At 56.4% G+C, this 57,671-nt stretch carries 52 protein-coding genes and 1 pseudogene (1 of these 53 only partly in view); 28 read left to right on the top strand and 25 right to left on the bottom strand.

Annotation, left to right across the window (positions count from 1 at the left end; translation table 11 throughout):
* Positions 1–46 precede the first annotated feature (46 nt).
* Positions 47–1,420: a nucleobase:cation symporter-2 family protein gene (locus HX773_RS03730; protein WP_176970484.1), complete on the top strand. Its 1,374-nt coding sequence runs from the start codon at positions 47–49 to the stop codon at positions 1,418–1,420.
* Positions 1,421–1,560: 140 nt separating this feature from the next.
* On the opposite strand, the gene osmV is transcribed toward HX773_RS03730, so the two are convergent.
* From osmV to HX773_RS03710, 4 genes are read right to left on the bottom strand one after another with little or no spacing between them, the layout of a single operon-like run.
* Complete coding sequence (gene osmV / locus HX773_RS03725) at positions 1,561–2,697, bottom strand: osmoprotectant ABC transporter ATP-binding protein OsmV (RefSeq protein ID WP_101764353.1); 1,137 nt, start codon at positions 2,695–2,697, stop codon at positions 1,561–1,563.
* Entirely contained in the window at positions 2,697–3,344 is a 648-nt protein-coding gene (osmW, locus tag HX773_RS03720) for an osmoprotectant ABC transporter permease OsmW (protein WP_176970483.1), read from the bottom strand. Before osmW ends, osmV begins: the two co-directional genes overlap by 1 nt.
* A gap of 9 nt (positions 3,345–3,353) precedes the next feature.
* Positions 3,354–4,280 (bottom strand): glycine betaine ABC transporter substrate-binding protein, encoded by a 927-nt coding sequence (locus tag HX773_RS03715; RefSeq protein WP_176970482.1) that lies wholly within the window; start codon positions 4,278–4,280, stop codon positions 3,354–3,356.
* Positions 4,281–4,296: 16 nt separating this feature from the next.
* Entirely contained in the window at positions 4,297–5,013 is a 717-nt protein-coding gene (locus HX773_RS03710; RefSeq protein WP_176970481.1) for an ABC transporter permease, read from the bottom strand.
* A gap of 385 nt (positions 5,014–5,398) precedes the next feature.
* Between HX773_RS03710 and HX773_RS03705 the strand changes: the two genes are divergently transcribed.
* On the top strand, positions 5,399–6,859 hold the full coding sequence (locus tag HX773_RS03705; RefSeq protein WP_176970480.1) for an MDR family MFS transporter: 1,461 nt from the start codon (positions 5,399–5,401) through the stop codon (positions 6,857–6,859).
* Positions 6,860–6,889: 30 nt separating this feature from the next.
* Here the strand turns inward: HX773_RS03705 and HX773_RS03700 are convergent, their stop codons facing one another.
* Entirely contained in the window at positions 6,890–7,186 is a 297-nt protein-coding gene (locus tag HX773_RS03700; protein ID WP_176970479.1) for a DUF1161 domain-containing protein, read from the bottom strand.
* Between the two features lie 52 nt (positions 7,187–7,238).
* Positions 7,239–7,574, bottom strand: coding sequence for a DUF1283 family protein (locus tag HX773_RS03695; protein WP_176970478.1), 336 nt, complete (start codon positions 7,572–7,574; stop codon positions 7,239–7,241).
* A 130-nt stretch (positions 7,575–7,704) separates the two neighbouring features.
* Here HX773_RS03695 and HX773_RS03690 point away from each other — a divergent pair, with 130 nt between their 5' ends.
* A complete protein-coding gene (locus HX773_RS03690) occupies positions 7,705–8,034 on the top strand; it encodes a YnfA family protein (RefSeq protein ID WP_176970477.1) in 330 nt (109 codons plus the stop codon).
* A 126-nt stretch (positions 8,035–8,160) separates the two neighbouring features.
* Here HX773_RS03690 and ydfG read toward each other — a convergent pair whose 3' ends face one another.
* Positions 8,161–8,907, bottom strand: coding sequence for a bifunctional NADP-dependent 3-hydroxy acid dehydrogenase/3-hydroxypropionate dehydrogenase YdfG (ydfG, locus tag HX773_RS03685; protein WP_008104194.1), 747 nt, complete (start codon positions 8,905–8,907; stop codon positions 8,161–8,163).
* A gap of 384 nt (positions 8,908–9,291) precedes the next feature.
* Here ydfG and guaD point away from each other — a divergent pair, with 384 nt between their 5' ends.
* The 5 genes from guaD to dcp all read left to right on the top strand — a co-directional run bounded on the left by guaD (position 9,292) and on the right by dcp (position 17,308).
* Positions 9,292–10,620 carry a guanine deaminase gene (gene guaD / locus HX773_RS03680; protein ID WP_176970476.1) on the top strand — a complete coding sequence of 443 codons (1,329 nt, stop codon included), beginning with the start codon at positions 9,292–9,294 and terminating at the stop codon, positions 10,618–10,620.
* Positions 10,617–12,059: a xanthine dehydrogenase small subunit gene (xdhA, locus tag HX773_RS03675; RefSeq protein WP_176970475.1), complete on the top strand. Its 1,443-nt coding sequence runs from the start codon at positions 10,617–10,619 to the stop codon at positions 12,057–12,059. Before guaD ends, xdhA begins: the two co-directional genes overlap by 4 nt.
* Complete coding sequence (gene xdhB / locus HX773_RS03670; protein ID WP_176970474.1) at positions 12,049–14,415, top strand: xanthine dehydrogenase molybdopterin binding subunit; 2,367 nt, start codon at positions 12,049–12,051, stop codon at positions 14,413–14,415. The genes xdhA and xdhB overlap by 11 nt, the downstream gene beginning before the upstream one ends.
* Complete coding sequence (gene xdhC, locus HX773_RS03665; RefSeq protein WP_176970473.1) at positions 14,402–15,184, top strand: xanthine dehydrogenase accessory protein XdhC; 783 nt, start codon at positions 14,402–14,404, stop codon at positions 15,182–15,184. The genes xdhB and xdhC overlap by 14 nt, the downstream gene beginning before the upstream one ends.
* Before the next feature lie 72 nt (positions 15,185–15,256).
* Entirely contained in the window at positions 15,257–17,308 is a 2,052-nt protein-coding gene (gene dcp, locus HX773_RS03660) for a peptidyl-dipeptidase Dcp (RefSeq protein ID WP_176970472.1), read from the top strand.
* 275 nt (positions 17,309–17,583) lie between these two features.
* On the opposite strand, the gene hpxO is transcribed toward dcp, so the two are convergent.
* Positions 17,584–18,741: an FAD-dependent urate hydroxylase HpxO gene (hpxO, locus tag HX773_RS03655; protein ID WP_176970471.1), complete on the bottom strand. Its 1,158-nt coding sequence runs from the start codon at positions 18,739–18,741 to the stop codon at positions 17,584–17,586.
* 250 nt (positions 18,742–18,991) lie between these two features.
* On the opposite strand from hpxO, the gene HX773_RS03650 reads away from it, so the two are divergent.
* Together HX773_RS03650 and HX773_RS03645 are read left to right on the top strand one after the other, a co-directional pair.
* Positions 18,992–19,231: a hypothetical protein gene (locus tag HX773_RS03650; protein WP_176970470.1), complete on the top strand. Its 240-nt coding sequence runs from the start codon at positions 18,992–18,994 to the stop codon at positions 19,229–19,231.
* 75 nt (positions 19,232–19,306) lie between these two features.
* Positions 19,307–20,569 carry a phosphatase PAP2 family protein gene (locus HX773_RS03645; RefSeq protein ID WP_176970469.1) on the top strand — a complete coding sequence of 421 codons (1,263 nt, stop codon included), beginning with the start codon at positions 19,307–19,309 and terminating at the stop codon, positions 20,567–20,569.
* A gap of 189 nt (positions 20,570–20,758) precedes the next feature.
* Here HX773_RS03645 and HX773_RS03640 read toward each other — a convergent pair whose 3' ends face one another.
* The 5 genes and pseudogenes from HX773_RS03640 to HX773_RS03620 form a co-directional block, all read right to left on the bottom strand.
* Complete coding sequence (locus tag HX773_RS03640; protein ID WP_176970468.1) at positions 20,759–21,259, bottom strand: RES family NAD+ phosphorylase; 501 nt, start codon at positions 21,257–21,259, stop codon at positions 20,759–20,761.
* Complete coding sequence (locus tag HX773_RS03635) at positions 21,259–21,741, bottom strand: antitoxin Xre/MbcA/ParS toxin-binding domain-containing protein (protein ID WP_154193487.1); 483 nt, start codon at positions 21,739–21,741, stop codon at positions 21,259–21,261. Before HX773_RS03635 ends, HX773_RS03640 begins: the two co-directional genes overlap by 1 nt.
* 103 nt (positions 21,742–21,844) lie before the next feature.
* Entirely contained in the window at positions 21,845–22,174 is a 330-nt protein-coding gene (locus tag HX773_RS03630; RefSeq protein WP_176970467.1) for a DHCW motif cupin fold protein, read from the bottom strand.
* A gap of 132 nt (positions 22,175–22,306) precedes the next feature.
* A pseudogene (locus HX773_RS03625) lies at positions 22,307–22,459 on the bottom strand (aldolase); the annotation flags it as partial.
* Positions 22,443–24,197 (bottom strand): glycerol-3-phosphate dehydrogenase/oxidase, encoded by a 1,755-nt coding sequence (locus HX773_RS03620; protein ID WP_176970466.1) that lies wholly within the window; start codon positions 24,195–24,197, stop codon positions 22,443–22,445. The gene HX773_RS03620 and the pseudogene HX773_RS03625, both read right to left, overlap by 17 nt.
* A 333-nt stretch (positions 24,198–24,530) precedes the next feature.
* Between HX773_RS03620 and HX773_RS03615 the strand changes: the two genes are divergently transcribed.
* From HX773_RS03615 to HX773_RS03605, 3 genes are all read left to right on the top strand, one after another.
* Positions 24,531–25,043 carry an AAA family ATPase gene (locus HX773_RS03615; protein ID WP_176970465.1) on the top strand — a complete coding sequence of 171 codons (513 nt, stop codon included), beginning with the start codon at positions 24,531–24,533 and terminating at the stop codon, positions 25,041–25,043.
* A 178-nt stretch (positions 25,044–25,221) separates the two neighbouring features.
* The gene (locus HX773_RS03610; protein ID WP_176970464.1) at positions 25,222–26,484 is read left to right on the top strand and encodes a DUF1479 domain-containing protein; all 1,263 of its coding nucleotides are present in this window, start codon (positions 25,222–25,224) and stop codon (positions 26,482–26,484) included.
* Between the two features lie 42 nt (positions 26,485–26,526).
* A complete protein-coding gene (locus HX773_RS03605; RefSeq protein ID WP_176970463.1) occupies positions 26,527–27,267 on the top strand; it encodes a DNA-binding transcriptional regulator YciT in 741 nt (246 codons plus the stop codon).
* 13 nt (positions 27,268–27,280) lie between these two features.
* On the opposite strand, the gene HX773_RS03600 is transcribed toward HX773_RS03605, so the two are convergent.
* From HX773_RS03600 to HX773_RS03575, 6 genes are all read right to left on the bottom strand, one after another.
* Positions 27,281–28,528: a type II toxin-antitoxin system HipA family toxin gene (locus HX773_RS03600; protein ID WP_176970462.1), complete on the bottom strand. Its 1,248-nt coding sequence runs from the start codon at positions 28,526–28,528 to the stop codon at positions 27,281–27,283.
* Entirely contained in the window at positions 28,518–28,865 is a 348-nt protein-coding gene (locus HX773_RS03595; protein WP_176970461.1) for a helix-turn-helix domain-containing protein, read from the bottom strand. The genes HX773_RS03600 and HX773_RS03595 overlap by 11 nt, the downstream gene beginning before the upstream one ends.
* Before the next feature lie 165 nt (positions 28,866–29,030).
* Positions 29,031–29,984: a sugar-binding transcriptional regulator gene (locus HX773_RS03590; protein WP_176970460.1), complete on the bottom strand. Its 954-nt coding sequence runs from the start codon at positions 29,982–29,984 to the stop codon at positions 29,031–29,033.
* Between the two features lie 148 nt (positions 29,985–30,132).
* Positions 30,133–31,071, bottom strand: coding sequence for a sugar phosphate isomerase/epimerase (locus tag HX773_RS03585; protein ID WP_176970459.1), 939 nt, complete (start codon positions 31,069–31,071; stop codon positions 30,133–30,135).
* Between the two features lie 9 nt (positions 31,072–31,080).
* Positions 31,081–32,607, bottom strand: a complete 1,527-nt coding sequence (locus tag HX773_RS03580) for a glycerol-3-phosphate dehydrogenase (RefSeq protein WP_176970458.1) — start codon at positions 32,605–32,607, stop codon at positions 31,081–31,083.
* Positions 32,608–32,617: 10 nt separating this feature from the next.
* On the bottom strand, positions 32,618–34,165 hold the full coding sequence (locus tag HX773_RS03575) for an FGGY-family carbohydrate kinase (protein WP_176970457.1): 1,548 nt from the start codon (positions 34,163–34,165) through the stop codon (positions 32,618–32,620).
* Between the two features lie 423 nt (positions 34,166–34,588).
* On the opposite strand from HX773_RS03575, the gene HX773_RS03570 reads away from it, so the two are divergent.
* The 6 genes from HX773_RS03570 (at position 34,589) to HX773_RS03545 (ending at position 40,866) form a co-directional block, all read left to right on the top strand.
* Positions 34,589–35,242, top strand: coding sequence for a DUF2291 domain-containing protein (locus HX773_RS03570; RefSeq protein WP_176970456.1), 654 nt, complete (start codon positions 34,589–34,591; stop codon positions 35,240–35,242).
* Entirely contained in the window at positions 35,239–36,777 is a 1,539-nt protein-coding gene (locus tag HX773_RS03565; protein ID WP_176970455.1) for a sugar ABC transporter ATP-binding protein, read from the top strand. Before HX773_RS03570 ends, HX773_RS03565 begins: the two co-directional genes overlap by 4 nt.
* Before the next feature lie 22 nt (positions 36,778–36,799).
* Positions 36,800–37,855 carry an ABC transporter permease gene (locus HX773_RS03560; RefSeq protein ID WP_008104141.1) on the top strand — a complete coding sequence of 352 codons (1,056 nt, stop codon included), beginning with the start codon at positions 36,800–36,802 and terminating at the stop codon, positions 37,853–37,855.
* Between the two features lie 72 nt (positions 37,856–37,927).
* Positions 37,928–38,875, top strand: a complete 948-nt coding sequence (locus HX773_RS03555; RefSeq protein WP_176970454.1) for a D-ribose ABC transporter substrate-binding protein — start codon at positions 37,928–37,930, stop codon at positions 38,873–38,875.
* A gap of 185 nt (positions 38,876–39,060) precedes the next feature.
* Entirely contained in the window at positions 39,061–39,921 is an 861-nt protein-coding gene (locus HX773_RS03550) for a DeoR/GlpR family DNA-binding transcription regulator (RefSeq protein WP_176970453.1), read from the top strand.
* A 195-nt stretch (positions 39,922–40,116) separates the two neighbouring features.
* Positions 40,117–40,866: a YoaK family protein gene (locus HX773_RS03545; RefSeq protein WP_176970503.1), complete on the top strand. Its 750-nt coding sequence runs from the start codon at positions 40,117–40,119 to the stop codon at positions 40,864–40,866.
* Here the strand turns inward: HX773_RS03545 and HX773_RS03540 are convergent.
* Positions 40,846–42,369, bottom strand: a complete 1,524-nt coding sequence (locus HX773_RS03540) for a GMC family oxidoreductase (RefSeq protein ID WP_176970452.1) — start codon at positions 42,367–42,369, stop codon at positions 40,846–40,848. The genes HX773_RS03545 and HX773_RS03540 overlap by 21 nt on opposite strands.
* Before the next feature lie 24 nt (positions 42,370–42,393).
* Positions 42,394–43,161 carry a FadR/GntR family transcriptional regulator gene (locus HX773_RS03535; protein WP_176970451.1) on the bottom strand — a complete coding sequence of 256 codons (768 nt, stop codon included), beginning with the start codon at positions 43,159–43,161 and terminating at the stop codon, positions 42,394–42,396.
* A gap of 271 nt (positions 43,162–43,432) precedes the next feature.
* On the opposite strand from HX773_RS03535, the gene ppaT reads away from it, so the two are divergent.
* Entirely contained in the window at positions 43,433–44,605 is a 1,173-nt protein-coding gene (gene ppaT / locus HX773_RS03530; protein ID WP_176970450.1) for a pyridoxamine--pyruvate transaminase, read from the top strand.
* A 3-nt stretch (positions 44,606–44,608) separates the two neighbouring features.
* Here the strand turns inward: ppaT and HX773_RS03525 are convergent, their stop codons facing one another.
* The 4 genes from HX773_RS03525 to HX773_RS03510 are packed head-to-tail and all read right to left on the bottom strand — an operon-like array spanning position 44,609 to position 49,230.
* Positions 44,609–45,541, bottom strand: coding sequence for an ABC transporter permease (locus HX773_RS03525; protein ID WP_176970449.1), 933 nt, complete (start codon positions 45,539–45,541; stop codon positions 44,609–44,611).
* Between the two features lie 3 nt (positions 45,542–45,544).
* Positions 45,545–46,636, bottom strand: coding sequence for an ABC transporter permease (locus HX773_RS03520; protein ID WP_176970448.1), 1,092 nt, complete (start codon positions 46,634–46,636; stop codon positions 45,545–45,547).
* Positions 46,633–48,180 (bottom strand): ABC transporter ATP-binding protein, encoded by a 1,548-nt coding sequence (locus tag HX773_RS03515; protein WP_255433166.1) that lies wholly within the window; start codon positions 48,178–48,180, stop codon positions 46,633–46,635. The genes HX773_RS03520 and HX773_RS03515 overlap by 4 nt, the downstream gene beginning before the upstream one ends.
* Before the next feature lie 24 nt (positions 48,181–48,204).
* Positions 48,205–49,230, bottom strand: a complete 1,026-nt coding sequence (locus tag HX773_RS03510; RefSeq protein ID WP_176970446.1) for a BMP family protein — start codon at positions 49,228–49,230, stop codon at positions 48,205–48,207.
* Positions 49,231–49,325: 95 nt separating this feature from the next.
* Here HX773_RS03510 and HX773_RS03505 point away from each other — a divergent pair, with 95 nt between their 5' ends.
* From HX773_RS03505 to HX773_RS03470, 8 genes are all read left to right on the top strand, one after another.
* Entirely contained in the window at positions 49,326–49,757 is a 432-nt protein-coding gene (locus HX773_RS03505) for a hypothetical protein (RefSeq protein WP_176970445.1), read from the top strand.
* A gap of 541 nt (positions 49,758–50,298) precedes the next feature.
* A complete protein-coding gene (locus tag HX773_RS03500) occupies positions 50,299–51,768 on the top strand; it encodes a 4-hydroxyphenylacetate 3-hydroxylase N-terminal domain-containing protein (RefSeq protein ID WP_218168128.1) in 1,470 nt (489 codons plus the stop codon).
* A gap of 171 nt (positions 51,769–51,939) precedes the next feature.
* Positions 51,940–53,385 carry an amidase gene (locus HX773_RS03495; protein WP_176970443.1) on the top strand — a complete coding sequence of 482 codons (1,446 nt, stop codon included), beginning with the start codon at positions 51,940–51,942 and terminating at the stop codon, positions 53,383–53,385.
* Positions 53,372–54,682: an amidase gene (locus tag HX773_RS03490; RefSeq protein ID WP_176970442.1), complete on the top strand. Its 1,311-nt coding sequence runs from the start codon at positions 53,372–53,374 to the stop codon at positions 54,680–54,682. Before HX773_RS03495 ends, HX773_RS03490 begins: the two co-directional genes overlap by 14 nt.
* Positions 54,679–55,779: an AbrB family transcriptional regulator gene (locus HX773_RS03485; RefSeq protein WP_176970441.1), complete on the top strand. Its 1,101-nt coding sequence runs from the start codon at positions 54,679–54,681 to the stop codon at positions 55,777–55,779. The genes HX773_RS03490 and HX773_RS03485 overlap by 4 nt, the downstream gene beginning before the upstream one ends.
* Positions 55,776–56,288, top strand: a complete 513-nt coding sequence (locus tag HX773_RS03480) for a flavin reductase (protein WP_176970440.1) — start codon at positions 55,776–55,778, stop codon at positions 56,286–56,288. The genes HX773_RS03485 and HX773_RS03480 overlap by 4 nt, the downstream gene beginning before the upstream one ends.
* Positions 56,289–56,313: 25 nt before the next feature.
* On the top strand, positions 56,314–57,357 hold the full coding sequence (locus HX773_RS03475) for a 2,5-dihydroxypyridine 5,6-dioxygenase (RefSeq protein WP_176970439.1): 1,044 nt from the start codon (positions 56,314–56,316) through the stop codon (positions 57,355–57,357).
* 215 nt (positions 57,358–57,572) lie between these two features.
* On the top strand, positions 57,573–57,671 hold the beginning of the coding sequence (locus tag HX773_RS03470) for a glycine zipper 2TM domain-containing protein (protein WP_176970438.1). It continues 111 nt past the right edge of the window; 99 of the gene's 210 nt are visible here — the first part of the coding sequence; its start codon is at positions 57,573–57,575; its stop codon lies beyond the right edge, outside the window.

Raw genomic sequence — 57,671 nt, 5'->3', positions numbered from 1 at the left:
ATTCATGCATCAGCGATTCTGATGAATATCTTGCCGGAGCACCTGTATGTCGCAATCAGATGAGAAAGGTTTGTTGTATGGGCTGAATGACCGTATCGGTCCATTGCCTGCATTTTGTGCCGCATTGCAACATGTGCTGGCCAGCGTGGTGGGCATCATTACGCCGCCGCTGATTATTGGTTCCGTATTGGGATTACAGGTGTGGATCCCTTATCTGATCAGCATGTCGCTGTTAGTTTCCGGTCTCGGTACTTTCCTGCAGGCGCGCCGCTTTATGGGCATTGGCGCAGGCATGATCTGCCTGCAGGGCACCAGCTTTGCCTTTCTCGGTGTGATTCTGTCGGGCGGATTGATGGTCAAAGCGCGCGGCGGTTCGCCTGAAGAGATCATGGCGATGATCTTTGGCTGCAACCTGGTGGCGGCGATGATTCCGATGTTGATCAGCCGCTGCATCGCGCCATTGCGCAAAGTGTTGACGCCGGTTGTTACCGGCACCGTTATTACCTTGATTGGTATCAGCCTGATCAAAGTCAGCATCACCGATTGGGCTGGCGGACATAACGCCAGCGATTTTGGCGCACCCGGCAATCTGGCGCTCGGTGCCTTGACGCTGCTGGTGATTATCGTACTTAACCGTTCGCAAAATCGCTGGACGCGGCTGGTTGCCGTGGTGGCAGGCATTGCCGCGGGCTGTATCGCTGCGGCGTTAACCGGCCATCTCACTATCAAGCCGATGGCCGATACGCCGTGGCTGGTACTGCCGACGCTGTTCCGTTTTGGTTTTGCTTTTGACTGGACCATCTTCATTCCCATCGCGCTGGTATCGGTGATTGCCGTGATTGAAGCGGTGGGCGACCTTACGGCGAACTGCATGTTGTCGCAGCAGCCGATTGAAGGCGAAGCGTTTGAGCGCCGCATGCAGGGCGGTATTTTCGCCGATGGCATCAGCTGCTTGCTTGCCGCCGTGTTCTCTGCCTTTCCCAACACCACTTTTGCGCAAAATAATGGCGTCATCCAGATGACCGGCGTCGCCAGCCGTTACGTTGGCATGGTGATCGGCGTGATGCTGGTGCTGCTCGGTATGTTCCCGGCGATTGGCTACATGCTGCAGCAGATTCCACCGCCAGTGCTGGGCGGCGCGACCATCGTGATGTTTGGGAGCGTGGTGGCGGCCGGCATCCGCGTGATGACGCAAACGCCGCTAGGCCGTCGCGAGATGTTAATCGTTGCCGTGTCGTTTGGTATCGGCTTGGGTGTCGAAGCGGTGCCTGAAGTACTGAAACAGTTCCCGACGCTGATAAGCAACCTGTTTGGTCACGCGGTGACTACCGGCGGGATGCTGGCGATTATTTTGAATGTCGTTTTGCCTTCAGAGCGCAGCGAAGCAGTCGCGGCAAAAACGGCTGAGGAGTCGCACTAACGTGCAGGGTGCATACGCAAGAAGAGGCGGCAGATCGTAAAGACGCCATAAACCATCCCTGGGGCTTGGCCCGCGCCATCCATGGCGCGGGACACGTTACTCTTCTGCCGCCTCTTCCTGCGTTTCAAGCATTGTGCGGTTTACGGATTCAACCGACGGCGCGTACGTCCAGAACTGAGATAATCGGCAATGTAATCCTGCGATATCTCGCCGCTATAACGACCTTCCTCATCGACGATCGGCATCCACACTGTGTTGTGTTCATACAGCTTCGACAGCACCACGCGCAGGTTCTCTTCCGCTTTGCCCGTCACTTTAAAGGTATGCAGCATCTCTTCGCAGCGGCCAGTGGCGCCGCGCGCTTCACGACGCTTCACAAATCCCAGCGGCTTGCCATCTTCATCAACCACCGTCACCGAACGCATATCGTTATCGTCCATGGTGGCGAAAGCTTCCTGCAGTGGCGTATTACGCTGCACGGTGATGGTGGGCTGCTGATCGGTGACATCGCCCGCCTGCACCAGTAACAAACGTTTCAGCGTACGGTCCTGACCGACAAAGGAGCCAACAAAGTCATTCGCCGGTTTGGCTAACAATTCATCCGGGCTGGCGCACTGCACAATTTTGCCCTGACCAAACACCGCAATGCGGTCGCCGAGCTTCAGCGCTTCATCAATATCATGGCTAACCAGCATCACGGTCTTCTTCAACTGGCGCTGCATCTCAAGGAATTCGTTCTGAATCACTTCACGGTTGATCGGGTCGACCGCACCGAAAGGTTCATCCATCAGCAATACCGGTGGATCCGCGGCCAGCGCGCGAATCACGCCAATACGCTGCTGCTGACCGCCGGACATTTCACGCGGATAGCGATGCAGGAACTTGGTCGGATCGAGCGCCACCATGCTCATCAATTCCGTGGCGCGTTCGCGGCAGCGCTTCTTATCCCAGCCCAGCATGCGCGGCACCACGGTAATGTTCTCCTCGATGGTCATGTTCGGGAACAGACCAATCTGCTGGATGACATAGCCAATATTGCGGCGCAGGGTGACGGTATCTTGTCCGCTGGTGTCTTCACCGTTGATCAAAATCCTGCCGCTTGAGGACGGAATCAAACGGTTAATCATCTTCAGGGTGGTGGTTTTGCCACAACCCGATGGGCCGAGCAGCACGCACATTTCCCCGGCAGGCACTTCAAGGCTGACGTTATCCACGGCATTGAGTGACGTGCCGTTCTTTTGCGTAAAGGTTTTCGTCAGGTTTTCCAGTTTTATCATTATCGAATCCCCTTAGGAGTCAGCGCCGACTGCAAACGGTGCAGCAGCCAATCAAGCACAATCGCGAGCAAACAAATCATCAAAGCACCGGCAATCAGCATGCGCACATCACTGCCGCTGATACCGTCGAGCAGTTGCAGGCCCAAACCGCCCGCACCAATCACGGCGGCAATCGCCATCACGCCGACGTTCATCACCACCGCCGTACGAATACCACCAAAAATCACCGGCAGCGCCATCGGAATTTCTACCCAGCGCAGACGCTGCCAGAAGGTCATGCCAATCCCGCGCCCGGCTTCACGCAGTCCGGGAGACAAATTCTCCAGCGCGGTGTGGGTGTTACGCACAATTGGTAGCAGCGAGTAGAGAAACACGGCGGTAATGGCGGGAAGGGCGCCAATGCCCTGACCGATCACAGAAAACAGCGGAATCATCAAACCAAACAATGCGATGGTTGGAATGGTTAACACAATGGTGGCGATGCCGAGCACCGGCGTGGCCAGCCACTTAAAGCGCACAATCAAAATGCCCAGCGGCACGCCAACGATAATGGCGAAACCAACCGCGACCAGCACCAGCCACGTGTGTTGCCAGGTGAGCGTCATCAAGGTGTGCCAGTTATTCATGATGTAATGCAAGGTATCCACAGCGCCTCCTTACAGCATGTTCTTGGATTGAAGGAAATCACGCGCCACCTGTTGCGGCGACTGATGATCAATATCGACACGCTTGTTCATCTCGGTGATCGCTTCGTCATTAATCAACGCGGAGAGCTGATTGAGCGCCGTATCCAAGCCGGGATGGCTCTCCAGCACATCCTGACGCACGACAGGCGTGACGTTGTAACTCGGGAAGAAGTGCTTATCATCCTCTAACACTTTGAGTTCAAACCCTTTCACGCGGCCATCGGTGGTGTAGATCAAGCCCGCGTCAACAAAGCCATCGCGAATCGCGTTGTAGACTAAGCCGGGATCCATCTGGCGAATCTGCGGACGGTCGAGCGGCATGTTGTAGGCTTTCTGCAACGGCTTCAGGCCATCGGAGCGGCCCGAGAATTCCAGGTCCAAGCCGAGTTTCCAGTTATGATCCGGATCGTTCTTGCGTACCTCTTCCAGCTTCGCCACCAGTTGCGACATGGTATTGATGCCTTCTTTGTCCGCGCGATCGCGTTGCATGGCAAACGCATAGGTATTGTTCATCGGTGCAGGATTGAGCCACACCAGGCCCAACTTCGCATCCAGCTGTTTCACCGTTTTATACGCGTCTTCGGTCGACATCGGCTTATTGATGTGGTTAAAGATGATCAGCGAAGTACCGGTGTATTCCCATGTCATATCAATCTGTTTATTGATCATCGCGTTACGACCAATAGTGGTGGCGATATTGGTCTTGGGGATCACCTGAAAACCTTTCTTTTGCAGCCAGATCACCGTCATCGCAGAGAGGATGTGCTGCTCCGTAAAGCTCTTGGTTGCCATGGTAATCGGGGTTGCAGCCGCGGCGCTTTGGCTGATTGCCAGCGTCGCGGTGAGTGCCAGCGCAGTACGTTTAACCCAGCGCGCCAGCTTATTGGCATTGGCCATCACAAAACTCCTTGTGTTAAGCCGCAGAGTGCGGGCTGAGATAACGTCCCAATGCCGCGAGCAGCATGTCGAGCACCAGCGCAACCAGCGCCGTGGCCACAGCGCCGAGGATCAGCGTAGGGAAGTCGTTGAGGTAAATGCCGGGGAAGATCAGCTCGCCAAAACTGCTGGCGCCAATCAGAAACGCCAAGGGCGCGGTGCCGACGTTAATCGCCGTGGCGATGCGCACGCCTGCCAGAATCACCGGCAGCGCATTGGGAATTTCCACCTGACGCAAACGCTGAAACTTCGTCATACCTATACCGTTGGCGGCTTCGATCAGCGACGGCGGTACCGCGCTTAAACCGGCAAAAGTATTACGCACAATAGGCAGCAGCGAGGCGAGGAACAGGGCAATCAGCGCGGGACGATCGCCGATACCGACAATCACCATCGCCAGCGCCAATACCGCCAGCGGTGGCAGCGTGTTACCCACGTTGAAGATTTGCATCACGTATTCTGCCCAGCGACGGGCAAACGGACGACTCAGCATGATCCCGCTGGGAATGCCCACCAGCAGCGCAAAGAACATTGACCAAAACACTAAAAACAGATGCTGCTGTCCGAGATACATCAAATCTTCCCGGCGGTCGCGCAGCGTATTCAGCCCCAGCCCCCAAACCAGCAGGGCAATCACCGCAACAATCGCGAGCAGAGCCAGCCCAGCGCGGCGGGCGAGCGATGCATTTTGCATAGCCAGTGTCTCCCTGATTCATAAAATCGTTCGATATGGTGACGTCATTCCCAGGATGGCGGCGCAGTGTTAAAACGTACACATACGAAAATCCTTCACCCCGTTAAATTGCAGTTAAAATGACTGTTAGCAGATGCTTTTTCAGTGAATAACTGGAAAGCACCGCTTAGACCTATAGCAATGCTTGTCGATAAGCGCCAGTTTTTGCGGCAAAATCAGACAGATAGAAATAATCAAAAATCGCATCTAACCCGCATGGAATAAGGCATCATCCGACAATAAAAAATTTTCATCGAAATAAGTGACGACGTCACTAATGGGGCGCACGCAGAGGAAACTGGTCTGGTAAATTTTCAGCTAGCCTTGTTAGAAATTAGGGAGACATATGACTGAAACTGCAGAATTGAACACGGAACATCGCCACTGGATTCTCATCGGCTGCATGCTCGCTATGTTTATGGCGGCGATTGAAGTCACCATCGTGGCCACCGCGATGCCGACCATCATTGCCGATCTTGGCGGCTTTTCGCAGTTTGGCTGGGTATTTTCCATCTATTTACTGACGCAAGCCGTCAGCGTGCCGCTGTATGGCCGACTGGCAGACATGTGGGGCCGCAAACGGCTGCTGTTTATAGGTGTTTCGCTGTTTTTGCTGGGATCGATTCTGTGCGGATTCGCCCACAGCATGACGTGGCTAATCCTGTTTCGCGCTTTTCAGGGTTTAGGTGCCGGCGCGATTATGCCGCTGACCTCCACCATTGTGGCGGACGTCTATTCGCCGCGCGAACGCGCCAACGTCCAGGGCTGGCTCTCCAGCGTCTGGGGCGTGGCGGCAATCATCGGTCCGCTGAGCGGTGCGTGGCTGGTGCAGCACTTTAGCTGGTCGGTGATTTTCTGGGTCAACGTGCCGATTGGCGCCATCGCCATGCTGCTGCTGGCGCGTTTTCTTCCGTCGCGCGAACAAAATCAGGCCACCACGCTCAATCTCACCGGCAGCTGCTGGCTGATGATCTGCGTAACGGCGTTGCTGGTCGCGCTGTTGCAGGCAGAAGTGCTCGGCTTCTGGCTGGTGCCGTTCCTGCTGCTGGCGGTCATCGCCGCCTGGCGTTTAAAACAGCATGAACAGCGTGCCGATGCGCCGCTGTTTCCGCTGGAAATCTGGCGCAGTCGGCTCATCGTCGCTGGCAACATCGGCAACCTGATTATCGGTGCCAGCATGATGGGCATCAGCGCCTTTCTGCCGACGTGGATTCAGGGCATCACCGGCGGCACGCCGCTGCAGGCCGGCAGCGCACTGGCGATGATGTCGATTGGCTGGCCGCTGGCCAGCACCTTAAGCGGCAGGTTGATGCTCATCACCTCCTATCGCTTCACCGCGCAGTTGGGCGCGCTGCTGCTGATTGCGGGCAGCGCGTTGCTGCTGTTACTACGCAGCGACAGCTCGATCATGCAGGCAGGATTCACCGCCTTTGTGATTGGCACCGGCATGGGCATGACCAGCACCACGTTTCTGGTATCGGTACAGAACCATGCGCATTACGACATTCGCGGCATTTGCACCGCCTCAATTATGTTTAGCCGCATGATCGGTTCGGCGATTGGTACCGCGTTATTGGGCGCGGTGCTGAACCTCAACTTGTCGCTGCGGCTGCCGCAGGCGGACGATCCGATGCAGAAAATCATGTCGCACGAAAGCCGTCAGGCGCTGCCGGAGGCGACATTGCATGACTGGACCGGACAAATCGCCAGCTCATTACATTGGGTATTTGTGGTGTCATTGCTGATTGCGCTGTTAACGCTGTGGGTGGCGTGGATGATGCCGCGGCAAAGGCCGGAAGTGGAGTAAAAGCAGGGCGGCCAGAGAGCCGCCCGAAGGTTACTGCGCTGGCGTATCCTGAGAGCTGCCCGCGCCGTCTGGCACGGTGCTGTCACCATCACGGCCAGTTTTCTTGTAGACGATTTTCTGTGTGTCGTTCTCGCAATGACCCACTACCTGACCGCCGACCTGATCGGCTTGATCATTGGCCACGATATCCAGCGTGAAGTCCGATTCGGCGACGCCGTTGTTAATGATTTTTTTGCTGATGTCCGCTTTGACACTTTCACAAGAAGCCTGCGCCAATACCGGCAGCGACAACATCGCCATCAGCAGAACTGCATTACGTTTTTTCATCATTCACTCCTTTGGTCAGAAATCCTGTCAAAACTATAGCAGTGATAAACGATTAGGGTGCAAGTGGACGTCCGGTGCGGCGGTCAAGGCAGCGCAGCGTGTTCGGTTCCCAATAGGCATTAACGTTGTAGCTCTTTTCGCAGGAGTCGCGGGTATCAAAGGCTTTGTCCGCTTTATCGAACTCTTTCTCGACGCGCGTATTGACCTTGTTGCGCAGGTTTTTGGTATCGTTCCACTGCTCTTTGCTCTGGCGCGCGGCTTCATTACTCGAGGCGCTGCTGCCATCTTCAATAATCAGGCGATCGGTTTTGGCCGAAGCGATGGGCGCAGCCATTAACAGGCTAGAAGTCACCACGGTAGCCAGCAGGGCGGAAAACAGTTTTTTCATCGTCATTTCCTTCAGTTAACACCAGCACAGCCGGGATCGCGGCTGTAACAACCATGGGCGCTAGTATATCATCGCTGCTTCTTTGCTCACCAGCGGTGAGCGCTTTGTTTAGCTTAGCGAGAGATTTTCTATGCTGGTAAAAACCGCCTTGCTGTTTTTTATCACTGCGATAGCGGAAATTGTTGGCTGTTTCCTGCCGTGGCTGTGGTTGAAGAAGGGCATGACGGCCTGGTTGCTGGTGCCCGCCGCAGCGAGTCTGGCGCTGTTTGTCTGGTTGTTGACGTTGCATCCCGCCGCGAGCGGACGCGTTTATGCGGCCTATGGCGGCGTATACGTGCTGACGGCGCTGATCTGGCTGCGCGTGGTGGATGGCGTAAAACTGAGTACGTGGGATTGGGTCGGCGCGCTGGTCGCCTTGAGCGGCATGTTAATCATCGTGACGGGTTGGGACCGCGCGTAATAATCGGCCACACAGGCGTTCGATATTAGGGGAAACATCCCGATGAGGTCGTAGCGGCGAAAGCCGCCGGAGCGCCTCACGGGATGGTCGCCCCGGGTATCTCGATCAAAAAGCGTATAACCGCAATTAACCTTTATGTACTTTCAGTCCTGCGGTGGTTTGCGTCACCGGCATAATCTCCAGCGTATTGATGTTGACGTGCTTCGGCAGCGTCGTCACCCAATAGACCGCTTCGGTCACATCTTCCGCCGTCAGTGCGGTGGTGCCTTCGTAAACCTGGCCCGCTTTATCGTCATCGCCCTTGAAGCGCACGTTTGAGAACTCGGTGCCGCCCACCAAACCTGGCTCGATATCGGTCACGCGCAGCGCGGTGCCATGCAGGTCGGTACGCAGATTCAGGCTGAACTGGCGCACGAATGCTTTGGTCGCGCCATACACGTTGCCACCCAAATAAGGCCAGCTGCCGGCAATCGAACCGATATTCACGATATGACCGACGTTGCGCTCAACCATTGCAGGCAGCACCGCACGCGTCATGTACACCAAACCTTTGTTGTTGGTGTCGATCATATTTTCCCAGTCTTCGATATTGGCTTTGTGCGCCGGTTCCACACCCAACGCCAGGCCAGCATTGTTAACCAGCACATCAATATTGCGCCATTCAGCGGGCAGGGAGGCGATCACTTCATCGATGGCGGCGCGATTACGCACGTCCAGCTGAACGGTATATAGATTGTCGCCCAGCTCATCTTTCAACTCTTTTAAGCGCTCAGCGCGACGTCCGCTGGCGATCACTTTGTGACCTGTAGCAATGAAGCGGCGGGTGATACTTTGACCAAAACCAGCAGTTGCGCCAGTAACAAAAATAATCATCTCACTGTTCCTTAAACGATTTCAGGTTATCAGCCACACCTTAGCATTAACCTCGAACCCATGCTCATGAAAACCAAAAGGAGCGTGTTGCAGGATTTTTCCTGCACATTACGAGTGCATTAGCGCACCACAAAGACGCATCTCATCAGGCGATAAACACGCCATGCCCGACAAAACTCGCCGCAATGTTAAATCGCAACCGTTTGCGATAGCAGGCAACCGGTTGCGCATACGGTTGCTCGCCAAGCTTGACACAAAAACCCATCAAATCAACCTATTATATTGAAAGTAAACAGTATTTTTTGTTCTTTGCATTGGCATGCGCTTTGCAAACTATCTTTAAGGCAATTACCTGCACTAATAAAAAAGCACCAAGGAACCATTATGCCTTACGCACCCGAAACGCTGCTGCGCGCCAGCTTCTTTGATTTTACCGCTCTGGCCGCGCAGCCAGACGACATCGCTGCCAACGCGCGCTATCTCGAAGATGGCTTATTAACGCTGCGTGACGGCAAAGTGGTCAGCCTTGAAAGCTGGCAAATCGCGGAAGGGCGCGTCGATCCGACGCGCGTCACCGATCTGCGCGGCAAACTGATCGTGCCCGGCTTTATCGATACCCATATTCATTACCCGCAAACCGAGATGATCGGCGCCTTTGGCGAACAGCTGCTGGAGTGGCTCAACCAATACACTTTCCCGGTGGAGAGCCAATATCACTGTCCCGATCACTCGGCAAAAATGTCGGCGTTCTTCCTGCATCAGCTGCTGTCGAACGGCACCACCACCGCGCTGGTGTTCGGCACCGTGCATAAGCAGTCGGTCGATTCGCTGTTCAGCGCCGCGCAGCAGCTGGATATGCGGCTGATCGCTGGCAAAGTGATGATGGATCGTAACGCGCCGGAATACCTGACCGAAACGCCAGAAGAGAGCTATCAGCACACGCGTGAACTGATTGAGCGCTGGCATCAGCGCGGTCGCCTGAGCTATGCGCTCACACCGCGTTTTGCGCCGACCTCGTCGCCAGAACTACTGGATAAAGTGCGTCAGCTGCGCGAGGAGTTTCCTGATGTCTGGATGCACACGCACTTGAGCGAAAACCAGCAGGAGATCGCCTGGGTAAAAGCTTTATTCCCGGAGCACGCAGGCTATCTTGATGTCTATCATCACCACCAACTCACCGGCAAACGCAGCGTGTTCGCGCACTGCCTGCATCTGGAAGATCAAGAGTGGCAATGCCTGCATGACACCGATTCATCGATTGCCTTCTGCCCGACGTCAAACCTGTTCCTCGGCAGCGGCTTATTCAACATCAAACGCTGCTGGCAGCAGGGCGTGCGCATGGGCATTGGCACCGATGTTGGCGCAGGCACTACCTTTAATCTGCTGCAAACGCTGGGCGAAGCCTACAAAGTCGGCCAGCTACAGCAGTACAAACTCAGCGCCTGCGAAGCGTTTTATCACGCCACCTTAGGCGGCGCGCACGCGCTCGATCTGGATGACGTTATCGGCAACTTCAATCCCGGCAAAGAGGCCGATTTCGTGGTGCTCGATGCGGCGGTATCGCCGCTGCAGAAGCTGCGCAATGCCAACAGCAAAGACATCTGGGAGCGGCTGTTTGTAATGATGACGCTTGGCGACGACCGCAACATCGCGCAAACCTGGGTGAGCGGCAAGCCGGTTTGGCAGCGCGAAAGTGAGGAGCAAATCGCATGATCCAGTTCTTACTCAACGATCGTTTAATCACCGAACGCGAGCTTGATCCCAATCTCACCGTGCTTAACTACCTGCGCGGGCAGCAGCAGCGTCGCGGCACCAAAGAGGGCTGCGCGTCTGGCGATTGCGGTGCCTGCACCGTCACGCTCGGTAAAGTGGTGGACGGACAAATGCAGTATCAGGCGGTGAACAGCTGTTTGACGCTGGTCAGCAGCCTGCAAGGCAAGCAACTGATTACGGTGGAAGATCTCAAACAGGGCCGCGAACTGCACAGCGTGCAGCAAGCGATGGTGGATTGCCACGGCTCGCAATGTGGTTACTGCACGCCGGGTTTCGTGATGTCGCTGTTTACCCTGCAGAAAAACAGCGCTGGCTGGGATCGTCATCAGGCGGAGCAGGCGCTGGCGGGCAATTTGTGTCGTTGCACCGGCTATCGTCCGATAATGGATGCGGCGCAGCAGGCGTGTGAACAACCTGATGCGGATGCCTTCAGCGCCAATGCACCCGCGCTAGTACAGCGTTTACAGGCGCTCAGCAACGATGAAGTACAGATCATCGAAGCCGCGGGCAGCCGCTGCTATCTGCCAAAAACCGTCGCGCAACTCGCCGAGCTCTATCAGCAACATCCTGAAGCCCGTTTGGTGGCTGGCGGCACCGATCTGACGCTGAAAATCACCCAGCAATATCAGCGCTTGCCGCTGCTGATCGCGCTGGATCAGGTGGATGAGTTGAAGGTCTGCCATGAAGATGAAACGCATCTTTATCTCGGTGCCGCCGCCTCATTGCACCATTGCTATCAGTTTTTAGCGCAGCACATTCCGGCGTTTAGCAGCATGCTGGAGCGTTTTGCCTCGTTGCAAATTCGTAATCAGGGCACGCTCGGCGGCAACATTGGTAACGCATCGCCGATTGGCGATTGCGCGCCGATGCTGCTGGCATTAAATGCGCGTCTGGTTTTGCAGCAGGGTGAAAAGAGGCGAGAAGTGCCGCTCGATCAATTCTTTATCGCCTATCGTCAAACGGTCTTGCTGCCGGGTGAATTCATTCGCAGTATCACCATTGCTAAAGTGACGGTGTCACCCAACTTTGCGGCGTGGAAAGTGGCTAAACGGCTGGATGATGATATTTCCGCGGTTTTCGCCGCCATCAATCTGCAAATTGAGGAAGGTGTGATTGTGGAAGCACGGCTCGCCTTTGGTGGTATGGCCGCCACGCCGAAACGCGCGCTGGCGGCTGAAGCACAATTGCTGGGTCAGCCGCTGAATCTCAGCGCCATCGAAAAAGCCTGTAGCGCGCTGAGTGAGGATTTCCAGCCGCTGAGCGACTTCCGCGCCAGCGCCGATTATCGCCTGCAGGTGGCGCGCAATCTGTTGCGCCGCTACTACGCGCAAGCGTCTGGCGAGCTGACCATTACCGAGGTATCGCGCTATGTCTCATAACCGTCCGGAACTGAACGAAACGCTGCTGAAAACCCAGTTCGCCACCGGCATGCAAACGGGCGTGGGGCGCAGCAATAAACACGAAAGTGCCGACAAGCATGTCTCCGGTGAAGCGCTGTATATCGACGACAAGCCGGATCTACCGGGATTGCTGCATCTCTGTCCGCGTCTGAGCGAGCACGCGCATGCGCGCATCACCAAGCTGGATGTGCAGCCGTGTTACGCGGTGCCGGGCGTGGTCAGCGTGCTGACGTGGCGTGATGTGCCGGGCCTCAATGATGTCGGTCCGCTTGAGCCGGGCGATCCGCTGCTGGCGCAGGACAAAATCGAATATTTCGGTCAAATCGTCATTGCCGTCGCCGCTGATTCACCGGAAGCGGCGCGTGCCGGGGCCGCAGCGGCGATTGTTGAGTATGAAGCGCTGCCGGCGGTGCTCGACGTGCGTGAAGCGCTGGAACAGCGTTTCTTTGTGCAGCAGCCGCACATTCACCAACGCGGCGATGCCGAAGCCGCGCTGGCGCGGGCGTCACGCCGGATTCAGGGCGAATTTCACATCGGCGGTCAGGAACATTTCTATCTGGAAACCCAGACGGCGCTGGTGATCCCCGGCGAAGATGACAGCTTGCAGGTGTTCTCCTCGACGCAAAACCCCACCGAAGTGCAGAAGCTGGTGGCGGAAGTGATGGGCATCACCATGAACAAAGTCACCATTGATATGCGGCGCATGGGCGGCGGCTTTGGCGGCAAAGAGACGCAAGCGGCGGGCGTGGCGTGTTTGTGTGCCATCGCCGCCCGTCAGCTGCGTAAACCGGTAAAAATGCGCCTGGCGCGCCGCGACGACATGCAGATCACCGGCAAACGCCATCCGTTTTATGTCCGCTACGATGTCGGTGTTGATGACGACGGTCGCTTCTGCGGCGTGAAGATCGATCTGGCTGGCAACTGCGGTTATTCGCTCGATCTCAGCGGATCGATTGTCGATCGCGCGATGTTCCACGCCGATAACGCTTATTACCTCGGTGATGCGCTGATTACCGGCTATCGCTGCCGCACGCATACCGCCTCGAACACCGCGTACCGTGGCTTCGGCGGGCCGCAAGGCATGGTGGCGATTGAGCAGATCATGGATCACGTCGCGCGCGAAGTTGGGCTGGATCCGCTCGAACTGCGCAAACGTAACTATTACGGCAAAACCGATCGCAACATCACCCATTACCACCAGCAGGTGGAAGACAATCTGCTGGATGAGATGACGGAGCAATTAGAAACCAGCAGCGAATACGCCGCGCGCCGTCGTGAAATCAGCGCGTTTAACGCCAGCAACCGTTTTATGAAACGCGGACTGGCGCTGACGCCGGTGAAATTCGGCATCTCTTTTACCTCCAGCTTCCTCAATCAGGCGGGCGCGCTGATTTTGATTTACACCGATGGCACGGTGCAGCTCAATCACGGTGGCACCGAAATGGGTCAGGGCTTAAACACCAAAGTGGCGCAGATTGTGGCGGAAGTGCTGCAAATTGATATCAGCCAGATTCAGGTGACCGCCACCGATACCGGCAAAGTGCCCAACACCTCGCCAACCGCGGCGTCCAGCGGGGCCGATCTCAACGGCAAAGCGGCGCAAAACGCCGCGCAAATCCTGCGCGATCGCCTAACCGAGATGCTGTGTCAGCAACATCAATGCGCGGCAGACGCGGTGCATTTCAGCAACGGCATCGTGCGCGTCGGCGAGAAACACTTCACCTTCGCCCAGGTTGCACAGCAAGCGTGGCTTAATCAGGTGCCGCTTTCTGCCACCGGTTTCTACACAGTGCCGGGCATCCATTACGATCGCGCCGCCGGACGCGGCAAACCGTTCTATTACTTCTCCTACGGCGCGGCTTGCTGTGAAGTGCTGGTGGATACGCTGACCGGCGAATACCGTTTGCTGCGCGCCGATATTTTGCATGACGTGGGCGCGTCGCTGAATCCGGCCATTGATATCGGCCAGGTTGAGGGCGGTTTTGTGCAGGGCATGGGCTGGCTCACCTGCGAAGAGCTGGTGTGGAACGACAAGGGCAAATTGCTCACCGATGGCCCGGCCAGTTACAAAATCCCGGCGATCAGCGATGTGCCGAGCGATTTGCGCGTCACGCTGGTTGAGAACCGCAAAAATCCGCAGGACACGGTATTCCACTCCAAAGCCGTCGGCGAACCGCCGTTCATGTTGGGCATCGCCGTGTGGTGCGCGTTGCAGGATGCAGTAGCCAGCGTCGATAACTATCGCCGCCATCCGCAGCTGGACGCGCCCGCCACGCCGGAGCGGGTGTTCTGGGGGATTCAGCGCTTATCAGGAGCGGACCATGATTTATCATGACTGGATCAGCGTGTTACACAGCCTGCGGGAAAAACGTGAAAGCTGCGTGCTGATCACCGTGCTCAGCGAGCGGGGCTCCGTGCCGCGCGATCGCGGCAGCAAAATGGTGGTCAGCGCCAGCGACACCTTTCTCACCATTGGCGGCGGCCATCTTGAGTATCAATGCATTGCGCAGGCGCGAGAGATGCTGCAGCAGCGCTGCACTCAACCGCGCAGTGAAGAGTTTGCGCTGGCTGCGCGTCTCGGCCAATGCTGCGGCGGCCATGCCACTTTGCTGTTTGAACCGCTGATGCAGCAGCAGCCGGAAATTCAGGTATACGGCGCAGGCCACGTTGGCCAGGCGCTGGTAAATCTACTCGCCACTTTGCCGTGCCACATTACCTGGATTGATAGCCGCGCCGCGCAGTTTCGCGCCGTGCCGCCCGGCGTGACGGTGCGCCAGGTTGAGGATCCGATTGACTGCGTGCAGGAAGCCGCGCCAGAAAGCTATTTTGTGGTGATGACGCACGATCATCCGCTCGATCTGGCGCTCAGCGAAGCGATCTTGCGGCGTGGCGATTTTCGCTATGCTGGCGTGATTGGTTCTGCCACTAAAGCCCAGCGCTTTCGCTATCGCTTAGAGGGCAAAGGCATTGCGGCAGATTCTCTCGCACGTTTGCGCTGCCCGATTGGTTTGGCAGATGTGAAGGGCAAGTTGCCGGCGGAAATTGCCGTCGCGGTGGCGGGGGAAATCATCAGCGTTTATCAGCAGCAGGCGATAAGTTGTTGAGTGACGAGGAAACTGCCAGGATAGAACCATCCCGCCGCCACCGTGCGGCGTTGCTGATTATCAGGAGCGATAATGAATTCACGAGCCAATCCGTTTTTCACCGCCAGCACCTTGCCGTATCAAACCCCACCATTTGACCAGATTCAGGAAGAGGATTTTCTGCCGGCGCTGGAAGCGGGGATTGAAGAGAAACGGCGCGAAGTAGCGGCGATCGCCAGCAATCCTGAGGCGCCAACCTTTGCTAATACCTTTGAGGCGCTGGAGCGTAGCGGCCAGTTGCTGAAGCGCGTGAATCTGGTGTTTGGTGCCATGACTTCCGCCAACACCAGCGATCGCCTGCAGGAAATCGATGAACTGATTACCCCGCAGCTCACCGCGCTCAATGATGAAATCTGCCTGAACAGCCAGCTGTTCGCTCGCCTCGACACCGTTTACCAGCATCGCGGTTCGCAGTGTCCGGATGCCGAAGCGATGCGACTGGCGGAAGTCACCTGGCAGCATTTCCAGCTGGCCGGAGCAAGCCTGAGCGAAGCGGATAAAACCCAGCTGCGCGCCTGCAATCAAGAGCTGGCGAGCCTCAGCACCCGTTTCGGCAACAAGTTGCTGGCGGCCACCAAAGCCGGTGCTTATGTGGTGAGCAATGTGGCGGCGTTGGCCGGATTAAGCGAAGAAGAGCTGGCGCACGCTAAAGCGGCGGCCGAAGCGCGCGGCTTGCACGGCGAATGGCTGATTGCGCTGCAAAACACCACGCAGCAACCGGCGCTGCAGGCGCTGGAAGTGCGCGCCACGCGTGAAGCGCTGTTCCAGCAGGCGCTAACGCGCAGCGAGCAGCGCGATGATAACGACACGCGCGACATCGTGTTACGCATGGCGCAACTGCGCGCGCAGCAGGCGAGTTTGCTCGGTTTCAAAACCTATGCCGAGTGGAGCATGCAGGATCAGATGGCGAAAACGCCGGAGGCGGCTTTTGCCTTTATGCGCAATATCGTTCCTGCCGCGCGAGCCCGCGCTGAACGTGAAGCTGCCGACATCCAGCAGGCAATTGAAGCCGCGCATCACAGTTTTCCGCTGCGCGTCTGGGACTGGAATTTCTATGCCGAGCAAGTACGCAAAGCCCAATATGCGCTGGATGAGAGCCAAATCCGCCCGTACTTTGAGCTGAACAACGTGCTGGAAAAAGGTGTGTTCTGGTCGGCCAGCCAGCTGTTTGGCATTCGCTTTAGCCAACGCCACGATCTGCCGGTTTATCATCCGGACGTTAACGTTTACGAGATTTTCGATGCCGACGACACGCCGCTGGCGCTGTTCTACACCGACTTCTTCAAACGTGATAACAAAAGCGGCGGCGCGTGGATGAGTAATTTCGTTGACCAAACCACGCTGCTCGGCACCAAACCGGTGATCTACAACGTGTGCAACTACACCAAGCCGCAAGTTGGCCAGCCGGCGCTGCTGAGCTGGGATGAGGTGATCACGCTGTTCCACGAGTTTGGTCATGCGCTGCACGGCTTGTTCGCCACGCAACGCTATCCAAGCTTGTCGGGCACCGCCACGCCGCGCGACTTTGTCGAGTTCCCGTCGCAGATTAATGAGCATTGGGCCAGCAACGAAGCGGTGTTTGCCAACTATGCGCGCCACTACAAAACCGGTGCGGCGATGCCAGCTGAGCTGCGCGACAAGATGGTGCGCGCCGCGAAGTTCAACAAAGGCTATGACATGACCGAGCTGCTCGCCGCCGCGCTGCTGGATTTGCAGTGGCATTCACTGACCACGCACGACAATCCGCAAGACGTTAGCCACTTCGAGCTGCAGGCGCTGGCCGCCGAAAACATTGCGCTGGCGACGGTTCCGCCTCGCTATCGCTCCAGCTATTTCCGCCACATCTGGGGCGGCGGTTATGCAGCCGGTTATTACGCCTATATCTGGACGCAGATGCTCGCCGATGATGGCTATCAAGCCTTTGTGGAACGTGGTGGATTAACGCGTGAAAACGGTCAGCAGTTCCGCGAGCATATTCTGTCACGCGGAAACAGCACCGATTTGCAGCATCTGTGGCTGGCGTGGCGCGGCAAAGAGCCGGAAATCGGCCCAATGCTAAAAAACCGTGGACTGGAAGGGGCATAACTCACCACTGTTTTCGTAGGGTGCGCATTTATGCGCACATTGTTACCATAAATGGCGACCCTACAAAAAATGCATAGGCGGCCTCATTTACCCGAACGGGCCATCTTCAATGGTATCGCACATGCCGGGCAGCACTCGCTCGCCGAATCGACCCAATGCTGAAAAACCGTGGACTGGGAGGGGCATAACTCACCGCTGTTTTCGTAGGGTGCGCATTTATGCGCACCTGGTCACCATAAATGGCGACCCTACAAAAAATGAATAGGCGGCCTCATTTACCCGAACGGGCCACCTTCAATGGTATCGCACATGCCGGCCAGCACTCGCTCGCCGGTTTCGTTTTTCAAATCCGCATACCACGCCGCCGTCACTTCTGCGTCTTTCGCGTGCGTCACATCGCAACGCTTGCGGGCTTTCAACACCAAATCTTTGGTGCGCTCCACGCGACGGGCTTCATAACGCAATAACGCATCCTCAATCCCCAAAGAGTGTGACGCCAGCGTCTGCGCCAGCACCACCGCATCTTCCATTGCCGCACAACCGCCTTGCCCGATATCCGGCGTGGTGCTGTGTGCGGCATCGCCAAGCAACGCCACGCGACCTTTAACAAAACGGCTAAACGGTTCGATATCGTGGATTTCCACGCGGTTGGTGGTTTCCGGATTGAGGCGTTCAATCAGACGCTGCACTGGTTCGGCCCAGCCGCTGAAGTAGCCTTTGAGATCGCTTTTCAGCGTTGCACGATCTTCCGGCAAGCCTTTTGGCAGCGGAACATCAAAGAAGAAGTAGAAGCGGTTATCGCTGACCGGCATCAGCGACACACGTTTGCCTTCGCCGACAAAAGTGGTCCACTGATCGGCAGGTGCGATCGTTTCATCAATCGTCACCAGTCCGTTCCAGTTGACGTATCCGGCATAACGACGTTCCACGTTTTCGCCCAGCACATAGTGGCGAATCACCGAATGCGTACCATCGGCGGCAATCAGGAAATCGCCTTCGGCCTGGCTACCGTCATCAAACCAGGCGGTGACGCCATGCTCAGTTTGCTCAACCTGCGTAACGCGTTTGCCAAAGCTAATGCGCGAACGTCCGTAGGTATCGATCAGCATCGCCTGCAATTCCGCGCGCGCCACCGGATAGGGATATTCACCCACCTGTTGCACCAGCGGTTTCATGCTGAAGCGGGTGAGGGTGCTGCCGCTGTGCGCATCGTTGTAGGCCATAAACGCCATGTTGCCGCCCAGCGCGCGCAGCGGATCTTTCATGCCCAACGCATTGAGGCATTTCACGCCGTTGGGCCAGATAGAGATCGCCGCACCCACCGGCTTCATCTCTTTTACTGCTTCAAACACCGCCGTGTCAAAACCCGCTTTCTCCAGCGCAATCGCAGCACTCATACCGCCAATGCCCGCGCCAATCACAATCGCTTTCATATTCGTCTCCTTTGCTATGCAGTAGAGACTGCAACTTTTGTACCAGGTTGGAGGATTTACCGAATAGGGTCTAACTCGTTGATTTTACACCAACGAAGCAGCATCTAATCTTGCAGCTCTGCACTACAGTGGCGCACACCCATGCACTGCAGCAGAGCAACTTCCATGAAATAGTGAATCGATTGTTTCAACATGGTAATTGGCTCGGCAGCAGCCATACTCATTACACCCGTTCTGCGAGGACTCAATCATGAAATGGATAATGGCTTTTGCCTTGCTGTTCAGCGTCAGCGTGCTGGCACAACCGCAATGGCAGCCGGAGCGAAAAGCGCCGGTGGTGCAGCTGACGCCAATTGCCGCCAAGTGCGATGTTTCAGCCTGTCAGCAAAACTGTTATGTGCAGCAATCACAGTGTAAAAACGACAATAACGGCGGCTGCGGCTCGCTGGCACAAATTTGCGTACAAAACTGTGCCAGTCAGTGTCGTTAAGTGAAATAAATCTGTCATAACCGAGTGCTAGCGTGTTTCCCCGGCAAGGTAATATTTTGATAACAGGGGAAAATAATGAAAACCCGCTTCACACTGATTGCAACGGTTCTTCTGCTGGCACAGCAGGCACATGCGGTTTCACTGCCCGATGCGGCCGCGCTGGCAGGCTTAACCTCCACCGGTTCTACCTCCGCTTATAGCGATCTTGAGCAGCAATCTTTATTGGCTGAACGTCAGGCGCTGCAAGGCGACAGCAGCACGTTGACGCGCGAGCAACTGGAAAAAGCCAAACAGAGCGCGAAACAGGCTGACACGCAGTGGCTGAAAAACAGCGGCTACGATTTCAAAACCAAACAGAATCAGCAGGCCGGAATTGCGCTGCTGTCGGGCTTTAGCGCGTTGCCCGCCAGCGTGCTCGATGCCAGCCAGGCCACAGTTACCAATATCAATCTGAACGCCACGCAAAATGTGCGTCATCAGGCGTTGGCCGATGCGGAAGCGATTGGCTATCTCTATTTCCTCTCCGATGCGCTCGGCCCGCGTCTCGGCAAAGCCTTCCTCGCGGCTTACGACAAAGGTGAGATCGGCAAAGCCGCCGCGCTGATCAAAGCCAGTGAAGTCAGCACCAGCGCGGCGAAAAAGCACTTTAACTATCCGCGACCGTTCCTGCGCGAGGGCAACAGCATTCATCTGGTGCCGGACGATGTGGTGGTAAAAGACAACGTGCGTTACACCGCCGACGGCGGCTCTTTCCCGAGCGGCCATACCAACACCGGTTATACCGATGCTTTGTTGCTGGCCGAAATGGTGCCGGAGCGTTTTGAAGCATTGGTGACGCGCGGCGCACGCTACGGTTATTCGCGTTTAGTGTTGGGCGTGCATTACCCGCTGGATGTGATGGGTTCGCGCATGGTGGCGCAGCGCAACGTGGCGAACTATCTCAACGATGCGCGCTATCAGGCGTTGTTTAGTGAAGCTCGCGATCAGCTGCGTGCCGCGCTGGAAAAAGAGTGCGGCACGTCACTGGCGGAGTGTGCGCGCAGCAATGGCAAGGACGATCCGTATCGTTCACCGGCGATGAAGCAGTTCTATCGTTTCACCATGAGTTACAACCTGCCGAAAGCCAATGTGCAGAATACGCCTGTAAAAGTCCCGCAGGGCGCGGAGATCCTGCTGAAGACCGCGTTGCCGCAGCTGTCTGATGCGCAGATTCGTAGCCTGATGGTGAAAAGCGCGCTGCCAAACGGCTATCCGCTGTCCGGCAGTGATGCGGATCAGTCATTCTGGCAACGTGTAGATTTGACGGCGGCGTATGCTTTAGCGAAACCGGCTCGTTGATATGCAGGTCGCCATAAATGGCGTAATGCTCGTCAGTAAAGACATGAAAATCCCTCATTACCGAGAGCACACATTGTAGCGGCGCAATTCATTGCGCGATAAATCGCGCCGCTACGGAAGGTGCGGTGATTTGATACGGTGATTAACTGAGCAGCATTACGGCATGAATGGCTACCTTACGAAACCTCGTCATTCTTTTATCCGGCGATCAAGCGCGAAGGGCGCTGAAGTGGCTTGTGCAATGAGGGTGGCAGCGGCGGGATGGTCGGGATTGAGAATGGCGTTGTCTTCGCCGGTCAAAATGCTGGGTACCGTTAACAGCAAAGGAAAGCCGCCTTGTAAATCGAGAAACGCGGCGCCAATCGCCTGCGTCTCTTCCTGCTGCTGATACTTTTCCCAATCGCTGGGCAGCTTACTGCTGTCCAGCGCCATGATTTCGCTCTCAGGAATCGGCAGGGTAAAAACCACAAAGCGGCTCTTCTCCAGCATCGCTTTGCCGGCATGCACCACCAGTTCCAGCGTGGCGAGCGCCTTTGAACTGCTAAGGTAAACCGTCTTAATACCGGGCGGATTCCAGCGTCCACCCCATTTTTCAGCGCCAGCGCCGCTAAATGCCTCGCTGGCGTACTCTTCTTTCACGAGTCGATAAAACAGCCGATAGGGAGCATCCGGTTCCTTCCGTTGCGTCATTACACAATCACTCCGTGTTCCAGGCGACCAATCAGCGTTAACACCGCATCACAGCCCGCAGGCGTGCTCAGCATCTCCATTGGCAATGCATCATCCAGTGCCAACGCAGGTTGATACATCCAGTGCATGGCAGCGTCAACGTCACCGGCAAATAATTGCAATACGGCATCCAGAATTTCGAACACCTGATACACGCGCGCACCTTGCTCCACCGAGAGTTGCGATCCGGCTTTCTCACGACGGCGATAGGTATTGCGATCGATCGAGACCATCTGGGCCACATCCAGCGGCGTTGCTTTCAGCACCGTGGCCGCGCGTTCAACGATGCCGACGTCCAGACCTTCGGTGATCAACTGGTGCGCTTTCAGCGGATTACGCGGCAAGCCCATTTGATCCATAAAAGATTGCTGAGCGTGCTGGATCAGCGTGGGATCGAAGACGCGTGCGGCATTGCCGTGATTGAATGGGGATGCAGTTGTCATAACAACCTCCTGAACAATGTTCATTTGAACATTTTTATAGCTCAAGTGTACATCACTGCGCAAAGGTTGTCATTTTTTGTACGACCATAAAACTAATGCACTGTTAATCAACAATAAACAGCTTCGCACCGCTGACGGTTGAGGAGCGATGGGCTTCTGCATTGTCCGCGACCTGATAACTTACGCCCGGCGTTAACGTGAAGGTGCGACCATCATCCAGCTCCGTCACCATTTCCCCTTCGAGGCACAGCAGAATATGGCCTTTGCTGCACCAGTGATCCGCCTGATAACCCGGCGAATACTCCACCATCCGCACCCGAATATCGCCGAAGCGTTGGGTGCGCCACAAAGCAAAGCCCTCATCGCCGGGATGGGTTTCGGGCGCGATGTCGTTCCAGGTGGTGATGCCGAAAGGAAGCTGATTAATCTGCATTTGGATGTCCTTAGGTGGGTAAGACGGCCATGATTAGCAGCGAGAGGGCAATTAGGCCAGTAAAATCAACTGGCTTCCTGCCATATCTCGCGCATCGCCAGCTCCAGCTTTTTAAACGCCCGTTTCCCAGTAACGCGCGGCGATTAGGTTATCCATCACGCCCTCAATATTCTCCAGACCAATGAGAAAATCGGGCTCGTTGGCGATACCGTGATCGATGGCGACATCCAGGCATTTACCGTGCTGAAACAGACGCTGCATGCGCACTTTATTGGTTACTAACATGTCGTGTTTCCTCCTGAAAAACCGTGGGGTAAAGGCCGGTAAGTCCGTGCAAACGAGCCAGATTGGCGCAGCCGCGCTGCAGCTGCTGCGCGCGTTCGCTATCGCTCCAGCCGAGCGTCGCGGCCATTAACTGCGCGATCTCCTGCACCAGCGGCGCACTAAGTTCACCGCAAATCGCCAGCGAGGTGCGGCGCACCAGCAAATCCTCCAGCTGACAAACCTGTTCATGCTCAATCAGATAACGCAATTCGACATCGCTATAGGCGGCGTGATGCTGCAACATTTGCTCGCGGTGCTGCTGGATCAGCGCCAGCAGCGGCAGGGCGCGGCTGCCGTAACGTTTGGCGAGTTGCATCACGCGCGGCAGCGGCACGGTATAACGCTGCGCCAGTTGCGCCAGCCACGCGGTTTGTCCTGAGGGTTTGGGGAAGTCACGTCCGCCGCCGATCGGCACATCGCCGCTGGAGACCTGACGTTTTTCACCGAGCAACCGCAGCACGCGATCCGCCGCCTCTTCACCAAACTGGCGAAAAGTGGTCCATTTGCCGCCGACTAAACAGAGCGTGCTCCAGGCGCGATTGGCGTCAGCCGGCAACACTACTAATGAGTGATTACGTGAGATTTGGCCGTTAAGTTTGGCCTCGCTGGCGGGCAGCGGACGTACGCCGCAGAAGGTGTAAACGATGGCGGAATCCGCCACCTCGATATGCGGGAAGACGAAGCGCAATGACTCAAGGATGTAACTCTTTTCCTCCTCTTCGCACACCACCGCATCGGGATCGTCCACGCGGATATCGGTTGAACCCACCAGCACTTTGCCGAACCACGGGAACATGATGCATACGCGGCCTTCCTGATTCTCGAAATAGACCATTTCGCCATCCAGCATATGCAGCAATTCGGGATGGTCGAGGATCAGATGCGATCCTTTGGTGCCGCCAATCAGCCTGGGCAGATCGTTGCGTGAAGAGATGCGTTGGTTGAGCTGATCGATCCATGCACCACTGGCATTCACCAGCACATGCGGTTGCAGGCTGAAGCGCTCGCCGCTCAACGCATCCTGCAAAATAACCGTTTCGCCCTCGGCGCTGATCAGCTGCAGATAATTGATCGCCAGCGCTTCTGGACAGGCTTTTTCGGCATCATCAATCAACTCAAATCCCAGCCGTTCCGGCGCACTGATCCAGGCATCGTAATAGCTGGCGCTGTATTTCACCCATGGCGCGAATCCCGGCCAGCGATCACGCGTGGCGGCTTCATTGCGCACCTGATGCTTCGGCATCGATCCATATTGGCGGGTGTAAATGTCATACAGGCTGAGCCCGGTTTTTATCAGCAACGCACCGCGCCGCGTCGGTTTATCGCTCAGGCGCAGAAAACGGCGCGTGGCATTCACTAAGCCGCCTGCGAGATTATCGATCGGCACTGTGGTGCGTAAGGGGAAGACATAATGCGAGGCATTTTTCAGCAGGCGATCGCGCTCGGTGACCGACTCTTTGACCAGCGTGAATTCACCGGTTTCCAGATACCGCAAACCGCCATGAATCATGCGCGACAGCGCACCGCTGGCGGCCTGGCACCAGTCGCCTTTTTCCACCAGAATCGCCGGAATGCCCTGCAACGCCAGCTCACGAAAAGTGCTGATGCCGTTGATGCCGCCGCCGACAATCAACACCGGTGCAGACGACCGCAGGCGCAGGGCGCTCAGGCGTTGTTCGCGGGTTTTAATGTTGTCCATGAGATGCTCCAGTTCCAGTACGCCAGGATGAGATCGTAGTCGCTGGAGCCGCGCTGGAGGACGAAAGGTGAACGAATTGTTAATGTAAGGATTGAGAGTTGAGAGGTTGGTCACTTAACTCATCTACGAGAGACTGACAAATAATGCCACTCAGTTAAACATTCATTTGCATATGTATGCAGGTGCGCAAGAATGCGCACCCTACGAAAAACGCACCAATCCTTTGTAGGGTCGCCATTTATGGTGAGCGAAAGACGTTTAATTATTGAGCATTACGCAAGATTGGGTGAGGTTAACCTCACTGATATTTATTTCATTTCAAGGAGATGGTCGATGCTTATCACGTTTAGCGGATTACCCGGCACCGGCAAAAGCACCATTGCGCGGCTATTAGCGCAGCAGATCGGCGCGGTATATTTACGCGTCGACACTATCGAACAGGCGCTGCGATCGGGTGAAGAGAGCGAGAAAATTATCGGGCCGGAAGGGTATTTCGTCATTTATGGATTGGCGCGTGACAATTTGCTGCTCGGTTCCACCGTCATAACCGATTCGGTTAACGACCTGCAACTGATCCGCAATGCATATCGCGATATCGCCCTGTTAAGCGGTTCGCCGCTGCTGGAAGTCGAAGTGATCTGTTCCGATCGTAATAAGCATCGCTTTCGCCTCGAAAATCGCGCTTCCGATATTAAAGGCCTGAAACTGCCGGATTGGCAGGCGGTTGAACAGCGTGAATATCAAGCCTGGGAACGTGATCATCTGCAGCTAGATAGCGCATTGCTCTCGGCGCAGCAGTGCGTTGATGCCATTCTGCAAGCGCTGCCGAAAACCTCACAATCCTGATCTTTCAGTGGTGGCGTAAAACGCGCCGCCACTTTCACCTGAAACCCATCCTTCGATCTTAATGTGATCAACCTCCGTATTCAGCACTTGCGGGATTGTTTATTGCTGCGCATTTGTTATGAATGAAGTGTAATTTAGTTTCGAATGAAACACGCAAGTTAACGAATCGGAGCATGTCATGAATAATACTTTCACTTCATTGCAACAACCTGATGATTTCCAACAAAACGTACGCCTGATGAAACGGGTGCTGAGAGAGCAGATCGGTGATGTCGAAGGTTTGTTTGAACAAGTCAGAAGCAAAATCGTCAGCGAAATTGCCGCCGCTCGCGCGGAAGAGGCGCAAAACGGCAGCGCGTGGCCGCAGGTCAGCCAGCAGGATATTGCGGCGGGACGTATCAGCGATGAGGTGAAGGATCACATCCGTCGACGCGGTTGTGTGGTGGTGAAGCAGACTTTCCCGCGCGATCAGGCGCTGGCCTGGGATCAGTCGATGCTCAAGTATCTCGATGACAATGATTTCGACACCGTCTATAAAGGGCCGGGCGATAACTTCTTCGGCAACCTTGATGCGTCACGTCCGGAAATCTATCCGATCTACTGGAGCAATGCGCAGATGTCAGCGCGCCAAAGCGAGGCTATGGCCCAGACGCAATCATTCCTTAATCGCTTGTGGACGTTCGAGTCGCGCGGCACGCGCTGGTTTGAACCTGACGTCAGCATCATTTATCCCGATCGTATTCGTCGCCGCTTGCCGGGCACTACGTCCAAAGGTCTCGGTGCGCACACCGATTCAGGCGCATTGGAGCGTTGGTTATTGCCGGCGTATCAGCAGGTGTTTAGCAAAATTTTCACCAACCAGTTTGATCAATACGATCCCTGGGATGCGGCGCATCGCACTGAAGTGAATGAGTATCAATCGGGCACCACCACCAAGTGTTCGGTATTCCGTACCTTCCAGGGTTGGACCGCGCTGTCGGATATGCAGATTGGTCAGGGCTTGCTGCATGTGGTGCCGGTACCGGAAGCGATGGCCTATTTGTTGCTGCGTCCGTTGTTGAAAGATGTACCGGAAGATGAGTTGTGCGGCGTCGCGCCGGGCAAAGTGCTGCCGGTTTCAGCGCAGTGGCATCCGGAACTGATTGAAGGCTTGTGTTCGATTCCCGCGCTGCAGGCTGGCGATTCGGTTTGGTGGCACTGCGATGTGATCCACTCGGTAGCGCCGGTAGAAGATCAGCAAGGCTGGGGCAATGTGATGTACATTCCCGCCGCGCCGCTATGCGAGAAAAATGCCGCATACGCGACGCAAGTGGCGCAGGCCCTGGCCAGCGGCGCATCGCCGGGCGATTTCCCGCAGGAGGATTACGAAACGCAGTGGCGCGATCGCTTCACTCTCGATGCGCTCAATGCCCATGGCCGCCGCAGTCTGGGATTGGGCTAAATTTCTGGTAAGCTTGGCAAAAATTTCACAGCAGCGGGTGTTATGAACGCACGTCATCAGCAGATTATCCAATTGGTTAGCGAGCGCGGCAGCGTCAGCGTAAATGAGCTGGCGCAAACCACCGGCGTTTCAGAAGTGACCGTGCGTCAGGATCTCAATCTTCTGGAGAAAGGCGGCTTTCTGCGCCGCGTGCACGGTTCCGCCGTGGCACCAGAAAGTGATGATGTTGGCGCGCGTATGCAAACCCGCTTCGCGGTGAAAAAGCGTCTGGCCGAATACGCGGCGTCGCTGGTGAACAGCGGTGAAACGGTGTTTATCGAAGGCGGCAGCACTAACGCCTTGCTGGCGCGTGAACTGAGTGAACGCAACGATATCACCATCATTACCGTGAGCCATTACATCGCCGGATTGCTGCGCGAAAAGGGCGGCGATGTGATCATCCTCGGCGGCCTGTTCCAGAAGAGCAGTGAATCGGTGGTGGGGCCGCTGACGCGTCTGTGTATTCAGCACCTCAATTTCCACAAGGCGTTTATCGGCATTGATGGCTGGGATGCGGTCACCGGCTTTACCGGCCGCGATATGCTGCGCTGTGACGTGGTGAACGCCATCATGGAAAAACCCACGCACACCATCGCGTTGACGGATTCCTCAAAGTTTGGCCAGATTCATCCGTTCGCGCTGGCACCGCTTCAGCCGTTTAAGCAACTGATCACCGATGCCGAACTGGAGGCGAGCTATCAAAAGACGCTGCGCGAGAAGGGCGTCGAAGTGAGTTTGGTCTGATTCACGCGATCAGCTATTCAAGTGAAAAAGGATTGATGAATTGCCTGTGCCACAAACTTTCCCGATCCACCTGGCTCAATTCAGCTTCATCACAAACATGATGCCAATAGGTTTCAATCGACGTTTTTAACAGCATGAAATGCGCATGCGCGTCAGCGCGACTCAAAGCAAAGTGATGAGCTGCATCCAGGCAGCTGCTCATGCGACTCAAATTATTGTTGCCACTAATCAACATCGCCTGCGAGGCTTCGTTGCCAGCACGACCTTGCGGGCAGATATCATAAGCAGGCGTAAGACTGAAGCGTTTACCATCCCAAAAGGCGGCATGATTGCGGGCATGGTCATCGGTATTGCCGCAGAGAATATTGAAGCAAAGCCGTTTATACAGCTCCAGCAAAGTCTCTTTGGGCGAGGCAAAACGTTGACGAATAATTTCAGCGAGCGTTTCGTAGCTGGCATAGCGCGCCAGCATATCGTCGAGTTCAAATAGGGTCAGCGCCGAGAGCATCACTTTTCGCGTCCATCCATCGGCTTTATGTTCGCGGTCAAAGCGCTCAATCATGATCACATCGCGTCCTGCTGCTTTGACTAACTTCACTGGAGCGACATGCAATCCTGCCAACTGCGCCAACCGCATCGCCAGGAATTCGCCTTTCACCACATTCCAGATATCCGCACTAGCAGAAAACTTAGCGATGTATTTTTTTCCCTCGGCCTCGATCAGGGCTTTTGGCCGTGCGCCACCGATCGACGTCCCATGGAAAAGCGCCTGATCAAGTTCGGGTGTTAGCGGCACGCCTTTTTCAACCCGATCAGCCGACTCCAGTAATTCAGGAAGGGTGACATTCGCAGCCGAGCGCGGAATATTTTCCGTTGCCGAGTGCTGGAAATCCAAGGCACCAATGCGATCTGAACCGGACTCAATGAGATACGTCAGCTCATCGAGTATTCCGGTATCGACGTTGGCACCTTTTCGTCCCATTCGACGGTTGATGATGACACGGCGTCCCCAGGCATCAGGCGCACTATCACGAATACAGCCCGCAATGTTTAACCCATTCAGCGGCGGAATAACGCCAGTCTGCAGAGGAAGTTCGTTGGGATTGAGCGGAATGCGGTTTTCTCGCTGCAGATAACTACGACCATAGTTGAAAAGCAGCGTATCGCCTTCAGCCTCAAGCCTGCCCGCCACCACTGGCGATGTTTCACCTGGCAGCCATATCCATACGTAAGCGTCTCTAAAACGCGCTTCAGAAGTCATCCTTCACCTTCCTGCTGCTCTTTTTTTTACTGGTGTGTTTAGGCAACAGCTTGAGCTTTTCCTCAACACGATTACGATGGCTGACTAATGATGGCAAACTCACCTCTGCATCAAATAGGGGAATGCCCAATATGGCCGCAATCTCGAAATAACTGCCAATCTGACATTTAACATCACCTTGCTCAATGCGATGTAAAGTCCCACGCGAAATGCCGGCTCTTTCTGCTAACTCGGATACTGAAATTTGCTTCTCGATACGTTCAGCACGAATCAAGGAAGCTAATAGGGCAATCGCTTCCTGAGCATAGCGTGAGGTAGGTGAAGTGAAAGTTGTCATAATTTGTTCCACACAGGGTACCAATAAGCGTTATATGTACTATATATGGAACATCTTAGCCTGATGTGAATGGTTTTTTCAACGGCGCGGATTACAAGAAATGTTCACTGTATAGCACCAATGATGCTTATTGGTACTATACAGTGAACATCTCGTCATTGTGCATTAGTCCACCAACGCCTGCGCCGTCACCTCATCCGTAATCAAACCGGTCACCAGACCGCTGGCCAGCACTGCGCGAATCGCGGCGACTTTACTGGCGCCGCCCGCCAGGGCGACAATCTCTGCGCGATGCGAGAGGTCGAGATCCACCGACAACGTGCGTGCCGTCAGGTTAGTGTGAATCATCTGTCCGTTGGCATCGAAGAAGTGGCCCAGCAGTTCGCCGACCGCGCCGGATGAGGAGATATCATTGATCTCCGCTTCATCAATCATGCCGGCTTCAACCAACTGAGCGGCGGGTTCCACGGTGCCAATTCCCACCAGTTTGACTTCACTCTGCGCCGCCATGGCAAACACTTCGCTCACGCCGCGCTGCGCCAGTAACACTTCACGATCTTCCTGGGTATTCGCAAAGAAAGGCACGGGCATCATGTAGGCCTGCGCACCGGTTTTCTCGGCGATGCGATGCATGACGTCGTGGGGATTGAGCGCGTAGTTGCGGGTTAAACAGCCGAGCAGCGAGACAAAGCGCATATGTGGCGCATCAATACGCGGCAACTGGTGGATGGCGGCGGAAAGGGTGCGTCCATGTCCCAGCCCCAGCGTGGTGGAAGGCGACGCGGTGAGCAGGTTACGCAGGTAATCCGCGCCCGCCATGCCCAGCGCGCGCACCGGCAAGCCTTCTTCGCCGAGATCGGGTGCGACATGACAGAAGTTAAGCGCGAATTTAGCGCGCAGCCGATCTTCTAACGCGACGCAGGCGACGATATCGCCATCAATCGACACCTTCACCGCGCCTTCCGTCACCATGCGCGCAATCATGCGGTGCGTTTTCACCGACGGTAGCCCGAGTCGTTTCGCTACTTCCGCCTGCGTTAAGCCGCCGACATAGTGCAGCCAGGCGGCGCGCAGCGCCAAAGATTCGTCGCGTTCAGTCGAGGTTGGTGCCGGTTTCATGGGTTGTCCTTTGGTTTAAATGGTGCGCTTAAGCCCTCATCCCAACCTTCTCCCACAAGTGGGAGAAGGGGCCGATCGAGCAGCGTGCGCGGACAGTTCCCTCGCCCGCTTGCGGGAGAGGGTTAGGGTGAGGGGAAAACCGCGCACCTCACTCCGCCAAATGCAGATCCTGCACGCCGGTATCAATATGCCCGGCCCAGAAGGCGACGCTCTCGGCGATCTCCGCCACCACCTTGCTGTCGGTTGGCTCGCGCTCTTTGAAGCTCAGCTCAAGGCAGATCTCATTATCCTGCGCACCGCCGCGCGCCAGCGCCTCCAGCAGCGGCTGCGGCTGAATGCGGCCGCCGGCATTGTACTGCAATGTAAAAGGTCTGTGTCCGCCTTTATCCAGCATGCTCTGTTTAATATGAATAATCGGCGAGTAGCGCGGCACCGCTTCGGCCCACGCATAAGGATCGTAATCACGCGGATCGGCGGAAGTGACATCACCGTGATCAATATCCGCCATCATCCACATCGGCAGCGCCATCGAGGCGGCGCTCAAACGCTGCTGCAGCGCTAAACAGGCCGGAATGGTTTCACCAAACTCGCGGCCGACGCTCATCGGTTCCCAAAACAGGTATTTCAATCCGGCGGCTTTGGCGTGTTCGGCAACGTCGGCCCAGCAATCCATGGCGATATCGATCAGCGCGTCGCGGCGCGCAACATCGTTGAAATCCTGCTGGGTAAAGATGGCGAACTGTGAACCTACCGCATCGCCGCCCAGTTCGGCGGTGATATCGGCGAAGGTTTTAAACCAGTCGACGTAATAGCGGCGCACTTCGACATCAGGATGACCAAAATGGTTGAGGCGACCATACGGCCCGGTCATGCCGGAGGTCACGCGCACGCCGGTGGCGCGCAGCGCTTGCTGCATGCGGCGCGTCATGCGCGTGATGGTCGCAGCGGGCCAGCCGGGATTGATGAATTCATGGGTGAGCTGCAAATCACGGATACGGATCTGCTGCGCCACGGTGGTAATCAAATCCTGCGGGTCGGCAAAGCGGTTCACCAGCGGATTGGTATTCAGTGACAGCGTTAACGGCATGATTACCTCTTATCCGGCGTGCGCACGCAGCGGCGCGGGAGCAGCAAAGGTGGCGTTGAACCACTGGATGAAAGCCTGTTGCTGCGCATCATCGAGGTGCAACTTATGCTTGGTGCGACGCCACAATACATCCTCGGCCTGCTGCGCCCACTCGTTTTCCACCAGATAACGCACCTCGGCTTCGTACAGCTGCCCACCAAAGTGACGGCCAAGATCGCCCAGCGCATTGGCATGACCGATCAGCTTATCGATACGCGTGCCATACAGCCGCGCATAGTGTTTACGCAGCGGCTGCGGCAGCCACGGCCAGCGCGCTTTTACCTGCTCTAAGAAACTGTCGAAATCGGCGTGTAGCATATCGCCGCCCGGTAAGGTGGCGCCTCGCGTCCAGTCCGCGCCCATATTGGGGAAGAACGGTGCCAGTTTCTGAATGGCGTGTTCAGCCAGCTTGCGGAAGGTGGTGATCTTGCCGCCAAACACATGCAGCAGCGGGGCGTTTTGCTGGTCGTCGAGGTCAAACACGTAATCACGCGTCACCGCCGATGGATTACCTTTGCCGTCATCAAACAGCGGACGCACGCCGGAAAAACGCGTGATCACATCGCTGGCGCGCAGTTTCACCTTGAAGTAGCGATTCACCACGTCGATCAGATATTGCTGCTCGCTGTCGTCGGCGGTGACCGCTTCCGCTTTGCCTTGCCACGGAATATCGGTGGTACCGATCAGTGCTTTATCGCCTTCATACGGATTGATAAAAATCACCCGCTTGTCGGTGTTCTGCACCAGATACGCCTGCTGACCTTCCCAGAACTTCGGCACGATGATGTGCGAGCCTTTGACCAGCCGCACGTTGCGACTGCTTTTGGTGTGCGTCACCTGATTAACGATATCCAGCACCCACGGCCCGGCGGCGTTGACCAACACTTTGGCAAACACGGTGCGCGCGGTGCCGCTGGCATCCTGCAGCGAGATTTCCCACTTGCCGTTATGGCGTGTCGCCGCCACGCAGCGGGTGCGCGGCAGAATGGTGGCGCCACGCTCGGCGGCATCCAGCGCATTCAGCGTCACCAGCCGCGCATCATCCACCCAGCAATCGGAGTACTCGAAACCTTTACTGTAATTGTCCAGTAGCGGCGCACCTTCGGGATCGCGGCGTAAATCCAGCGAACGCGTGCCCGGCAGTTTCTGACGGCCACCAAGGTGGTCATAAAGAAACAGGCCGAGGCGCACCAGCCACGCCGGGCGATCGGTTGGGCTGTGCGGCAAGACAAACCGCATCGGCCAGATGATATGCGGCGCGGCGTTGAGCAGCACTTCGCGCTCGATCAGCGCCTCACGTACCAGCCGAAACTCGTAATACTCCAGATAACGCAACCCGCCGTGCACCAGCTTGCCGGAGCGCGATGAGGTGCCCTGCGCGAGGTCATCTTTCTCACACATCATCACCGACAATCCGCGCCCGGCAGCGTCACGCGCGATACCGGCACCGTTGATACCGCCGCCAATCACAAACAGATCCAGCATGTGTTCACTCATGATTTACTCCTCAAAACTGTTTTAGCGCGTGCCAGGCGGCAGGAAGATCGTTACGCATCTGCTGATAGGTGGGGAACAGCTGGTTGTAGCGCTGCATCAGTTCGCTCGCTGGCGCTTCGGGCGCATCCAGCAGCGGCATCACCCAGGTTTTGACGCAGCTCTCCATCGACGGATACACGCCAATCGCCACCGCCGCCATCATCGCGGCTCCGGCCGCTCCGGCTTCGTCGCGCTGGCTAATGCGCACCGGCGCACCAATGCAGGCAGATAAAATCTGGCGTAACGGCTGCGAACGCACCGCGCCGCCGGTTAAACGTATTTCGCCCGGCAAACTGCCCATCGCCTGATAGCAATCGCGCGCGGCAAAGCCGATGCCTTCGATCACCGCCCGCACCAGATCGCCAAAATTGTGGGTGTAACTCAGGCCGGTAAAGCTGGCGCGCGCCTCGGCATTAACAAACGGCCCGCGCTCACCGGCAATCGAGATATACGGGTGATAAAGCAGGCTGCCGGGCTTCGCCGCGTTGAGCCAGCGATCGATATGGCCCACCAAACGGGCATGATCGATTTCGCAACCAAAGCTGTTAAGCAGATCGCTGGCGAGATTCAGCAACCAGTCGAGGTTGAGCGTTGATGCCATATTGGTTTGCACCTGCGTGACATAGCCCGGCCACGGCAGCGGGATCACGTAGCCGGTTTGCGCCGGATTCAGCCACACCTCATCAATGGTGACGCTGCGCAGATGCACGCCGGTCGATCCGACAATCGAGCAGGCGGTATTGGCTTCGCCGGTATGCACGCCCGCGCCGAGCGCGGTCATCGCCATATCGACATAGCCAAGGCAGATCGGCGTGCCAGCCCGTAAACCGGTGGCTTGCGCGGCTTGCGCGGTTAACGGATGCGTGGTTTCAGTGCCTTCAATGATCTCCGGCAGCAGATGGCGACGCTGTTCCAGCCCCAGCGCGGCAATCACCTGATCGTCATAACGCTGGTGGCGGAAGTTGCCAAAGGTGAAGCTGGCCTCGGAAGGATCGGTGGCGCGGATGCCCGTAAGATTGAGGTAGAGCCAATCTTTGCAGTGCAGCGCCACTTCGCTGTTGGCTAACAGCTCGGGATAGAAGTGATCCATGTGCGCCAGCTGCGATCCCTGCTGACAGGTGTTGAGTCCGGTGCCGGTGGCGCGAAAGCGTGCGGCGGCTAACGGATGCTGATTGAGTTTTTCGACCGTCGGCGCCGCGCGCGCATCCAGCCAGATCCACGCATCGCCGACCGGCTGATTGTTGGCACCCACCAGCCAGCTGCCGTCGCCTTGTGCGGTGACGGCCACCGCAACCACCCGCGCGGCCAGGTTGTCGACGCGTTCACCCAGTTTGCGTATCGCTGTCACCGCATCCTGCCAGGTTTGGCTCATTGATTGCTGCGCTGCGCCGCCTTCGCTGCGGTAATAACGGTTACGCACCGATGCGCATGCCAGTTGCGTGCCTTCCAGATCAAACGCCACCGCTTTAACCACCGAGGTGCCGGAATCCAGACCCAGAATGATATCGCCACTGTCCACATACACCTCCGAAAGAAGAAGAGTTCAGTTCATCGTCGCCAGCGCCGAAAGGTGTTAACGGGCTGTGATGAATTTGCTAAATAATGTCTTACACCACTTCTCACTGAGATAACATATCAACCGTATTATTTTGCGATAAAACCAATAAATTTCACTTCAGATAGCGAGGGAGATCACGAATCAGGCGTTAAAACCCTACAAGGAGAAATGAAATATCACGACGAAAAGGCTGACATGGCGGGGTTTACTGCGCTTTGTGACTGGGCCGACATCAATTAAGCGATCCAGATCGCTCTCCTGAAAAAATTGCGCTCCACCTGTTGACAATTTAGTCACATCAGCACAATTCTCATCACACAAGTTATCACATTTATAACATTATCGGCGCGATTATCGCAGCTGATGTCAGTGAGAGGTCACGTTATGTCCGATGTCTCAATCCAGGCCCAGCAAATTTCCCGCAAGCGCGTCCGGCGCTACGCCACCCTCGGCGCGGTGGTGATTGCGCTGATCGCGGCAATGGCGCTCGACACCAAAGTGGTAAAAATTGGCTCCGCCGATGACGCGCAGGAGCAAGGTTTCTCGCCGGAGAGTTACGGCCAGAAAACGTTCCCTACCATTCAGCAGGATGTGGCATCACGCGCGGTAGACGCCAAAACGTTAGCCGATGCGCTGCAAACCAATCAGCAGGACGCGGTACAGAAATATGGCGTTGGCGCACCGCTGCCGGTCTTTGCCGTCAAGTTCTCCGGCGTGGTGCAAGCGGGGCAAATGGGCATCTTCCCGCTGAAAATCGATGGATTGGCGGGTGATATGCAGGTGCGGCTGCAAACCGGTCCGGCGATTACCGGCACCGATCTGCGTGACGCCAACGGCAAGATTCAGTTCGGCGATTTCACGAACCAAATCGAGTATCAAAATGCCGGTTCGGCAATCAATCGCGCGATGAAAAGCGCGGTGCTCGACAAGCTGGATCGCGATGCATTGCCGGGCAAAACCGTGCAGGTGGTTGGCGTGTTCCGCTTACTCAACGCAAAAAACTGGATGGTGACGCCGGTCAGCATGGAGGTGAAATGAAACCGTTCAACCTCAATCCCGCCTTGCTGAAAGGCGAAGTGATCCTGCAAGCGCGCAACGTCAGCAAAGTGTACGGCTCCACGCACGCGCTGAAGGGCGTCAATTTCGAAATTCGTCGTGGCGAAGTGACCACGCTGTTTGGTGAAAACGGCGCGGGTAAATCGACGCTGATGAAAATTTTGTCTGGTGTGATTACGCCAACAACCGGGGAAATCTTGTTACATGGCGAGGAGAAGACCTTTCGATCCGCCACCGAAGCGCGTGACTGCGGCATCTCGATTATCCATCAGGAGCTGAATCTCGCGCCGAATATGAACGTGCGCGACAACATCTTTATGGGTCGCGAAATCATGAAGCCGGGCGGCGTCGATTATGCCGAAGAGGCGCGCGTGACGGCGCACCTGATGGCGGCGCTGGAGGAGGAGATCGATCCGCTGACGCCGGTGGAAAACCTGCGTCTGGGACAGCAGCAGATTGTGGAGATTGCCCGCGCGCTGTCGGTGAATTCGCAGATTCTGATCATGGATGAACCGACCTCGGCACTGAGCGCAGCAGAAGTGGCGGTGCTGTTTCAGGTGATCCGCGATTTAACCAGTCAGGGCGTGGCGATTGTCTATATCTCGCATCATCTGGAGGAGGCGCTGGAGATTACCGATCGGGCGGTGGTACTACGTGATGGTGTGATGACCGCCTATGCCAAACGCGATGAGATCGATCTCGAATGGATCGTGCGCAACATGGTTGGCGATCACTTTGATCTGGGATCGCCGCCGCAGGGTTACGACTTCGGGCTGCCGGCGCTGACGGTGAAAGATCTGACGCTGAAAAGTAAAACCGGCATTCGGCTGGTGGACAACTTATCGCTGGCGGTGCAAGCCGGGGAGATTGTCTGCATTTACGGGCTGATGGGCGCGGGGCGCACCGAGCTGCTGGAGTGCATCGCCGGACGTCTGCATCAAAGCAGCGGCCACATTCTGCTGCAGGACACCGATATTTCCGCTCTGAACATCTCGCAACGCATTCAAATTGGGCTGGCGCTGGTGCCGGAAGATCGGCAGCGCGATGGCCTGGTACAAACAATGTCGGTGGGTGAAAACCTGTCGCTGGCCAGCATCGGTGACTTTGTGCGCGGACTGGTGCTCTCCAGAAGCCGGGAAAAACAGCTGGTCAACGACAGCATTCGTAACGTGACGGTGAAAACCGCCGGCGGCGATGCGGCGATTGGATCGCTCTCTGGCGGCAATCAGCAAAAAGTGGTGATCGGCAAAATGCTCGCCACCCGCCCCAAAGTGATTCTGCTGGATGAGCCGAGCCGCGGCATCGATATCGGCGCTAAAGCGGAAGTGTTTCGCCTGCTGGCGGAGAACGCCAAAAAGGGGCTGGCGGTGGTGTATACCACATCGGAAGTGGGCGAATGCCTGAGTATTGCCCATCGCATTGTGGTGATGAGCAAAGGGCGCATCTCCGCCATCTTCGACGCAAGCGTCAGTAAAGAACGCATTATGGCCGCTTCAGGCGAGTCTCTGGTGGCATGACATGAAAAGTGGAGCAAAAGGTATGACTGACAGAACCCAAACGCTGGACACGCCGCCGGTGGTGAACAAGAAAAAAAGCGACAAGCAGCTGAATGTGGCGCGCCTGCTGCTGGAAGGGCGCGCGTTTATCGCGCTGCTGGTGATTATCGCCACCTTCTCCATGTTGTCGCCCAACTACTTTACCGGCGCTAACTTCCTCACCATGGCGTCGCACGTGGCGATCTTCGGTCTGCCGGCGATCGGCATGCTGCTGGTGATCCTTAACGGCGGTATCGATCTGTCGGTGGGTTCTACGCTCGGTCTGGCGGGCGTGATGGCCGGATTTATGATGCAGGGCATCAATTTGGAAGCGCTCGGCGTGGTGCTGTATTTGCCGGTGTGGGCGGTAGCGATTTTGACGCTGGTGGTCGGTGCGCTGGTGGGTTTGGTCAACGGCGTGCTGATTGCCTGGTTCCGCGTTCCGGCATTTGTCGCCACGCTCGGCACCATGTATGTGGCGCGCGGTATTGCGCTGCTGATTACCAATGGTCTCACCTACAACAAACTCTCAGGCAGCGAAGCGCTGGGGAATACCGGTTTTGACTGGCTCGGCTTCAACCGCATCTTCAACATCCCGGTGGGCGTGCTGGTGTTAGGCGTGGTGGCGCTGGCCTGCGGCTTCCTGCTCAGTCGCTCGGCGTTTGGTCGCTGGCTGTATGCGTCCGGCGGTAACGAACGGGCGGCCGATCTGTCGGGCGTGCCGGTGAAACGCATCAAGATCAGCGTCTACGTATTATCAGGCGTCTGCGCGGCATTGGCGGGTCTGGTGCTCTCTTCACAGCTCACTTCAGCCGGCCCCACGGCGGGCACCACCTACGAACTGACCGCTATTGCCGCGGTGGTGATTGGTGGCGCGGCCTTAACCGGCGGACGCGGTAACGTACGCGGCACGCTGCTTGGCGCGTTCGTGATTGGTTTTCTCTCTGATGGCCTGGTGATAATCGGCGTCTCTGCTTACTGGCAGACGGTGTTCACTGGTGCCGTGATCGTGCTGGCGGTATTGCTCAACACCTTGCAATACGGGCGGCGCGCTCGCTAACTCACGTGCGCGGTTTCGGCCGCGTGCGGATATCCGTAAAACCTGTACCCCAATAATAACGGAGCACCCACTATGTTCACTAAACGTCTCTTTATCGCGGCTGCGGCCATGGCCATCACCACCTTTGCGGCGCCAACCTGGGCAGACAACGGCTTAATGACCATTATCGTTAACGATCCTTCCAATCCTTACTGGCTGACGGAAGGCCAGGTCGCGCAGAAAGCCGCGGAAAAGCTCGGTTACAGCGCCAAAGTCAGCGCCCACAAAGGTGATACCAACACCGAAAGTCAGCTGATTGATACGGCGATCACCAACAAATCCAAAGCGATTATTCTCGATCCGGCCAACGCCGATGGTTCAGTAGGCTCGGTGAAAAAAGCCATCGCCGCCAATATTCCGGTATTTATCATCAACGCCGAACTGAACCAGAGCGGGCTCGCCAAAGCGCAGCTGGTTTCTAACAACGCGCAGGGCGCGGCGGTTGGCGCCATGGAGTGGGTGAAGCAGGTGGGCGATACCGCCAACTATGTTGAGCTGGTTGGCCCGCCATCGGATAACAACGCCGCAACCCGCGCTAACGGTTTTGATACCGTGTTGACGCAGTATCCGACGCTGAAAAAGGTCGGTCAGGAAGTGGCAAACTGGGATCGCACTCAGGGCTTCAACAAAATGCAGTCGCTGTTGCAGGCCAATCCCAACATTAAAGGCGTGATCAGCGGCAACGATGAAATGGCGTTGGGCGCGATTGCTGCGTTGAAAGAAGCGGGCAAGCTGAGTCAGATTAAGGTCGGTGGTTTTGACGGTTCACCGGATGCGGTTGACGCGGTGAAAGCCGGTACGCTGGCCTACACCGTGATGCAGCCGGTGGCGCAGTTCGCGCAGAAAGCGGTAGAACAGGCGGATAGCTTCCTGAAAACCGGCAAAACCGGTGCGGCATCGGAGAAGCAGCTGTTTGACTGCATTCTGATCACCAAAGAGAACGCCGGTAACTTTGCTTCACCGTTTGTGTTGAAGCAGTAAAAGTTGCGCAATAAATTGCGCCGCTACGATATGTGCGTTTTTTTAACAATTACCTATAAAACGCACGTATTTGTAGCGGCGCGATTTATCGCGCTGTGTAACGTTACCCGCGATTTGCCAAAACCCGTTTTAAACGCTGTAATGAGTGCCGAAACCGCTTCTCGCTTCACTTTCCCGGATGAAATATGGCGCACAACCCGCAGGACTCTTCCCTTGGCGTATTTATGGCCGAAACCTTACCCAGCGATAGCCGTCAGGCGCGCCAGCTGGCCCGTCGCCAGTTAATCGCCGAAGCGGTGATGGCTGAAGGGGCGATCCGCATCGAAGATATCACCGATCGCTTCGGCATCAGTTTGATGACCGCCCATCGTGATATCGACGAGATGGTTGAACGCGGCCTGCTGCATAAATCGCGCGGCGTGGTTTCCGCTACGCCAACCAGCCTGGTGGAATCCAGCGATATTTATCGTGCCACGCGCCAGCTGGAAGAGAAGCAGGCGATTGCAGAAGTGGCGGCCACCTATCTCGAACCCGGCCAAGCCATTTTTCTTGATGACTCCACCACCGTGCTGCAAATGGCGCGGCTGCTCTCGGCCCGTGCGCCGCTAACGGTGATCACCAATTCACTCACCTTGATGAACGAACTGCGCAATGGCCGCGATATCACCTTGATGGGGTTAGGCGGACAGTTTTATCACTGGTGCAATGCGTTTATGGGACGCATGACGCGCGAAGAAATTGCCAGCCTGCGCGCCGATGTATTTTTTGTCAGCATGTCGGCGATTATTGATGACGCAGTATTCCACCAATCTGCCGAAACCGTTGAGACCAAACGCGCGATGTTTGATGCCGCGCAGAAACGCATTCTGATGATGGATAACACCAAATTTGAACGTCGGGCGCTGCATCGTTTCGCGCATTTGAGTGAATTTGATGTGGTGATTGTTAATCAGGGCACGCCGGTGCCAATTCTGCGCCGCATGCAGGATTTGGGCGTCAATGTGGTGGTCGCCCCGATGAAAATAAATCATTCGGTTAATTCGTGAAAAGGCGTTCACCCAAAATGGCGACCCTTATATGACATGCCAATCTTTACATTAATTTAAATATATCCCGCCTCGTTGATTTTTTTTACTTTCTTTAATCTGTTCAGCGTCTTATTCGGGGATTTCCTGGTTATGAACGCGGCGTAGTGCTCTATGGTTATTATTCGGCCCTGGTTCAGAATAAAGAGGTATCTGATGCTGATTAAACTTAAACGCACACGAACGCATGATGAGGACAGGAATCTGGCAATGTGGCTCGCCACGGCCGCCGGCGTGCTCAATGCTATCGCCTTGGGGGCATTTGGTTTTTTTCCCTCGCACATGTCAGGTAATACCTCACAATTATCCAGCGAAGTCTCCAACGTTAATTTCCGCGACATCACTTTCCTTGCCACCATTCTGTTTGCTTTCGTCTGCGGCGCGGTCACCGCCAGAATGGTGGTGATTAGCGGATTAGCGAATAACAACCGTATAATTTTCTGCCAGATATTATGGGTGGAAGGTATTGCTTTAATCGCCTTGTCGCTGTTTGAAATTTTCTTTTATTCGCCCAACAACAATCGGGAAATAATCGTGATACTCGGCTTTTTAATGGGCGTACATAATTCCACCTCGACACAATTATCCAATGGTCGCGTACGTTCAACGCATATTACCGGCACGCTCACCGATGCCGGTATTTCACTGGCCTCGGTATTAGCCGCGTTGTTCCGCCGCGATCCATCGAAAAATGTTGCCGGTCAAAAACGCCAGTTGTGGACGCATTTGACTACCATCGCCTCGTTTTTAATCGGCGGGATTGTCGGTCTGATGATGTTCAAACATCTGGGCTTTAAAGCTATGGCGCTGGTTGGCGCCATATTGGTGATTGTGGCGATGGTTGCGATGTTCAGAACCGTGATGCGCGTGAACCGCACGCTGCCGCTAAAACCGACCAGCAAATGACTCCGCGATAGCCAGCAGCGCCGCATGCACTGGCCCGCTGGTAATACTGGGGATGACGGAGGCATCCACCACGTAACCATTGTCTAAACCGTGGATGCGCAGGCGATTATCTACCACCGAATCCTCAGCGGTTTTCCCCATCTGGCAGGTGCCGACCGGATGATGATGCGTAATCACCGCGCGGGCGATGAAATCACTTAGCGCGGCATCATCCTGTATCTCTGCGCCGGGCAGCCACTCTTTTTCCCGCCACGGGCTCAGCGCGGCATCGTTGCCAATCTGGCGTGCGATTTTCAGCGCGTTGAGGAAGGTCTGGCGATCGTACTCAGTTTGCAAATAAGCAGGATCGATCAGCAAATTATCGCGGCTGTGCGCACCGGTTAGGCGAATCTGGCCGCGACTGGTCGGGCGCGTCACGCCGCACAGCAAAGTGTAAGTGCTGCCCGGCTGCGGCGTGGGGAAGCTGTCGGCGACCGACGGTGCGCACACGCAACCCAATACGATGTCGGGCTGGGCAGCGGTTTGGCGGATGTCTGCCGCGTTGAGATACATCAGCGATTCAGAGTGCTGCAAGCGGGTTGGGGCGATGGGTTGGCGCGCCAGCCAGACATTGCCCGCCGCCAGAAGATGGTCATGCAGATTTTTGCCCACCTGCTCCAACGGGATGTGACACGCTATCCCCAACGCTGCCAACTCGCTGGCGCTACCAATCCCTGAGCGCATTAATAATGCCGGCGACGCCAGCGCACCGGCCGCCAGAATCACCGTGCTGGCACGTAACGTCTGTGTTACACCGTCACGATTGCACACCACGCCGCTGATGCGCTGCTGGTCGATGAGTAATTTTTCGACGTCGGTATTCAGCAGAATATGGAGGTTGGGGCGTTCGCGCGCCGGAGTCAGCCAGGCATCGGCGGCGGAAACCCGTTTGCCATCGCGAATGGTGAGCGAGTTGGCGGCAACGCCACACAGCAGGCCGCCGTTATGGTCGCCCAACCAGGGCGCGCCCTGATTCAGTCCCGCCTGCATGTAGCTTTTAACCAGCGGATGGACTTCTTCATCCGGCAGCCACACATCGAGCGGGCCAGCATCACCGTGCACGGCGCTGGCTCCCTGAGAAAAGCGTTCACTTTTGATAAACCACGGCAGCAAACCTTGCCACGACCAATGTTCATCACCGGTGGCTTTTGCCCAGGCCGCGAAATCCTCCTGATGACCGCGCACATGCGCCATGGCATGCAGACAACTTGAGCCGCCCATCACACGACCGCGCGGCCAGGGATGCACACGATTTGCGGTGCCGGATTGCGGCACGGTGGCAAATTGCCAATCGTAATCACGGCCCTGAATCAGCGGCCACATCGCGGGGTTAGCAATGTCAGGATCGGTCGGCCATATGCCCGCTTCCAGCAACGCCACCTGACAATCTGGATTTTCCGAGAAACGTGATGCCAAAACCGAACCCGCCGAACCACCGCCAATAATCAGCACATCGTAATGCATCGCTTTTCTCCCCGGTTAACTCGCTCAGGCGTAATCCTTCTTCGAAGGTGCAAACCCCAAACGACTGATAATTTTTTGCTGAACCACGGCAAGATGCTGCCACATAGCGCGTTCCGCGCCGTCGGAATCACGGTTTGCAATGGCATCCGCAATTTGGTGATGTTCGCGATCGCGCTGATCAATACGATCCTGGGTGGTTTCTTCGTCGCTCTCGGCAAAGCGCAGGCGACTGTCGCTGGCAACCTGATTGAGCAAAGCAAACAGTTCGCTCACCAGGCTATTACGTGAACCGGTGGCAATTGCGCGGTGAAAACGCTGGTCGGCTTCACTCGGCGTAATGTCTGGCGGCGTGCTGGCGGCGGCTTTGATCGCCGCAATCTCTTCAGGGGAAGCGCGCAGGGCAGCGAGGCGTGCCAACGCGGGCTCAAGCATCATGCGCATTTCCATCACTTCCAGCGGATTGGTGGAGCGCACCAAATCACTGCCAATAAAGGTGCTGACCGGATCCGCTGCGGCGCTAACGGCTGGAACCGGCTCGGTACGCGGCTTACCGGTGGTAATGCGTCGGCCCGGACGCGCCGGAGGAATATCACCGCGATCGCGCAGCGTTTGCAGCGCTAAGCGCAGCAAATGGCGCTTCACATTCAGTTTTTCCGCCAGCACGCGTTCAGCCGGCAAGCCGCCTTTGGCTGATTTGAGTTTGATGATTTGCGCGACCAGCTGTTCCAGCTTCTCATGTTGTTTCTCTTTAACCGGAGAGCGTTCAGGGTGCGAGGCGTTATGGGTTGTCATGGGCGTTCCTGTCTGTGTTCTATATCCGATGTGGCCGGAGTAGGGGAAGTCGATGATCTTTGCCATGCAACCAATGGAAATGGTTATTCTAATAATTATCAGCAAAAACAGACCGCTATACTTTTATTATTCCACTGAGCAGATCAGTGAAAATCGCTATTGCCACATCATAACCGAAAAAAAACGGCGCACAAAACCATTTGTGAATTGGTTGATTTTTGTGGTTGAGAAACATAGTGTGAAGGCTAACTCCCCCTTAACCTGAGAGGTCATGATGCGTCCTGCCTATGCCCAACCGTTGTTCACCTTAACCACCGGTCCGGTGGATGTGTATCCCGCTGTGTCCCGCGCGTTAGCGATGCCGATTTGGTACGACTACGATCCGGCGTTTCAGGCCTGCTTTGAGCGCGTCAGTCTGAAAGCCGCGCAAGCCCTGGCCAGTGAGACGCCGCCGTTGATTTTGCAGGGTGAACCGGTGCTGGCGCTGGAAGCGGCCGCCGCCTCGCTGATTGGCGTTGAGGATGTGGTGTTGAATCTGGTATCCGGCGTTTACGGCGCCGGTTTTGCCGATTGGGCGCGACGCTATACCCCGCAGGTTGAGGAACTGCGCGTGGCGTTCAATCAGGTGATCGATCCGCTCGAACTCGATCGCTGGCTGACGCAGCACTCTGATGTCACTGTCGTGGCGGTGTGCCATCACGATACGCCGTCCGGCACGCTGAATCCGCTGGATGAGATTGGTCGCGTGGTAAAACAGCACGGCAAATTGCTGTTGGTGGATGCGGTTTCGTCGTTTGGCGGGACGGCGGTGACGGCCGCCAGTTGTCAGGCCGATGTGTTCGTTACCGGGCCGAATAAATGTCTGGGATGCCCGCCGGGATTAAGCCTGGTGGCGGTGTCTGAGGCGGGTTGGCAAAAAATCAGCAGCAATCCTGCGGCACCGCGTGCCTCGGTATTGAGCCTGCTCGACTGGCGTTATGCCTGGCAAGCCGATCAACCCTTTCCCTATACGCCTTCGATTGCGGAAATTAACGCGCTGGAAGCGGCGCTGGATATCTACCTGCAAGAGGGCGCAGAGCAGGTGTGGGCGCGGCATGCGTTAACCGCGCAGGCGTTTCGCGCCGGGATTCAGGCGATGGGATTGTCGTTGTGGGCCGAAAGTGAAAGCATCGCTTCGCCAACCGCCACGGCGGTGCGTGTGCCATCTGGGGTTAACGAAGAACAGTGGCGGCTGCGCGCGCGGGAAAGTTATGGCGTGATGTTTTCAGCCGGACGCGGGGAAACGCTGGGCAAAGTGCTGCGCGTTGGCCATATGGGGCCCACCGCGCAGCCGATGTTTGCCATCATTGCGCTGACTGCATTGGCGGGCGCGCTGAATCAACTGCGCGAAGAGCAAATCGATATCGCCGCCGGAATCGCGGCGGCGATGCAGGTGATAGGCTAGGGTTTAGCGCGCGCCTCGCACGTAAGGCGCGCCTAATGCTGCGGGCAAACTGGCGCGACGTCCGAACAGCAGCAGCACCAGCATCACGGCGATAAACGGCAACATCTGAATCACATCGGTTGGCACATCAATGCCCAGCACTTGCAGCGCGGTGGTCATGGATAAGCAGCAGCCAAACAGCAGCGCGCCTTCCAGCACCCACAGCGGTTTTCCGCGCGCCAGCATCGCCAGCACAATGCCAATGAAGCCGTTGCCTTGCGTCATAAACGGCACAAAAATCCCCGCGCCAATCTGTGACATAAATGCGCCGCCCAGTCCGGCAAACATCCCGGTGATCAGCACCGCAATGGTACGCGTGCGCAGTACGTTAATGCCCGCCGCATCCAGCGCGGCCGGTTTATCACCCGCTGCTTGCAGGTACAAGCCGGCTAGCGTAGAGCGATAGATCCACGCAAACAGCGGCACCGCCAACACCGCCAGATAGACAATCAGCGGCTGATTGAACAGCACCGGGCCGATTAGCGGAATCTGGTGTAAACCGGGAATGGCCCAGCTTTCAACGTTGCCGAGGCGCGGATAGGTGCGGCTGAACTGGAAGTAGTGCAGCAGGGCGGTGGCACCTTCCGCGCCGAGCGTGATGGCAATGCCTACCACAATTTGATTTAGCCGCCACCACACGCACAACAGCGCCATCAACGCGGCGGTAAGTCCGCCGCCCAGCGCGCCCGCCAGCAGGCCAAAACCCATCGACTGACTTTGCCAGGCGACATAAAAGCCAAGATAGCCGCCGCACAACATCATGCCTTCCAGACCGATATTCAACACGCCTGCTTTCTCGGAGAGCTGCTCGCCCAAGCCCGCCAGCAATAGCGGCACGCCAGCGATCACCGCGCCGAGCAGCAGTGAAGTCAAAAAGCCAACTGTAAACAGTTCCATGCGTTACCCCTTTTTCTGACGTTGACGCTGCTCAACGCATTCGGTTAACCCCAGCACCAGCATTAACACCGCTACCGTTACCAGCGTGAAATGGTTGGGAATATCCATGCGTCGCGCCGCGCTTTCGCTGCCGATGGAGAGCATCGAGAACAGAAATACAAAGGCGATGGTGCCAAAGCCGTTAAAACGCGCCAGAAACACCAGCGGCACCACCACCAAACCGTAGGCGGGATTCCAGTCAGCGCGGACGTTGCCTTGCACGCCCATGATCTCGACCGCGCCGCCCAATCCTGCCAGCGCCGCCGACAGGGCAAACACCGCCAGCGTCAGCAAACTGACCGGAATACCGGCGTGAATCGCTGCCTGCGGGTTGGCGCCGACCACGCGCAGTTGCAGGCCGAAAGCGGTGCGCGTCATCATCCAGTGCACCGCCAAAATCGCCAGCAGGCCAATTAACAAACCGGAGGAGATGTTGCTGCCAAACAGCGCCGGTAAACGATCTTCCCACGACAACGTTCGGGTTTGTGGCACTGTGGTGTTGGGATCAAAAAACACCAGTTTGACCAATACGTTGGCCAGCGAGATACCGAGAAACGACATCATCATGGTAGTGATGATTTCATTGATGTTTTGCCACGCCTTTAACAGTCCCGGCAGCAGCGCCCAAATGCCGCCAACCAGCGCCGCCGCCAGCATCGCCAGCAGCAGCGTGAGCCACACCGGTGCGCCCCAGGCAATCAACGCGGGCGCCAGCGCCGAGGAAGTGACGGCGCCGAGCAGAAATTGTCCGTCACCGCCTAGGTTCCATAGCCCGGCACGAAACGCCACGATCAGGCTGGCGGCGATCAGTAGCAGCGGTCCCATACGCGTCAAGGTGGCATCCAGACCGGACGGCGTGAATAACCCTTTACGCACGATGTAGGCGTAATACTCCAGCGGATTGACGCCCATGATCAGCAGCAGGCTGCCAGTGATTGCCAGCGCAATCAGTAGCGGCACCAGCGAATAGGCCAGCCGTGTCAGCCACACTTTAATCCATGAAGGCAGCGCCACCGCGGGCGATGACAGGCCGGTTTGTTCTGATTGACTGTTCATGACTGCACTCCACTCATCAGTTCACCCACGCGCGCACGGGCGTTGGGATCGTTATCGACCACGCCAACAATCTGGCCTTGAGACATCACCGCGATGCGGTCGGCGAGTTCCAGGATCTCTTCAAGATCGGTGGAAATCAGCATCACGGCGCTGCCCGATTCGGCCGTTTCCTGAATGCGGCGGCGCGTCGAACGAATATTTTGCAGATCGAGGCCGTAAGTGGGTTTGGAGAAAATCACCGCACGCGGCGTTCCGCCTAACTCACGCGCCAGCACCGCTTTCTGGATATTGCCGCCTGAAAGTTTGCCAATCGGCGTTTCCGCCTGCGGTACGCGAATGTCATATTCCCGAATGCGCGTCCGGCTCCAGTCGGCAATCGCGGCGGTTTGCTCAATGCCGTTGCGCCAGAAAGGCGCATCGCCAATCTGTTTCAGCAGCAGATTGATGGCCACCGGAAAGGTGCCGACCGTGCCTTCGCCCAGCCGGTTATCGGTGACATAGCGCAGGCCGCGCCGCCGCCGATCGCCAATGGAATCACTTTCAATTGAGATGCCATCCAGCCAGATGCGCCCGCTGCTGAGCGGGCGTTGACCAGCAATCGCTTCGGCCAGCTGTTTTTGCCCGTTGCCATCAATACCGGCCACGCCGACGATTTCGCCAGGACGAATGCGCAATTCAATGCGGCTCACCGGCACCAGCGCGTCGCTGACTTCCAGCGCATGGATTTCCAGCACCGGCTTCGCCTCGCGCTGGCAGCTACTGATGCGTTCGCTGCGTTCAGCTTCGCGACTTTGCGCTGCATCAAGGTTGAACATCAGTTGCACCACCTGACGCGTCGCTTCCTCTCGGCTTAGCGCGCGTAAACTGTCAGGCGTGATTTCGCCCACTTTACGGCCCAGCCGCAGCACGGAGATGCGGTCGCCCCAATCCAGCGCTTCGTTGAGCTTGTGAGTGATGAACACCACCGCCAACCCTTGCGCCACTAAACGCCGCATCAGTTGGCCCAATTCGCTGGCATTTTGCGGCGTCAGCATGGCGGTAGCTTCGTCCAGAATCAGCACCCGACTGCCGCGCAGCAGCGTGCGCACAATCTCTGCCTGCTGCTGCTCACCCAGTGATAACGATCCCGCTGTTGCATGGGGATTAACCTGCACGCCAATCTCTTTGCTGACGCGAGCAATGTCTTGCGCCAACCCGGCGCGAGGAGGGCGCTTCCACCACCGTTCGCCCAGCACAAAGTTTTCCACCACCGACAACGTGGGCACCATCATGGAGTGCTGGAAAACGGTGCCAATGCCCAGTTCCAGCGCCCGCTGCGGCGAGTTAATGTTCTGCTGCACGCCGCCTAGCGTGATGCTGCCTTCATCAGGCTGTAACAGCCCGGCCAGCATGCTGACCAGCGTGGATTTCCCCGCGCCGTTTTCGCCCAGCAACACGTGAACCTCACCCGGCCACAAGGCAAAATCCACCTGATCGTTGGCGACAATACCGGGAAATCGTTTGGTAACCTGCTTAACCGACAGCACGGGCGCAATATCACTCATCATGGGCTCCGGGTTTTCATTCGATTATGATTTGCCGCTATTTAATAAATCATGTAGCGATTTCGCATCATATTCTGCAGGCACTTTTATGCTGCCAGCGATAATTTGCTGTTTAACTTGATCAACACTCTGCCAAATATCATCAGGAATATGCGTGGTTTTTAATAAGCTGATCGAACCATCCGCTAAAGAGGTTTTATAATTGTGGCTACCGTATTTATCCGCTTTTAGGTCGGCGATCATCGCGCTAAATACCGGCGTGAGATTCCACAGCACCGAGCTTAATAGATTGCCTTTATCGATTTTTGATTTATCGCCGATCACGTCGATGAAATAGACTTTGCCACCGTCCGCCGCTTTAGCGGTTTCAACCGCCTGCAACATGCCGAAGCTGGAACCGTTGCCCTGGCCAAAGATGATGTCTGCGCCGGCAGCAATAACCGATGTGGTGACGCGTTTGCCGCCCGCAGCATCGCTATACGCGGCGGGGCCGATCACCGCGTAGCGGATTTTGATGTCGGCTTTGGTGGCGCGAGCACCGCGAATAAAGGCGTTGGATTGCGCATTCCATGACGGCGGTTCGCCGGATACCACCATGCCGAGCGTACCGCTGCGGCTCATTTTCGCCGCCAGCACGCCCGCCAGATAAGCCCCTTCGTGGCCGCTGACGGTGTAATCCGCCACCATGCCAGCTTTGAGGGCAGCGGGGCTGTCGGTTACTGCAACCGGCACTTTACTCTGTGCACCAATCTCCGGTGCCGCCTGGTTATAGCCGCTGGCATGGGCAATCAACAATTGTGCACCATCGTCGATAAGGTCACGCATCGCCGGGCGCACATCGCCATAACCTAAGTTTTCCGCCACCATCACTTTCACACCCTGTTTTTCTCCGGCGGCTTTCGCGGCATCGATTCCTTGCTGGTTCCAGCCAAAATCGGTTCCCGGTTCAGGTGTTAAAATAGCGATGGATTTAATATCGGCAGCCTGGCTGCTGACACAATAAAATAAACTGACCCACAGTGCGGAACGAATGGTTTGCCAACTTCTCATCGTCGTGCTCCTCATTAATTGTTGTTGACACCTGGCGAAATTAAATAAATATTCGTTTTGATACTTCATCATTCTCATTTATAGCGAGAGCAATTATGCGAATTCACTGGCTATTAAGTTGTGCTGTTATTATTTCTGCTCCAGCATGGGCACAGGAAACGCTGCACGTTGAGCGCGGAACGCAAGGGCTGGATAAATTTGTCGTTGCGGTCAATAACCAGGGCAAACTTCCGTTGTCCTGTGAAGTGGCGACCGCACATTGGTACTCGGTGGCGTTGGGTGAGATTGCGCCCGGAAAAACGCTGCACACCGCGCTGTGGAAAAACAGCGGCAGTGGCGAAGTGTTTATTCTGAATCAGCATCAGGATCGCATGCCGGTGCAACGGTTCTGGTGCGGTCAGCAGGGCGCCAGCTGGCAGACGCGTTATCAGTTTACCTTGCCCGATCGCCGTCAGCACCGACCGCATTCTAGCGCCTTCATCTGCCGCGCTGGCGAAAGCACCACGCAGTGCCAACCCACCAGCTAAAACTTGCCACGCTGCCACCATTCTCTCCTCCGCACAGCTGATTAACGGAATGAACAGCGTAATCACCAGGTTACGCTGTTGCGAATACCACCATTGCGCCGGTGCATTTCATTAAGCTATTCACATAACCAATATGCAACCAATATTTTTGGTTGACTCATATCGTTTGGTTATCGCTCACCACCGGGTCATACTAATTTCCAGTGGCTGAAAGCGACGCCAGCAGCGCGCCAATAATCAGACCATTCAGTGCAACCAAATAATAGTCAATAATTACAACGCACTAATAACTGTTTGCACTTTCAGTTCACACTGTTTTTTCAGTGCTTTCCGATGCTAAAAACCCTGTTTCTCACTCATGTCGCAACCAATGTTAATGGTTGTAATATTTTCACCATTGTGTTTTTCTGGCGTTACCGGGATCGCCAACACCAGAGGAAGCCCGGTAATGGTTGAGTGATTGGTTTTACTGTTCGAACCGGCGTGAAGAGGTCTTTGCGTCGTGACAGATTCTCAAACTCAGGGGGTAGCCGTGGAAGCGATGTTGAAAGGCGTAGCACAACAAAAACTCAAAACCGGTGCGGAGTTCAAAGCGTCGTTAGATGATGGTCGCCAGCTGTGGGTCAACGGCAAAAAACTGGAGAAGGTCACCGATGAACCGGCGCTTGCGGCAGGCGTTGATCTGCTGGCATCGATGTTCGACGACCAGTTCACTGAGGAACATGCCGAGGCCACCACCGTCACTGACAGCGTGACCGGCGATGTCTACAGCCGCTCCTGGCAAATCCCACGCACCATCAGTGAATTGCAGGATCGTCGCAAGATGATCGAATACACCTCGCTGAAAACCGGCGGCACCTTTGGTCGTCCACCGGATTTAGCGCCCGCGATTGCTGTGGGGTTGTATGCGTATTTGCCGACCTTCAAAGCCAAGAAATCGACGTTTGATGGCTGCCAGCCGGACTTTGCCGAGAACATTGAGCGTTATTTAGCCTACGGCCGTGATAACAACTTAACTGCTTCCGAAAGCCTGACCGGTCCACAAACCGACCGCTCATCGCCGAAAGCCGGTGAAGCCTCATTGTTACGGGTGAAAAGCATTGAACGCGGCGGCATTCGCGTCTCCGGTGCCAAAACCGTGGGATCGATTGCGGCGCAGGCTAACGAGATCTTCTTTACTAACCTCGGCGGCATCCAGGAAACCCCAGCCGAAGCCTGTATTTGGGGCTCGGTTCCGATCAATTCCGACGGCATTCGCATGATTTCCCGTGAAATGGTGTCACATCCGGGTGCCGATCCGTTTGATCATCCGGTAGCGCGTCTCGGCGAAGAAGCCGACCAGTTCATTATTTTTGACAACGTGTTCGTGCCCACTGAGCGCATTTTCAATCTCGGCGATCCCTCAGCGATGCAGTATTACGGCCCGGTGTGCACCTTTGCCCACTGGCACGTCTTGACGCGTTTAGCAGTGAAAGCCGAACTGTTTGTCGGTGCCGGCCAACTGGTGCTGGATGTGCTCGGTACCGGCCGCATTCCGGCGGTACAGGCGATGCTCGGCGAACTGATTGAGTACGCGCAAACCCTGCGGGCCTTTGTCTATGCCGCAGAAGCCAAAGCACAGCTCACCGAAGGGGAAGTGATGGCGCCGGATGTCGGCATGCTGACGGCCGGGCGTCTCTATTCGATTCAACACTATCCGCGCATCATCCACATTTTGCAGGAGATGTGTGGTCAAGGCCTGGTGATGCGTTTCGGTAAAGCCGCGTTTGATAACCCAGACATTGGCCACTACCTGCGCGACCTGTTGGTTGGTCACGGTGCCAGCGCCATGGAAAAAGAGCAGCTGATGAACTTTATCTGGGATATGACCACCAGTTCGCTGGCAGGACGTGTGGCGCTGTTCGAAAACGTCAACTCCAGCCCGGCACCGCGCCTGCGTGCGCGTCTGTATGAAGAAGTTAAACGCGATGTGTTTGTTGACCAGGTGAAGAAGCTGGCCGGGTTGGCGTAAGCAGGCTAGTCACTTAAATCACAAAGCGCACGTACCGTAGCGGCGCAATTCATTGCGTTGTGTTGACCTTTTAAAATCAACTGAACGCGATAAATCGCGCCGCTACGGAATGTGCGATGGTTGGATGCTGCGCTTAACTGCTCTTTGTATCCCGATGCAACGGAGAATCGCATGTTTAACGAGTATGCAGACTACGACGGTCTGGGGCTGGCTGCGCTTATTCGTCAGCGGCAGGTCAGCGCAGAAGAGGTACTGGAAACCGCAATAACGCTGTGTGAACAGGGCAATCCGGCACTCAACGCGGTGGTGCATCCTGCCTGGGAACAGGCACGCCAACAGCTGCGCGACGGATTACCCGATGGGCCGTTTGCGGGCGTACCGATGCTGATCAAAAACACCGGTTTTGAGGTCAACGGCCAGCCTTTATCCAGTGGTTCGCACTTATTCAGTGACGTGATCTCGACGCAGGACAGCACGCTGATTGCGCGCTATCGCCGTGCCGGACTGCTGTTGCTGGGCAAATCCAATACGCCGGAATTTGCCCTGAGCTTTACCACCGAACCGCTGGCGTATGGGGCAACGCGCAATCCGTGGGATGTGACGCGCTCGCCAGGCGGTTCGTCTGGCGGCTCAGCGGCGGCGGTTGCCGCGGGATGGATGCCGCTGGCCAATGCCTCAGATGGTGCAGGCTCCACCCGCGTTCCGGCCTCGCATTGCGGCCTGTTTGGTTTCAAACCCAGCCGCATGCGCAATCCGCTTGGTCCGGTGGCGGTGGAAGCCATTGCCGGTATGTCGACGCCGCATGCGGTGAGCTGGTCGGTGCGCGACAATGCTGCGCTGCTGGATGTCAGTGCCGGCGCGGATCGTGGCGATCCCTATGCCGCGCCCGCCAGCCCTTACAGCTATTTGCACGCCGTCACGCAAGCCCCGCGCCCGCTGCGCATCGGCTTGATTACACGCTCCCCGCTGGGAAATACCCTCGATCCTGAGATTTTGCAGGTGGTGAATCAGACGGCCAGCTTATGCAGCAGCTTAGGGCATCAGGTGGAACCCGCCGAGTGCCGCTACGACATCGAGGCGTTGATGCGCGCCTGGCGCATTATTTTGGGCGTCAATGTCGCCAATGGCATGAACAGCTTTGCCGCCGCGCGCGGTATCAGCGATGCGCTGGCGCGCCTTGAACCGGTGAATCAACAGTGGATTACGGAAGGATTGAGTTGGCGCGGCACGGACTATTTGTGGGCGGTGAATCAGCTGCACGCCAGTGCGCGTGCCATGGGGCAATTCTTCAGCCAGTACGACATTTTGCTGTCGCCAGTCACCAGCGAGGTTGCGCCTTTGCTGGGTGAAATGCGCGGTGACACGCACGATCTTGACGCCTTCTATCAACGCTTCTGGCAACACGGTCCGTTCACCTGCGTTTTCAATGCCTCTGGCTGTCCGGCGATGAGCGTTCCGCTGGGTATGTCCCGCGCGGGTTTGCCAGTCGGCGTCCATTTTGGCGCGGCGTTTGGTGAGGAGGCCACGCTGTTTTCGCTGGCCGGTCAACTTGAGCAGGCGCAGCCCTGGTTCCATCGTCGCCCTCTATTTAACAGGAGTTCTCATGTCTCTGTCTGAGCAGGCCATTCTGGCGTTATCGGCGCGTGAAGTGGCGTCCAACATTCAAACTGGCAGCTTAACCGCCTGTGCCGCCATCGCCGCGCGGCAGGCGCAGATTGCGCGCCATGAACCCGCCATCCTGGCATGGGAAACTCTGGCTGGCGCCCAAGCCATGCAGGCTGCAGAAGCGTTGGATGGCCAGGCACATAAAGGTGCGTTGGCGGGCGTCGCCATTGGCGTCAAAGACGTGATTGATACCGCCGATCTCGCCACCGGTTATGGTTCCGCGCTGTATCGCGGATTTCGCCCGGCGTGGGATGCCAGCTGTGTGGCGATGGCACGCCGCGCTGACGCGGTGATTTTGGGTAAAACCGTGACCACTGAATTCGCCATGGCCAGCCCGAATCAAACCCGCAATCCGCATAATCCGCTGCACACGCCCGGAGGTTCCTCAAGCGGTTCTTGTGCGGCGGTGGCGGCCAATATGGCGCAGGTGGCGTACGGCACGCAGACCTCCGGCTCGATTATCCGTCCGGCGTCTTATTGCGGCGTGGTGGGTTACAAACCGAGTTTCGGCACCATTAACAGTACCGGCGCCAAAGTGCTGGCGCATTCGCTGGACACCATTGGCGTGATTACCCGCAACGTGCGCGATGCAGGCTTCGCCAGCGCGGTACTCGCCAGTCGACCGGAATTGAACGTGGGCGAGGTATCTGCCGCGCCGCGCATTGCGGTGTTCCGATCGTCGAACTGGGCGCAGGCGCAGAGTGAATCTCAGGCGGCGCTGGAGTTTGCTGCAACGCAGCTGGCTGCCAAAGGCGCACATGTGAGTGAAATCGCCACGCCGCCACACTTCGAACAGCTGTTCGCGATGCACGATGCGGTAATGGGCTGGGAAGTGGCGCATGCGCTGGCCTTTGAACATCGTCGCAGCGAAATCAGCGATGTCACGCGGCGTTTTCTCGATTTCAAAGCGGAATCCACTTTTGCGCACTATCAGCAGGCTCAGGCAGCGCTGGGCGAATGGCGTCGCCAGATGCAAGCATTGATGGACGGATACGATGTGATTGTGACGCTGGCCGCACCCGGCGAAGCGCCCGAGGGCTTGGCTGCCACCGGCGATCCGGCGTTTAACCAGGTGTGGACCTTGCTGCATACGCCGTGCATTACCGTACCGGCCTGGCGCGGACCAAAAGGGTTGCCGGTCGGCATTCAGCTGGTTGGGCGGATTGGCGACGATGCGCGTTTGCTGCACGGCGCGGCGTGGGTTGAGGATCAGTTAGCGGTTAAACAGGATTTCACAGGAGTTGTATGAAGCTCACCGCGTCCGCTGTTTCGCCTTCGCGCAGTAATCAACTGATTCACTGGGGCGGACTGTTTGTCCTTGCTGCGGCCATTTCCCAGTTGCTGACGCTGATCAATTTCCCGGCGGCGGCGCTGCTGGGCTCAATGCTGGCCGGCGTGTGTTTTGCGGTGAGCGGCAATGAGCGGCGCTTGTGGCGGCCGGTGTTTCTGCTGGCGCAAGGCGTGGCCGGATGCCTGATTGCCACCAATCTGACACCGGTGATTTTGCTGTCGGTGATCGGTAACTGGCCGATTTTGCTGCTGTCGGTATCGGCCACGTTGCTGTTCTCGTTTGCGATCAGCTGGGCGATTCGCTATTTCGGCAAAGTGTCGGCAGAAACCGCCATCTGGGCCGCAATGCCGGGCATGTCGAGCGCCATGGTGATTATCGCCTATGAACGCAATGCCGACGGTCGCGTAGTGGCGTTGGTGCAATATATCCGACTCGCCTCGGTGGTAGTGGCCGTCACGATGGTGTCGCATCTGTTTGCTACACCCGCCACGGTGATCAGCAGTGCGAGCTTGTTCCACTTCACGCCCATCGCCCTCAGTGCATTGTGCAGCACGCTGGCGATCGCTGCACTTGGGCCGCTGGCGACGCGCTATCTGCGCTTTTTACCGGCGGCGGCGATGATGGTACCGCTGATTATCGGCGCTCTGCTCAGCGCCAGCGATATCTACCACATGACGCTGCCCGGCTGGGTGCTGAATCTGGCATTTGCCGCGATCGGACTGGAAGTGGGGCTTAAATTCACCCGTGAAATCTTACTGCGGCTGATCCGCATGATCCCTTTGGCGCTGCTGGCTTCGCTGGCGCTGATTGGTCTCAGCGCGCTGTTTTCTTTGTTGCTGAGCTATTTGATGAATGTGGATTTGCTGACGGCTTTTCTGGCAACCGTGCCGGGCAGCATTGATTCCGTGGCGATTGTGGCGATTGCCAGCCACGTGGATGTGACCTTTGTACTGGCGTTGCAAACCGTGCGCATGTTTGTGGTGGTGTTGGGCGCGCCATTTTTTGTGCGGCAACTGCGCCGTTTACCCGGCTGGGAACAAGAGGAAGCGAGATGACAACCATTGAGATACCCCTGGAAGAGCAGTTTAAAAGCGCCATGCGCCAATTAGCCACGGCGGTGAACATCATTACCACGGGCGCAGGAGAAGGGCGACGCGGCCTGACGGCGTCGGCGGTGTGTAGCCTGACGGTAACGCCGCCAATGGTGCTGATTTGCGTTAACCATTTCGGCGAAGCGCATCGCGCCATGCTGGAGAACGGCACGTTTTGCGTCAACGTGCTGAATGCCGACCAGCGCTTTTTGGCCGATATCTTTGCCGGTCAGGCGGGCGTGCCGCCCAGCGAGCGTTTCCATCACGCCACATGGAGTGAACTCGCCAGCGGCGCACCGGCGCTGGATAACGCGTTAGTCAATCTCGACTGCCGCATCGCGGAACGCGTCCAGACCTCCACCCACAGCGTGTTTTTTGGTGCGGTGAAAGCCATCCGCTTCGGCGATACGCAGCCTCCGTTACTCCATTTTGATCGTCAATATTTCTCACTGGCGGCGCCTGGCATCGCCTGAATCTCATCTGCACGAGGAACTTAAGATGGCTGTAAGTGATAGCGATTTAGTAAAAGGTTGGCAGCAGGTGTTGAGCTTGTGTCAATTAAAGGCGGGCGAGCAGGTTACGATCCTCACCAGCACCGATTCCCATCCGCAGGTGGTCAATACCTGTGAGATTGCCTGCGGTTTGCTGGGCGGTATCGTCACGCGTTTGGTGCTGCCACCGATGAACGGTGAGAAAGCGTTGAGTCCGGATAAATCGGGATATGTAGGAAAAACCGCGCTGGATACCAATATCGTGGCGTTGAATGCGCTGAAAAGCAGCGATCTGATCATCGATACCATGCTGCTGTTGTTTTCGCCGGAGCAGGAGGAGATCCTCAAAGCCAATACACGCATGTTGCTGGCGGTAGAACCGCCGGAAATTCTGCTGCGTTTACTGCCCACTATGGCCGACAAGCAGCGTGCGCTGGCTGCCACCAAACGGTTGCAGCAGGCGAAATCCATGACGGTGACCTCCGCCGCCGGCACCGATTTCAGCTGTAAGTTGGGTGATTATCCGGTGCTCACCCAACATGGTTTTTCCGATGTGCCGGGCAAGTGGGATCATTGGCCAAGCTGTTTTATCGCCAGTTGGCCCAATGAGGGCAGTTGCAACGGCAAGATTGTGATTGATAGCGGCGACATTTTGCTGCCGTTCAAACGTTACGCGCGTGACCCTGTCACCTTAATTATTGAAGAAGGCTACATTCGCCGCATCGAAGGCGGGTTTGATGCTGAGTTTATGCGTGATTTTATGCAGTCGTTTAACGATCCCGAAGCCTACGCCATGGCGCATGTGGGTTGGGGATTAATGACACGCGCCCATTGGAGCACATTGGGGCTGTACGATCGCCAGTCAACCATTGGCATGGATGCGCGAGCCTTTGCCGGAAATTTCCTGTTCTCCAGCGGACCGAATACCGAAGCGGGCGGCACGCGCGATACGCCATGCCATCTCGATATTCCACTGAGAAATTGTTCGCTTTCGCTGGATGGCGAACCGATGACCATCAACGGTAAAGTGATCGCCGAAGATCAGCGTTAAGCCAATTAAATGGTGCGCTGTATTGCGCACCTTTCATTCCTCTTTGTCTTCCGTTCGATAGTGCCAGCATCAAATAGGAATTTTTACCTTCCGCCTTATCTAAAAACACCTTAAATTCACGCCGACGAGCAGTGCCAGTCAAAACAGATTGGGTATTTTAACAACAATCAAATAAACATTATTCTTGCCATAAATTAATGGCAGTGAGGCTTTGTATGCTTTTAAAACGCAGCTGTAATATTGCTATTGTCGTGCTGGTTATGCTTTCCGTTACCGCTTGCAGCATGTCGCATCGTGGCAGAAATACCGCCATT

This window comes from Pantoea sp. B9002 (assembly GCF_013385945.1).
Classification (GTDB): domain Bacteria; phylum Pseudomonadota; class Gammaproteobacteria; order Enterobacterales; family Enterobacteriaceae; genus Pantoea.
This window is presented reverse-complemented; position numbering and strand designations above follow the sequence as displayed.

Bases quoted from the DNA above. Each gene is read 5' to 3' on its own strand.
- HX773_RS03730 (WP_176970484.1), top strand. From the start codon at position 47: ATGTCGCAATCAGATGAGAAAGGTTTGTTGTATGGGCTGAATGACCGT.
- osmV (WP_101764353.1), bottom strand. From the start codon at position 2,697: ATGATAAAACTGGAAAACCTGACGAAAACCTTTACGCAAAAGAACGGC.
- HX773_RS03715 (WP_176970482.1), bottom strand. From the start codon at position 4,280: ATGGCCAATGCCAATAAGCTGGCGCGCTGGGTTAAACGTACTGCGCTG.
- HX773_RS03710 (WP_176970481.1), bottom strand. From the start codon at position 5,013: ATGCAAAATGCATCGCTCGCCCGCCGCGCTGGGCTGGCTCTGCTCGCG.
- HX773_RS03705 (WP_176970480.1), top strand. From the start codon at position 5,399: ATGACTGAAACTGCAGAATTGAACACGGAACATCGCCACTGGATTCTC.
- HX773_RS03700 (WP_176970479.1), bottom strand. From the start codon at position 7,186: ATGAAAAAACGTAATGCAGTTCTGCTGATGGCGATGTTGTCGCTGCCG.
- HX773_RS03695 (WP_176970478.1), bottom strand. From the start codon at position 7,574: ATGAAAAAACTGTTTTCCGCCCTGCTGGCTACCGTGGTGACTTCTAGC.
- HX773_RS03690 (WP_176970477.1), top strand. From the start codon at position 7,705: ATGCTGGTAAAAACCGCCTTGCTGTTTTTTATCACTGCGATAGCGGAA.
- ydfG (WP_008104194.1), bottom strand. From the start codon at position 8,907: ATGATTATTTTTGTTACTGGCGCAACTGCTGGTTTTGGTCAAAGTATC.
- guaD (WP_176970476.1), top strand. From the start codon at position 9,292: ATGCCTTACGCACCCGAAACGCTGCTGCGCGCCAGCTTCTTTGATTTT.
- xdhA (WP_176970475.1), top strand. From the start codon at position 10,617: ATGATCCAGTTCTTACTCAACGATCGTTTAATCACCGAACGCGAGCTT.
- xdhB (WP_176970474.1), top strand. From the start codon at position 12,049: ATGTCTCATAACCGTCCGGAACTGAACGAAACGCTGCTGAAAACCCAG.
- xdhC (WP_176970473.1), top strand. From the start codon at position 14,402: ATGATTTATCATGACTGGATCAGCGTGTTACACAGCCTGCGGGAAAAA.
- dcp (WP_176970472.1), top strand. From the start codon at position 15,257: ATGAATTCACGAGCCAATCCGTTTTTCACCGCCAGCACCTTGCCGTAT.
- hpxO (WP_176970471.1), bottom strand. From the start codon at position 18,741: ATGAAAGCGATTGTGATTGGCGCGGGCATTGGCGGTATGAGTGCTGCG.
- HX773_RS03650 (WP_176970470.1), top strand. From the start codon at position 18,992: ATGAAATGGATAATGGCTTTTGCCTTGCTGTTCAGCGTCAGCGTGCTG.
- HX773_RS03645 (WP_176970469.1), top strand. From the start codon at position 19,307: ATGAAAACCCGCTTCACACTGATTGCAACGGTTCTTCTGCTGGCACAG.
- HX773_RS03640 (WP_176970468.1), bottom strand. From the start codon at position 21,259: ATGACGCAACGGAAGGAACCGGATGCTCCCTATCGGCTGTTTTATCGA.
- HX773_RS03635 (WP_154193487.1), bottom strand. From the start codon at position 21,741: ATGACAACTGCATCCCCATTCAATCACGGCAATGCCGCACGCGTCTTC.
- HX773_RS03630 (WP_176970467.1), bottom strand. From the start codon at position 22,174: ATGCAGATTAATCAGCTTCCTTTCGGCATCACCACCTGGAACGACATC.
- HX773_RS03620 (WP_176970466.1), bottom strand. From the start codon at position 24,197: ATGGACAACATTAAAACCCGCGAACAACGCCTGAGCGCCCTGCGCCTG.
- HX773_RS03615 (WP_176970465.1), top strand. From the start codon at position 24,531: ATGCTTATCACGTTTAGCGGATTACCCGGCACCGGCAAAAGCACCATT.
- HX773_RS03610 (WP_176970464.1), top strand. From the start codon at position 25,222: ATGAATAATACTTTCACTTCATTGCAACAACCTGATGATTTCCAACAA.
- HX773_RS03605 (WP_176970463.1), top strand. From the start codon at position 26,527: ATGAACGCACGTCATCAGCAGATTATCCAATTGGTTAGCGAGCGCGGC.
- HX773_RS03600 (WP_176970462.1), bottom strand. From the start codon at position 28,528: ATGACTTCTGAAGCGCGTTTTAGAGACGCTTACGTATGGATATGGCTG.
- HX773_RS03595 (WP_176970461.1), bottom strand. From the start codon at position 28,865: ATGACAACTTTCACTTCACCTACCTCACGCTATGCTCAGGAAGCGATT.
- HX773_RS03590 (WP_176970460.1), bottom strand. From the start codon at position 29,984: ATGAAACCGGCACCAACCTCGACTGAACGCGACGAATCTTTGGCGCTG.
- HX773_RS03585 (WP_176970459.1), bottom strand. From the start codon at position 31,071: ATGCCGTTAACGCTGTCACTGAATACCAATCCGCTGGTGAACCGCTTT.
- HX773_RS03580 (WP_176970458.1), bottom strand. From the start codon at position 32,607: ATGAGTGAACACATGCTGGATCTGTTTGTGATTGGCGGCGGTATCAAC.
- HX773_RS03570 (WP_176970456.1), top strand. From the start codon at position 34,589: ATGTCCGATGTCTCAATCCAGGCCCAGCAAATTTCCCGCAAGCGCGTC.
- HX773_RS03565 (WP_176970455.1), top strand. From the start codon at position 35,239: ATGAAACCGTTCAACCTCAATCCCGCCTTGCTGAAAGGCGAAGTGATC.
- HX773_RS03560 (WP_008104141.1), top strand. From the start codon at position 36,800: ATGACTGACAGAACCCAAACGCTGGACACGCCGCCGGTGGTGAACAAG.
- HX773_RS03555 (WP_176970454.1), top strand. From the start codon at position 37,928: ATGTTCACTAAACGTCTCTTTATCGCGGCTGCGGCCATGGCCATCACC.
- HX773_RS03550 (WP_176970453.1), top strand. From the start codon at position 39,061: ATGGCGCACAACCCGCAGGACTCTTCCCTTGGCGTATTTATGGCCGAA.
- HX773_RS03545 (WP_176970503.1), top strand. From the start codon at position 40,117: ATGCTGATTAAACTTAAACGCACACGAACGCATGATGAGGACAGGAAT.
- HX773_RS03540 (WP_176970452.1), bottom strand. From the start codon at position 42,369: ATGCATTACGATGTGCTGATTATTGGCGGTGGTTCGGCGGGTTCGGTT.
- HX773_RS03535 (WP_176970451.1), bottom strand. From the start codon at position 43,161: ATGACAACCCATAACGCCTCGCACCCTGAACGCTCTCCGGTTAAAGAG.
- ppaT (WP_176970450.1), top strand. From the start codon at position 43,433: ATGATGCGTCCTGCCTATGCCCAACCGTTGTTCACCTTAACCACCGGT.
- HX773_RS03525 (WP_176970449.1), bottom strand. From the start codon at position 45,541: ATGGAACTGTTTACAGTTGGCTTTTTGACTTCACTGCTGCTCGGCGCG.
- HX773_RS03520 (WP_176970448.1), bottom strand. From the start codon at position 46,636: ATGAACAGTCAATCAGAACAAACCGGCCTGTCATCGCCCGCGGTGGCG.
- HX773_RS03515 (WP_255433166.1), bottom strand. From the start codon at position 48,180: ATGAGTGATATTGCGCCCGTGCTGTCGGTTAAGCAGGTTACCAAACGA.
- HX773_RS03510 (WP_176970446.1), bottom strand. From the start codon at position 49,230: ATGAGAAGTTGGCAAACCATTCGTTCCGCACTGTGGGTCAGTTTATTT.
- HX773_RS03505 (WP_176970445.1), top strand. From the start codon at position 49,326: ATGCGAATTCACTGGCTATTAAGTTGTGCTGTTATTATTTCTGCTCCA.
- HX773_RS03500 (WP_218168128.1), top strand. From the start codon at position 50,299: ATGTTGAAAGGCGTAGCACAACAAAAACTCAAAACCGGTGCGGAGTTC.
- HX773_RS03495 (WP_176970443.1), top strand. From the start codon at position 51,940: ATGTTTAACGAGTATGCAGACTACGACGGTCTGGGGCTGGCTGCGCTT.
- HX773_RS03490 (WP_176970442.1), top strand. From the start codon at position 53,372: ATGTCTCTGTCTGAGCAGGCCATTCTGGCGTTATCGGCGCGTGAAGTG.
- HX773_RS03485 (WP_176970441.1), top strand. From the start codon at position 54,679: ATGAAGCTCACCGCGTCCGCTGTTTCGCCTTCGCGCAGTAATCAACTG.
- HX773_RS03480 (WP_176970440.1), top strand. From the start codon at position 55,776: ATGACAACCATTGAGATACCCCTGGAAGAGCAGTTTAAAAGCGCCATG.
- HX773_RS03475 (WP_176970439.1), top strand. From the start codon at position 56,314: ATGGCTGTAAGTGATAGCGATTTAGTAAAAGGTTGGCAGCAGGTGTTG.